This window comes from Marinomonas rhizomae, assembly GCF_003315485.1.
GTDB classification, from domain to species: Bacteria; Pseudomonadota; Gammaproteobacteria; order Pseudomonadales; family Marinomonadaceae; genus Marinomonas; species Marinomonas rhizomae.
Map to the genome: position 1 here is coordinate 1 of NZ_QNSE01000001.1, position 57,671 is coordinate 57,671.

Annotated in this window: 57 protein-coding genes and 2 riboswitches; of the genes, 40 read left to right on the plus strand and 17 right to left on the minus strand. The window is 42.3% G+C overall.

The genetic code is table 11. The features are described from left to right. Positions 1-130: 130 nt before the first annotated feature. The 4 genes from DFP80_RS00005 to DFP80_RS00020 form a co-directional block, all read right to left on the minus strand. Positions 131-1,396 (minus strand): hypothetical protein, encoded by a 1,266-nt coding sequence (locus tag DFP80_RS00005; protein WP_113914763.1) that lies wholly within the window; start codon positions 1,394-1,396, stop codon positions 131-133. Between the two features lie 199 nt (positions 1,397-1,595). After that, positions 1,596-2,834, minus strand: a complete 1,239-nt coding sequence (locus tag DFP80_RS00010; RefSeq protein WP_113914764.1) for a saccharopine dehydrogenase family protein — start codon at positions 2,832-2,834, stop codon at positions 1,596-1,598. 36 nt (positions 2,835-2,870) lie between these two features. Next, positions 2,871-3,968 carry a carboxynorspermidine decarboxylase gene (gene nspC / locus DFP80_RS00015; protein ID WP_113914765.1) on the minus strand — a complete coding sequence of 366 codons (1,098 nt, stop codon included), beginning with the start codon at positions 3,966-3,968 and terminating at the stop codon, positions 2,871-2,873. Between the two features lie 193 nt (positions 3,969-4,161). Beyond that, entirely contained in the window at positions 4,162-5,628 is a 1,467-nt protein-coding gene (locus tag DFP80_RS00020) for a diguanylate cyclase (RefSeq protein ID WP_113914766.1), read from the minus strand. A 295-nt stretch (positions 5,629-5,923) separates the two neighbouring features. On the opposite strand from DFP80_RS00020, the gene DFP80_RS00025 reads away from it, so the two are divergent. Beyond that, the gene (locus DFP80_RS00025) at positions 5,924-6,505 is read left to right on the plus strand and encodes an NnrU family protein (protein ID WP_113914767.1); all 582 of its coding nucleotides are present in this window, start codon (positions 5,924-5,926) and stop codon (positions 6,503-6,505) included. Positions 6,506-6,586: 81 nt separating this feature from the next. Here the strand turns inward: DFP80_RS00025 and DFP80_RS00030 are convergent, their stop codons facing one another. Then, positions 6,587-8,497 carry a methyl-accepting chemotaxis protein gene (locus DFP80_RS00030; RefSeq protein ID WP_113914768.1) on the minus strand — a complete coding sequence of 637 codons (1,911 nt, stop codon included), beginning with the start codon at positions 8,495-8,497 and terminating at the stop codon, positions 6,587-6,589. A 200-nt stretch (positions 8,498-8,697) separates the two neighbouring features. On the opposite strand from DFP80_RS00030, the gene yegD reads away from it, so the two are divergent. After that, the gene (gene yegD, locus DFP80_RS00035; RefSeq protein WP_113914769.1) at positions 8,698-10,062 is read left to right on the plus strand and encodes a molecular chaperone; all 1,365 of its coding nucleotides are present in this window, start codon (positions 8,698-8,700) and stop codon (positions 10,060-10,062) included. A gap of 109 nt (positions 10,063-10,171) precedes the next feature. On the opposite strand, the gene DFP80_RS00040 is transcribed toward yegD, so the two are convergent. Next, positions 10,172-11,890, minus strand: coding sequence for an OFA family MFS transporter (locus DFP80_RS00040; protein ID WP_113914770.1), 1,719 nt, complete (start codon positions 11,888-11,890; stop codon positions 10,172-10,174). A gap of 299 nt (positions 11,891-12,189) precedes the next feature. On the opposite strand from DFP80_RS00040, the gene DFP80_RS00045 reads away from it, so the two are divergent. Together DFP80_RS00045 and DFP80_RS00050 are read left to right on the plus strand one after the other, a co-directional pair. Continuing rightward, on the plus strand, positions 12,190-13,254 hold the full coding sequence (locus DFP80_RS00045; RefSeq protein WP_241560187.1) for an FUSC family protein: 1,065 nt from the start codon (positions 12,190-12,192) through the stop codon (positions 13,252-13,254). Positions 13,255-13,416: 162 nt separating this feature from the next. Beyond that, positions 13,417-13,644, plus strand: a riboswitch (cobalamin riboswitch). Positions 13,645-13,721: 77 nt separating this feature from the next. Then, positions 13,722-14,393, plus strand: a complete 672-nt coding sequence (locus DFP80_RS00050) for an energy-coupling factor ABC transporter permease (RefSeq protein ID WP_113914772.1) — start codon at positions 13,722-13,724, stop codon at positions 14,391-14,393. 66 nt (positions 14,394-14,459) lie between these two features. Here the strand turns inward: DFP80_RS00050 and DFP80_RS00055 are convergent, their stop codons facing one another. Then, positions 14,460-15,347, minus strand: coding sequence for a LysR family transcriptional regulator (locus DFP80_RS00055; protein ID WP_113914773.1), 888 nt, complete (start codon positions 15,345-15,347; stop codon positions 14,460-14,462). Between the two features lie 135 nt (positions 15,348-15,482). Between DFP80_RS00055 and DFP80_RS00060 the strand changes: the two genes are divergently transcribed. The 12 genes from DFP80_RS00060 (at position 15,483) to DFP80_RS00115 (ending at position 27,120) form a co-directional block, all read left to right on the plus strand. After that, positions 15,483-16,685 carry an MFS transporter gene (locus DFP80_RS00060; protein WP_113914774.1) on the plus strand — a complete coding sequence of 401 codons (1,203 nt, stop codon included), beginning with the start codon at positions 15,483-15,485 and terminating at the stop codon, positions 16,683-16,685. Positions 16,686-16,830: 145 nt separating this feature from the next. Then, positions 16,831-17,292: a DUF2946 domain-containing protein gene (locus DFP80_RS00065; protein ID WP_113914775.1), complete on the plus strand. Its 462-nt coding sequence runs from the start codon at positions 16,831-16,833 to the stop codon at positions 17,290-17,292. Positions 17,293-17,377: 85 nt separating this feature from the next. After that, positions 17,378-19,453 carry a TonB-dependent copper receptor gene (locus DFP80_RS00070; RefSeq protein ID WP_113914776.1) on the plus strand — a complete coding sequence of 692 codons (2,076 nt, stop codon included), beginning with the start codon at positions 17,378-17,380 and terminating at the stop codon, positions 19,451-19,453. 166 nt (positions 19,454-19,619) lie between these two features. Further along, positions 19,620-19,719, plus strand: a riboswitch (TPP riboswitch). Positions 19,720-19,792: 73 nt separating this feature from the next. Beyond that, positions 19,793-20,641, plus strand: coding sequence for a bifunctional hydroxymethylpyrimidine kinase/phosphomethylpyrimidine kinase (gene thiD, locus DFP80_RS00075; RefSeq protein ID WP_113914777.1), 849 nt, complete (start codon positions 19,793-19,795; stop codon positions 20,639-20,641). Continuing rightward, complete coding sequence (locus DFP80_RS00080) at positions 20,631-21,449, plus strand: ABC transporter ATP-binding protein (protein ID WP_113914778.1); 819 nt, start codon at positions 20,631-20,633, stop codon at positions 21,447-21,449. Before thiD ends, DFP80_RS00080 begins: the two co-directional genes overlap by 11 nt. Next, entirely contained in the window at positions 21,439-22,197 is a 759-nt protein-coding gene (locus DFP80_RS00085; RefSeq protein WP_241560186.1) for an ABC transporter permease, read from the plus strand. Before DFP80_RS00080 ends, DFP80_RS00085 begins: the two co-directional genes overlap by 11 nt. Before the next feature lie 35 nt (positions 22,198-22,232). Then, complete coding sequence (locus tag DFP80_RS00090) at positions 22,233-23,180, plus strand: ABC transporter substrate-binding protein (RefSeq protein WP_113914780.1); 948 nt, start codon at positions 22,233-22,235, stop codon at positions 23,178-23,180. Positions 23,181-23,228: 48 nt separating this feature from the next. Next, complete coding sequence (thiM, locus tag DFP80_RS00095; protein WP_113914781.1) at positions 23,229-24,020, plus strand: hydroxyethylthiazole kinase; 792 nt, start codon at positions 23,229-23,231, stop codon at positions 24,018-24,020. A 7-nt stretch (positions 24,021-24,027) separates the two neighbouring features. Further along, complete coding sequence (gene thiE, locus DFP80_RS00100; RefSeq protein ID WP_113914782.1) at positions 24,028-24,675, plus strand: thiamine phosphate synthase; 648 nt, start codon at positions 24,028-24,030, stop codon at positions 24,673-24,675. Positions 24,676-24,761: 86 nt separating this feature from the next. After that, the gene (locus DFP80_RS00105; RefSeq protein ID WP_113914783.1) at positions 24,762-25,916 is read left to right on the plus strand and encodes a capsular polysaccharide export protein, LipB/KpsS family; all 1,155 of its coding nucleotides are present in this window, start codon (positions 24,762-24,764) and stop codon (positions 25,914-25,916) included. Between the two features lie 178 nt (positions 25,917-26,094). Further along, positions 26,095-26,514 carry a tetratricopeptide repeat protein gene (locus DFP80_RS00110; RefSeq protein ID WP_113914784.1) on the plus strand — a complete coding sequence of 140 codons (420 nt, stop codon included), beginning with the start codon at positions 26,095-26,097 and terminating at the stop codon, positions 26,512-26,514. An 18-nt stretch (positions 26,515-26,532) separates the two neighbouring features. Then, a complete protein-coding gene (locus tag DFP80_RS00115; RefSeq protein WP_113914785.1) occupies positions 26,533-27,120 on the plus strand; it encodes a 3'-5' exonuclease in 588 nt (195 codons plus the stop codon). Between the two features lie 127 nt (positions 27,121-27,247). On the opposite strand, the gene DFP80_RS00120 is transcribed toward DFP80_RS00115, so the two are convergent. The 7 genes from DFP80_RS00120 to DFP80_RS00150 all read right to left on the minus strand — a co-directional run bounded on the left by DFP80_RS00120 (position 27,248) and on the right by DFP80_RS00150 (position 31,233). Beyond that, on the minus strand, positions 27,248-27,898 hold the full coding sequence (locus DFP80_RS00120) for a DUF799 domain-containing protein (RefSeq protein ID WP_175020586.1): 651 nt from the start codon (positions 27,896-27,898) through the stop codon (positions 27,248-27,250). Further along, positions 27,898-28,281, minus strand: coding sequence for a DUF4810 domain-containing protein (locus DFP80_RS00125; protein ID WP_113914786.1), 384 nt, complete (start codon positions 28,279-28,281; stop codon positions 27,898-27,900). The genes DFP80_RS00120 and DFP80_RS00125 overlap by 1 nt, the downstream gene beginning before the upstream one ends. Continuing rightward, positions 28,271-28,975, minus strand: a complete 705-nt coding sequence (locus DFP80_RS00130) for a CsgG/HfaB family protein (protein ID WP_113914787.1) — start codon at positions 28,973-28,975, stop codon at positions 28,271-28,273. The genes DFP80_RS00125 and DFP80_RS00130 overlap by 11 nt, the downstream gene beginning before the upstream one ends. A gap of 541 nt (positions 28,976-29,516) precedes the next feature. Beyond that, on the minus strand, positions 29,517-29,819 hold the full coding sequence (locus DFP80_RS20770; protein ID WP_206610555.1) for a GNAT family N-acetyltransferase: 303 nt from the start codon (positions 29,817-29,819) through the stop codon (positions 29,517-29,519). 489 nt (positions 29,820-30,308) lie between these two features. Beyond that, entirely contained in the window at positions 30,309-30,674 is a 366-nt protein-coding gene (locus DFP80_RS00140; RefSeq protein WP_206610554.1) for a dihydrofolate reductase, read from the minus strand. Between the two features lie 48 nt (positions 30,675-30,722). Then, entirely contained in the window at positions 30,723-30,986 is a 264-nt protein-coding gene (locus DFP80_RS00145) for a Txe/YoeB family addiction module toxin (RefSeq protein ID WP_113914788.1), read from the minus strand. After that, entirely contained in the window at positions 30,979-31,233 is a 255-nt protein-coding gene (locus tag DFP80_RS00150) for a type II toxin-antitoxin system Phd/YefM family antitoxin (protein WP_113914789.1), read from the minus strand. The genes DFP80_RS00145 and DFP80_RS00150 overlap by 8 nt, the downstream gene beginning before the upstream one ends. Positions 31,234-31,445: 212 nt before the next feature. On the opposite strand from DFP80_RS00150, the gene DFP80_RS00155 reads away from it, so the two are divergent. From DFP80_RS00155 to DFP80_RS00165, 3 genes are all read left to right on the plus strand, one after another. Then, positions 31,446-31,667 (plus strand): TA system antitoxin ParD family protein, encoded by a 222-nt coding sequence (locus tag DFP80_RS00155; RefSeq protein WP_113914790.1) that lies wholly within the window; start codon positions 31,446-31,448, stop codon positions 31,665-31,667. Then, complete coding sequence (locus DFP80_RS00160) at positions 31,660-31,950, plus strand: type II toxin-antitoxin system RelE/ParE family toxin (RefSeq protein WP_113914791.1); 291 nt, start codon at positions 31,660-31,662, stop codon at positions 31,948-31,950. Before DFP80_RS00155 ends, DFP80_RS00160 begins: the two co-directional genes overlap by 8 nt. A 326-nt stretch (positions 31,951-32,276) precedes the next feature. Beyond that, on the plus strand, positions 32,277-33,320 hold the full coding sequence (locus tag DFP80_RS00165) for a hypothetical protein (protein ID WP_113914792.1): 1,044 nt from the start codon (positions 32,277-32,279) through the stop codon (positions 33,318-33,320). Between the two features lie 1,302 nt (positions 33,321-34,622). Here DFP80_RS00165 and ppsA read toward each other — a convergent pair. Beyond that, on the minus strand, positions 34,623-37,022 hold the full coding sequence (ppsA, locus tag DFP80_RS00175; RefSeq protein WP_113914794.1) for a phosphoenolpyruvate synthase: 2,400 nt from the start codon (positions 37,020-37,022) through the stop codon (positions 34,623-34,625). 239 nt (positions 37,023-37,261) lie between these two features. On the opposite strand from ppsA, the gene DFP80_RS00180 reads away from it, so the two are divergent. From DFP80_RS00180 to DFP80_RS00260, 17 genes are all read left to right on the plus strand, one after another. After that, positions 37,262-38,065: a pyruvate, water dikinase regulatory protein gene (locus tag DFP80_RS00180; protein ID WP_113914795.1), complete on the plus strand. Its 804-nt coding sequence runs from the start codon at positions 37,262-37,264 to the stop codon at positions 38,063-38,065. A gap of 450 nt (positions 38,066-38,515) precedes the next feature. Further along, entirely contained in the window at positions 38,516-41,062 is a 2,547-nt protein-coding gene (rnr, locus tag DFP80_RS00185) for a ribonuclease R (RefSeq protein WP_175020593.1), read from the plus strand. A gap of 87 nt (positions 41,063-41,149) precedes the next feature. After that, a complete protein-coding gene (gene rlmB / locus DFP80_RS00190; protein WP_113914797.1) occupies positions 41,150-41,917 on the plus strand; it encodes a 23S rRNA (guanosine(2251)-2'-O)-methyltransferase RlmB in 768 nt (255 codons plus the stop codon). 14 nt (positions 41,918-41,931) lie between these two features. Beyond that, complete coding sequence (gene cobT, locus DFP80_RS00195) at positions 41,932-42,993, plus strand: nicotinate-nucleotide--dimethylbenzimidazole phosphoribosyltransferase (RefSeq protein ID WP_113914798.1); 1,062 nt, start codon at positions 41,932-41,934, stop codon at positions 42,991-42,993. Positions 42,994-43,061: 68 nt separating this feature from the next. Then, entirely contained in the window at positions 43,062-43,847 is a 786-nt protein-coding gene (gene cobS / locus DFP80_RS00200) for an adenosylcobinamide-GDP ribazoletransferase (protein ID WP_113914799.1), read from the plus strand. Beyond that, complete coding sequence (locus DFP80_RS00205) at positions 43,844-44,437, plus strand: histidine phosphatase family protein (RefSeq protein ID WP_113914800.1); 594 nt, start codon at positions 43,844-43,846, stop codon at positions 44,435-44,437. The genes cobS and DFP80_RS00205 overlap by 4 nt, the downstream gene beginning before the upstream one ends. A 67-nt stretch (positions 44,438-44,504) precedes the next feature. Continuing rightward, the gene (locus tag DFP80_RS00210; protein ID WP_113914801.1) at positions 44,505-45,119 is read left to right on the plus strand and encodes a trimeric intracellular cation channel family protein; all 615 of its coding nucleotides are present in this window, start codon (positions 44,505-44,507) and stop codon (positions 45,117-45,119) included. A 30-nt stretch (positions 45,120-45,149) separates the two neighbouring features. After that, positions 45,150-45,785 (plus strand): cob(I)yrinic acid a,c-diamide adenosyltransferase, encoded by a 636-nt coding sequence (cobO, locus tag DFP80_RS00215; protein WP_113914802.1) that lies wholly within the window; start codon positions 45,150-45,152, stop codon positions 45,783-45,785. 224 nt (positions 45,786-46,009) lie between these two features. After that, positions 46,010-46,453, plus strand: a complete 444-nt coding sequence (locus tag DFP80_RS00220; RefSeq protein WP_113914803.1) for a DUF2753 family protein — start codon at positions 46,010-46,012, stop codon at positions 46,451-46,453. A 32-nt stretch (positions 46,454-46,485) separates the two neighbouring features. After that, positions 46,486-46,707, plus strand: coding sequence for a hypothetical protein (locus DFP80_RS00225; protein WP_113914804.1), 222 nt, complete (start codon positions 46,486-46,488; stop codon positions 46,705-46,707). Beyond that, positions 46,697-47,200 carry a superoxide dismutase, Ni gene (gene sodN / locus DFP80_RS00230; RefSeq protein ID WP_113914805.1) on the plus strand — a complete coding sequence of 168 codons (504 nt, stop codon included), beginning with the start codon at positions 46,697-46,699 and terminating at the stop codon, positions 47,198-47,200. Before DFP80_RS00225 ends, sodN begins: the two co-directional genes overlap by 11 nt. Positions 47,201-47,254: 54 nt before the next feature. After that, on the plus strand, positions 47,255-47,539 hold the full coding sequence (locus tag DFP80_RS00235; protein WP_113914806.1) for a S24/S26 family peptidase: 285 nt from the start codon (positions 47,255-47,257) through the stop codon (positions 47,537-47,539). 135 nt (positions 47,540-47,674) lie between these two features. Beyond that, on the plus strand, positions 47,675-48,295 hold the full coding sequence (locus DFP80_RS00240) for a YitT family protein (RefSeq protein WP_113914807.1): 621 nt from the start codon (positions 47,675-47,677) through the stop codon (positions 48,293-48,295). Between the two features lie 45 nt (positions 48,296-48,340). Continuing rightward, complete coding sequence (locus DFP80_RS00245) at positions 48,341-48,964, plus strand: GNAT family N-acetyltransferase (RefSeq protein ID WP_241560185.1); 624 nt, start codon at positions 48,341-48,343, stop codon at positions 48,962-48,964. Between the two features lie 29 nt (positions 48,965-48,993). Then, a complete protein-coding gene (locus tag DFP80_RS00250; protein ID WP_113914808.1) occupies positions 48,994-49,683 on the plus strand; it encodes a pseudouridine synthase in 690 nt (229 codons plus the stop codon). 15 nt (positions 49,684-49,698) lie between these two features. Then, positions 49,699-50,067, plus strand: coding sequence for a DUF2750 domain-containing protein (locus DFP80_RS00255; protein WP_241560184.1), 369 nt, complete (start codon positions 49,699-49,701; stop codon positions 50,065-50,067). A gap of 135 nt (positions 50,068-50,202) precedes the next feature. Next, positions 50,203-50,832 carry a TetR family transcriptional regulator C-terminal domain-containing protein gene (locus DFP80_RS00260; RefSeq protein ID WP_113914810.1) on the plus strand — a complete coding sequence of 210 codons (630 nt, stop codon included), beginning with the start codon at positions 50,203-50,205 and terminating at the stop codon, positions 50,830-50,832. A 5-nt stretch (positions 50,833-50,837) separates the two neighbouring features. Here DFP80_RS00260 and DFP80_RS00265 read toward each other — a convergent pair whose 3' ends face one another. Further along, complete coding sequence (locus tag DFP80_RS00265; protein ID WP_113914811.1) at positions 50,838-54,296, minus strand: PAS domain-containing hybrid sensor histidine kinase/response regulator; 3,459 nt, start codon at positions 54,294-54,296, stop codon at positions 50,838-50,840. Positions 54,297-54,558: 262 nt separating this feature from the next. Here DFP80_RS00265 and DFP80_RS00270 point away from each other — a divergent pair, with 262 nt between their 5' ends. The 4 genes from DFP80_RS00270 (at position 54,559) to DFP80_RS00285 (ending at position 56,836) form a co-directional block, all read left to right on the plus strand. Further along, on the plus strand, positions 54,559-54,921 hold the full coding sequence (locus DFP80_RS00270) for a DOPA 4,5-dioxygenase family protein (protein ID WP_113914812.1): 363 nt from the start codon (positions 54,559-54,561) through the stop codon (positions 54,919-54,921). 41 nt (positions 54,922-54,962) lie between these two features. Next, complete coding sequence (locus tag DFP80_RS00275; protein WP_113914813.1) at positions 54,963-55,403, plus strand: GNAT family N-acetyltransferase; 441 nt, start codon at positions 54,963-54,965, stop codon at positions 55,401-55,403. A 250-nt stretch (positions 55,404-55,653) separates the two neighbouring features. Continuing rightward, positions 55,654-56,136 (plus strand): FKBP-type peptidyl-prolyl cis-trans isomerase, encoded by a 483-nt coding sequence (locus DFP80_RS00280; RefSeq protein WP_113914814.1) that lies wholly within the window; start codon positions 55,654-55,656, stop codon positions 56,134-56,136. A gap of 73 nt (positions 56,137-56,209) precedes the next feature. Beyond that, complete coding sequence (locus DFP80_RS00285) at positions 56,210-56,836, plus strand: uracil-DNA glycosylase family protein (protein WP_113914815.1); 627 nt, start codon at positions 56,210-56,212, stop codon at positions 56,834-56,836. Here the strand turns inward: DFP80_RS00285 and DFP80_RS00290 are convergent. Continuing rightward, positions 56,805-57,272 carry a GNAT family N-acetyltransferase gene (locus tag DFP80_RS00290; protein WP_113914816.1) on the minus strand — a complete coding sequence of 156 codons (468 nt, stop codon included), beginning with the start codon at positions 57,270-57,272 and terminating at the stop codon, positions 56,805-56,807. The two genes, DFP80_RS00285 and DFP80_RS00290, sit on opposite strands and share 32 nt — an antisense overlap. Positions 57,273-57,671: the final 399 nt, after the last annotated feature.

The following is a 57,671-nucleotide window of genomic DNA, read 5'->3' on the forward strand; positions in this document are numbered from 1 at the left end:
GCAAGTTTGGCTAATTTTAGCTTAAACGCTCTGTGGTATTTAGACATAAAAAGACCCCCAGTAATTGGATAGTCCAACTATTGGGGGTCACTTCACAGATGCTCTGGTTTTTTTATACGCTTAGAATATGTTATTCCGCTGAAACGGTATCCGTTTTTTCTGCTTCAGACTGCGCTTTCTCTTCAGTGCTTGCTTCTAGTGCTATTTTGGTTGCTTCCTCTTTTGCTGTCGCGGCTTGTGTTGCTGCTTCTTTTTCTACAAGAGAGTCTGCAAGAGATTGTTTCACATCTGCTAGATTAGCGGTAAGACTGCTAATTTTTTCTTCAAGAAGTTCTGAATAAGATTTTTGATCTTTTAATTCTTTACGTAATTCTTGCTGTGCAGTTTCAGATTGATCTTTATTTTTCATTTCTGCTTCGATAAAAGCAGTAAGTGCTTTGCCTTGCTGTTCAAATGAAAGGTCACGTTTATCCTCTGCTCCAAGCGTCTTGCTGATTTCGAACAGTATTTTTTCGTAGCTAGTTACGTAGTCTTCATAATCTTTTTGAGAAAGCGCTTTTAGCTTCTTCACGGTGAGGGCGATTTGTTGTGCTCTTTTCGCTGAAAAAAGTACGTCGTCAGCCTTCTTTTTAATTTCGTCAGTATCTCTTGGGTTGGTAGCAATAAAAGCAATGGTGGCATTTAATAATGCAGACACACGTGAGACAGATTTTGGTGCGTGCTGATTAATGTCTGATTTAACAAGCTTGTTTAGTTCTTGCTGTGCATCAGATAGATAAATTTTGGTGACTGTTTTTGCTTCAAGAGCACGTTGCTTGGCAACGAGTGCTGGTTGAGCTGCGATAGCGTCATCTATTTCATCTTCTGCTATTTGATCCACAAGCGTTTTGAGTTCAGTTTCTAGTTCTTTGATGGTACTTGGAAAATAGGCTTGCGCGCCTATTTTATTGAGCTGAGTTCGATAGTCGAATGCTTCTGATAAAGTTGATAGCGCTGATGTTTTTAGGCTTCTGGCTTTATTCATATAGCTATTAAACTTGTTAAGGCTTTCGTTTGCTGCTTCAAGGTTTGTTGTAGAGGTAAAAAGGCCTGTGCTGTTATTAGCTTCTGATGGATCAAACTCGAATTTCGCGTAATATTCTTTTGCTTCTGCCAGCGCTTTATTTGCTTCTTCTATTTCTTTAGTAGCAAACCAGCTTAGTTCATCTTTGTCGCCTTGTGATACTTGCTGCTCTGCATTATCTTGTGCTTTTTTGAATTCGTTAATTTGAGTGATCGTTTCCGATTGCTTTGCGTCTGCAGCTAAATTAGAAGCTGAGTCTGGGTTTGAAGCACAACCGGAAAGAGTTAAAGTGATTACTGCGGTTAGTACAGCAATTTTAAGTTCCTTTTTCATAGCGATGTTCCTTGGTTTTATTTAAAAAAGAGAGCTGATTAGATGTTTGAATATTGTAAAGGCTTTGTCTATTTTTCGTAAGAGATAACGATGATAAAGGATTACAAATTCCTTATTGGTATAAAATAGCGCTTTTTAGGCAAAAAATAACCCCACAAATGGGGGTTATTTAAGTGTTTGCTTAGTAATCGAAGAGCAATTAAAACGTGAAAGGATGATCACCCGTTTCGTCTTTGATGCGAGTCGGTAAGCCCATTTCGTTTAACAAGCCTAAGAAAGGTCTTGGGTCAAGTTGCTCTACGTTACGCATTTCTTTTGCATCCCAAGTGCCATTGGCAACTAGGATAGCGGCAGCAACCGGTGGAACGCCAGCGGTGTAAGAGATGCCTTGACTGCCCACTTCGTTATAAGCGTCTTTATGATCTGCTACATTGTAGATAAAGACTTCTTTCTCTTTACCATCTTTGATGCCTTTAACAACATCACCGATGCAAGTCTTACCTGTGTACTCAGGAGCAAGAGAAGATGGATCAGGAAGTACAGCTTTAACGACTTTAAGTGGCACAACTTCTAAGCCTTCTGCTGTTTTAACTGGCTGTTCAGATAGCAGTCCGAGGCTTTGTAGTACGGTGAATACGTTGATGTAATGCTCACCAAAACCCATCCAAAAACGTACGTTTGGTACATTTAAGTTTTGAGAAATAGAATGTACTTCGTCATGGCCGCTCATGTAAGACGTTTGCTTTCCTACTACAGGCAAGTCATCTGTACGACTTACTTCAAACATCTTGTTGACGTTCCACTCGCGATTCTGCCATGAGTATACAACACCGGTAAATTCACGGAAGTTGATCTCAGGATCGAAGTTGGTCGCGAAATATTTACCGTGGCTACCCGCGTTGATATCAATGATGTCGATATCACTTACGCTGTCGAAGTAATGGTTATACGCAAGTGCTGCATAGGCATTTACAACACCTGGATCAAAGCCCACACCTAGAATGGCGGTGATACCTTTTTCTTTACAAGCATCGCGACGTTTCCATTCGTAGTTGGCGTACCAAGGTGGTGTTTCACAAATTTTTGCTGGGTCTTCATGGATAGCTGTATCCAGGTAAGCTGCCCCTGTTTCCATACAAGCTTCAAGTACAGACATATTGATAAACGCTGAACCAACGTTAATCACAATCTGGGATTCTGTTTCTTGAATCAGCTTAATCGTTGCTGGCACATCAAGAGCGTTTAGAGCGAATGCTTGAATGCGGCCCTCTACTTTCATGCTGCCTTTGTCGAGGACACTGGCTACAATATCGTCGCATTTCGAAACGCTGCGTGAAGCAATTGCGATATTGCCCAGTGTGTCATTGTGTTGGGCGCATTTGTGTGCCACAACTTGTGCCACGCCTCCGCCACCAATAATGAGAACATTTTTTTTCATGGTCGTGCTTTCTCCAAAGTAGTAACCGAAGCAGAACTAAGACAGGTTCTGCTCAAAATCGTTGTAACCAAATTCCCTAACAAGCTCTATGCTGCCATCCAATTGGCGTATGGCAATAGACGGCATCTTAACACCGTTAAACCAGTTCTTTTTCACCATGGTATAACCTGCAGCGTCTTGGAAAGACAAACGGTCACCCACTTGCAGTGTTTTATCAAATTTAAATTCGCCGAAAATATCCCCCGCCAAACAGGATTTTCCACAAATCATGTATTCATGTTCGCCATCACAAGGTGCCATTTTAGCGTTTTCACGGTAGATCAGTAGATCTAGCATGTGAGCTTCGATGGAACTATCAACAACCGCTAGATTTTTTCCGTTAAATAATGTGTCTAGTACGGTCACTTCTAATGTGGTGCTTTTGGTGATACTGGCTTCACCTGGCTCTAAATAGACCTGAATGTCGTACTTTTCAGAAAACGCTTTTAGGCGCTGGCAGAATTTATCGATTGGGTAGTCATCACCAGTAAAGTGAATGCCGCCACCAAGGCTGACCCATTTTACTTGTTGAATCAAATGGCCAAAGCGCTCTTCGATAAGGTTTAGCATCTCATCAAAGCGTTCAAAGCTGTTGTTCTCACAATTATTATGGAACATAAAGCCAGAGATATCGTTAATAACGGTTTCGATTTTTTCAGGGTCCCATTCGCCAAGACGGCTAAACGGTCTGGCTGGATCGGCAATCAAAAACTCAGAAGTACTGACTTGAGGATTAACGCGTAAGCCACGAGTTTTGTTTTTGCTCGCTTCTTTAAAGCGATTGAATTGACCAATGGAGTTGAAGATGATTTTGTCCGAGTGATCTAATACTTCAGTGATTTCATCGTCGGAATAGGCCACGCTGTATGCGTGTGTTTCGCCTTTGAACTTGGTTTTTCCCAGTTTGACTTCGTACAAGGAAGAAGACGTGGTGCCGTCCATGTAATCTTGCATTAGGTCAAACACAGACCATGTTGCAAAGCATTTTAGAGCTAACAAAGACTTGGCTCCAGACTGTTGGCGCACATAAGCGATCTTCTCTAAGTTCTTTAGAAGCGCCGCTTTATCAATAAGGTAATAAGGTGTCTTGATCATGGCAACCTGCCCGTTAGTCAAAACGGTGTATTCTAGTTCAAAGGAGGGGCGGTTTTCTACCGCGTGGACTGTCTTTTTTAATTGAATCTTGAATTGTTCCTTTTATGTGATTTTTTCGAGCCTTTGTATTCTACCTCATTGAGTTTTTGTGAACGTTGAGATAGAAGACTTGATAGTAAATTTCGAGGACTGCTTATCCAAGCATAACCTTGTTTCGGCCAGTTTTTTTTGCGTGATACAAGGCCTTGTCAGCGGCGTCAAAGGCGTCGTTAGCCTGAGTTGAAGTGTCTGCAATTATGGTAAAGCCAATCGAAACTGAATAATTTATACTTTTTCCTTGGTGAATGTATGGTGTTTGGTGTACTTGTCGACATAAGGTTTCTAATTGATTCTGGGCGATTCTTTGATTTGTGTCTGGTATGACAATGGCAAATTCTTCACCTCCGATGCGGGCAAGGACATTTGGTGGGCGTATCAGTTGGCTGCAAAGCTGAGCAAAGTGAGTCAGTACGCTATCTCCAACATTGTGCCCGTATTGATCATTGATTTTCTTGAAAAAATCAATATCGAGCATCGCCAAGATGAAGGGCTGTTGGTCACGGGTAAACTGTTCAAACTGAGCCTTGATAATCCCTTGGAGTTTTCGGCGGTTTATTAAGCCAGTGAGCGAATCCGTAGTGGCTTCTAGAAGGAGTCGCTCTTCGTCGATTTTTCTTTGAGTGATATCCCAATAAATACCGGCAATGGTTTGGTTTAATTTTGTTTCATTTTTAATTGCATTACAGGAAACTTCTATCCAGCGATACTCGCCATCCGAACGCATGATTTTTAGATCGTAGCGAAGTGCCGGTGTTGAAGATGTTAAGAAGTCTTTAGCCGTTTTGAGGAAAGGCTTTCTATGCTCAGGATGGATGCATTTAAGCCATTGCTTAAAGGTAAATAATTGACGGCTGACGATTTTTTTATTCGGCTCTAGTACCTCAGAAGTACACCAAAAATGGCCTCGTCGGCTGTCCAATTCCCAACTACTACAGGAAATGTTTTCTTTCAGAATATCAAGCTGGTGTTGTTTTGTTCTGTGATTATCACGGACAATAGCGCTGGAAATAAAGTAGCTAGCGGTTCTGAGTAACGTAATGTCATTAGCAGACCAGCTGTATTCTCTTTCACAGTCGTCGAGACCCAATGTTCCCCACCATTGGTTCTCAATGATAATCGGCATGGTCAGCATGCACTTTACTTTCTGACTTCGAAGGTATTTTTTTAGCCATGCATCAGGCAGTTTCTCAGTGATGACGCTTTGGTATTCGCCTTTTTGTCGGCTTTTAATTAAAGAGGTGTATTCAGGTTCAATCAGTAGAGATTTGAAGTGATTGAAATGAGGTAAACCGATTTGCTTATATTTCTTATCTGAATACCATTCGAATGAATAATCTTGAACAATGAAGTCTTTTTGAACATCTAAGGTTTGAAAAACCCATACGCGACTAACGGCGGTTGCTTTTCCTAGTTCGGCCAAGAGCTTATTGATGCCTTCTAGCCACCCTTGTCCGGTCATCAAGTCTTCGGCGCTATGTAAAATAGCAGCAAGGATATCATTACCAAGACTTGTGACTTTTTCGTCGCCAAGCTTATTTAGATCGCCTGTATTGATTGCCATTCTAGAAAAATGTCACCTTGTATCATCAGTAGGGAATGACAGTATAGATTTTTTCTGTAGGAAAAAGTATTTTACTCGGCTTTTCTTATCGCTGCTCATGCTTTTTGTGGTTTTGTAGTCAAGTGGTAGGTTTTTTTTTGTGCCATTAATCATATATTCAGCGTTAGGAAAGTGCTTTTCAATTGTTGAAAACAAGGTACTCTTACTTTCAATAATTTTTACCTCTATGAGGAGCTGTTTTCTAGTTGGAAATAGCCGTTTTGGTTTTTGTTTACTGTTTAGGAATTGAGTTTATATGTTGATTTTAGTTTTAGGGTTAGTCATTTTCTTTGTTTTGCATTCCATTCGCTTGGTTGCACCTCAATGGCGTGAAAAAAGTATGGCTGTTCATGGAGAGATACGCTGGAAGATGCGTTTTGGCATGATTACACTTATTGCCTTCGGCTTGATTATTTTGGGCTACACGCAAGTACGTCTTGAACCTGTGTGGCTCTGGTTTCCTCCTGTTTGGACTCGTCACTTGGCAGGGTTACTTGTGTTGGTTGCGCTTTTCTTTGTTGGCTCTGCTTTAGTGCCACATACAACGATGAAAAAGAAAGTTGGCTACCCAATGTTAATAGCGATAAAAATCTGGGCATTTGCCCATTTGATCAGCAACGGAACCTTGGCTGATGTCATTATTTTCGGTAGTTTCTTAGTATGGTCTATTGTTAGTTTTGCTGTTTATCGCCGTCGTGACCGAAAAGCAGGTGTGGTACGTGATCAAGAGTCTGGTGTGCAATTTGATTTAGCGGCTTTTACCTTTGCGATGGTATCTTGGTTTGCTATTGCTTTTTATCTACATCAGGCAATTATTGGCGTTTCACCGCTAGTGTAACCTGTTGCTAAAGTATAATAGTTAGCGAAAAAACGGCCTATCAGGTAAATCTGATCGGCCGTTTTTATTGATATCCGTTTATTAAGTTCTAAAATTATTAATGTTTTTAGTTAGGTCATCCGCGAGCGATTTTAGTTCTTCAGCGCGGGCTGCGCTTTCTGCTGCAAGAGTGACTAATTCGGTAGAGCCTTGTTGAATATCCGCTGTATTTTGGTTCACTTCTGCGGTGACGCTGGTTTGTTCTTCTGTCGCTGTTGCAATCTGTGCCGCACGGTCATTAATGGTTGTAACCGACATTTGAATCTTGTCTAGGCTTTCTTTTGCCTGATTAACATCTTCAACGCTGTTGTTGGCTCTGGTATGGCTCAGTTGAATTTTGCCTACTGCGTCTTTAGTGATTTGTTGCAAAGACTCAATCATTTTTTGGATTTCTTCAATTGAACTATAAGTGCGTTGTGAAAGTACTCGTACTTCATCAGCCACCACGGCAAAACCTCGCCCTTGCTCACCCGCTCGTGCTGCTTCAATTGCTGCGTTCAAGGCTAAGAGATTGGTTTGTTCTGCGATGCCTGAAATTGTTGTTAAGATAGTGTTGATACCATCCGCATTTTTACTGAGATCATTAATAACAGTGGCTACGTCTTGGATATCGGCAGCCAGGGTTCGAATACTTTCTTGGCTTTTTAGCACCTGAGTTTGACCTATATTGCTCGCAGTGACGGTTTCATCAGCATTGATTGCAGTATTGGTCGCATTGCTCGCAATCTCTTGTGTCGCTTGTGCCATTTGATGAATGGCCGTCGCCACCATCGAAATATTGTGTTGTTGTTCTTCTAGTTTCAGGGAGCTGTTCCTAGAGGATAGGTGGGCTGCACTGGCTTGACCTGCTAAGTTATGACCAATTTTTTTAAGGTGTGACACAGTGCCATGTAATAAGGCAACGAAGGTATTAAAGTTATCGACCAAGACCGCTATTTCATCTTTAGAGCTGGCGGTTAATCGTTGCGTTAGATCACCATCACCTTTTGCAATTTGCGCCATGCTATCAGACACACGGCGTAAATCTTTAAGTAAGAACTTGGTTACTTGAACAACTATTAAGATGGCAATAGAAAGTAAAATAAACACGGCAATAATAATATTGGTACCTAAGCGAACAAGAGGCGCATCTAGAACGCTTTTATCCATCATTAACCCTAAAACCCAAGGACTACCTTTTATATTGCTGGCGTACATTTCTGTGTCTTTACCGTCTAGTTTAAGCTCGGTAAATTTAGCCTGATTACGAACACTTTTGAAAAAATCGTCCGTTAGTCTTGGTGATAAATTGGTAGCATCTTTCAAAATTCGATCAATATTAGGGTGAGCGATGATGTTGCCGTTGCCATCAAACAATACACTGTAACCGTCTCCCGCTACTTTCATGGCTAAAATACTATCTAGTACACTGTCTAAAAATACCAGACCACCGATGGCACCAACAAACTTACCATTGACCATAATAGGTTCAACAAATGTCATTGAGAGTTGTTTGGTTGAGGCTGAGATATAAGGTGTAGTGACGTAGGCGCTGTTTTTTGCTTTTGCATCTATGTACCAGCTGCGTTTACGAGGGTCATAATCAGCACTGTTTAAGGATGGGTCATGGCGATACATTGCACCATTTTCTAAGCCTAAGAAAGTCATACCGAACTGCAAGCTTGTTTGTGCTTGTTGCAAGATATTAAGGATGTCTTTTTCGTTTATCTCGGGGTTTTCTTGTAAGGAATTTTCTATTTTTTGTTTGACCGCTTGCATAGTGCCGGTACGATCGTTGGACCAACTATGAATGTAGGTTGAGATCGCATTAGCTTGTGAGCTAGCTTCTGATTTTATGCGCGCATCACTGTCTGTTTTGAAGGCATAAAAGGAAACTCCGCCAACACCGATGGCAATGATAATAGCCACAATAATAGACTGAAGTGTTATTTTGGTTTGTAACGAAAGATGCATTCCTTTTCTCCGACGTGATTTCGTAAGGTGATTGTGACTTTGATTGCGACTTTATTTCTTTAACGTTGCAGATCGGCAATTTTCAGTTATCTAGCAAAAGCTTTCTATAGTTAAGTAATAACTTGATAGTTTTGATACTTTTGAATCTTTCTGTTATCGTCCGCGCCCCTTTTCTATTAGCGATTATAGGTGAATATTAGATGATTTGTGGATTTGATTACGGAACATCGAATTGTGCATTAGGTATTGTGCAAGATTCTGCTGTGCGTTTGGTCGCTTTAGAAGGAGAACATGCGTTTTTACCCTCTACTCTATACGCCTTAGACCGAGATTTAATCACGGAAGCGGTCGGAAGAGGGCTCCAAAATATTCAGTCTAGACAAGCTTTCGCAGAATTACGAATGAATGCTTTAGCAAGGGCGAAGCGTGCGCGTTATGAAGAAGACATTGCGGATGAAGATCAAACGTTATTTTTTGGTCGCGCAGCATTTGACGAATATTTCCAATGGCCTGAAGAAGGCTACTTTGTAAAATCACCCAAATCATTTCTAGGTGGCGCGGGGTTGCGTTCTGAGCATATTCATTTTTTTGAAGATGTAGTCACTGTGATGATGCAAAACATCAAACAACGCGCCGAAAAAAGCTTGGGTGCTGAAATCACGCATACTGTTATTGGTCGTCCCGTCAATTTTCAAGGCCTTGATGCAGATGTCAGTAACCGCCAAGCGCTGGAGATCTTAACCACAGCAGGCAAGCGAGCGGGCTTTAAGGAAATTGAGTTTCTTTACGAACCCATTGCTGCCGGCTTGGATTTTGAAGTAAAACTTACTGAAAACAAGACTGTATTAGTTGTAGATATTGGTGGTGGTACCACTGACTGCGCCATGGTTCGTATGGGACCCGGTTATCTTAAAAAAGAAGATCGACGCGGTGATTTTCTAGCGCATACTGGCGAACGAATTGGTGGTAATGATTTAGATATACAGATCGCTGGTAAACATTTAATGCCTCTCTTTGGTATGGAGTCACTGCTAAAAACGGGTTTGCCAATGCCAACTCAACTGTACTGGAATGCCATCACAACTAATGATGTATCGGCGATTGCGACTTTTAATAGCATGGAAACCAAAAATCAAATAAATCAGCTGCGTTTAGACGCAGCACAACCAAAATTGATTGAGCGTTTTTTGCGAATGCGTGAAGAAAAGCATAACTATCATATTGTTCGAAGTGCGGAAGAGGCGAAAATTGCTTTATCCGATACGCAGAACCATTGTGCTTTATTGGATTATATCGAACCTGAGCTAGCGGCTACTATATCTCGCCATGAGTTGGCGAAATCTATTTATTCACCGCTCGAGAAGATGCTAAATCTCATGGCAGCAGCAATAGAGCAAGCGGGCGAAAAACCTGACTTAATTTATATGACAGGGGGGTCTGCTAAGTCTCCAGTAATTCGCGAAGCGATTCAGAAGCACATTGGCGATATTCCTGTTTTAGATGGCGATCATTTTGGTAGCGTGGCAGCAGGACTAACTGTTTGGTCTGAGCGCATTTTTAGATAAAAACATTTTAGCAAATATATGTAAGCAGCATTATTTAGGCAGTAATAAGGCAACAAGATATTCCGATCTTGTTGCCTTATTTTTTTATGAGGTTTTGAAACCTTGGACGCTATAGATCCGGGTGAGTTTTTTCAACGTGATGCTTTTCATGTACTGGACGTATCATTAAGTTGGCAAAAAAGCCAACGACTAACAAGCTGGCCATGGCATACATTGTTGTATTATATAAGCTAGAAGTAGGGTCTATCGTCCCTGCCGGAGCAATTTCCATTAGCTTTGCTACAGTAACTGTCTTGGCGGCAATCAATTCATTGAGTTGTGACACAGAAGCATTAAACTTGGCTTCAAAGGCCATAGGGTCAATTTTATTGACCAAGTCAGTGATGGCACTTTCTACCGACAGATTTCTTAAATATGTGATAACAAATGGTCCAAGTACACCTGCGGTCGCCCATGCAGTAAGCAATCGTCCATGTATGCCACCAACATGAAGTGTGCCAAAAATGTCTGCTAAATAAGCTGGAATAGTGGCAAATCCACCGCCGTACATAGTGAAAATAATCATGGTAGCTGCGTAGAACATTATGAGCCAAGTTACTGATGGATCAGCGCTCACTGCAGAAGCAGCGTAAGGAATAGAAAGGTACAGCAAAGTCCCAATCACAAAGAAACAATGGTATGTGTTTTTTCGTCCGATGAAATCCGACGTGGACGCCCAGAAGAAGCGACCACACATATTGAAAACGGAAATCATTAGGACATAAGTGCCCGCAAAACTGGCTGTTGCAATCATGGGGAGAGTCGAACCAAAGATCTCTGTCATCATGGTTTTTGCAATGCCTATTACGCCAATCCCAGCTGTCACGTTAAAGCATAAAACAATCCACATAAGCCAAAATTGGGGTGTTTTTAATGCTTGATCAATATGAACACTGTTGCTGCTGATCATGCTTTTTGCTGCGTCTTTTTGTGGCGGAGTCCAACCTTCAGGTTTCCAATCTTTAGGAGGTACTCGGTAAGCAAATGATGCCACCATCATGATAATGAAATAGACAATGCCAAGCGTTAAGAAGACACTAGCGGCGCCAGTATTACCGGTTCCAACAACATAGACACCAGCATCGCCTGGAACGGGTAGTTTTGCGGCTTCGGAAGCGCTGGCAACAACGACTTCTATTTTTCCGCTGGCCATTTCTGCAAAGCGTTTACCACCTTCAGTAATTAGGTTAACCGCAGATTCAGGCCCAAGATACGTTGGAGCTACTGCAAATTTTTCTAACAAAAAGGTTTTTAGCGGTGCGCCAATCATTGCGCCGCCACCGAAGCCCATGATCGCCATACCTGTTGCCATACCGCGCTTATCTGGGAACCAGCGAAGTAGAGTGGAAACAGGGGACACATAACCAAGCCCTAATCCACAGCCGCCCAAAACGCCATAGCCTAGATAAACTAGCCATAATTGGTGGGTAGAAATACCAATACTGCCAACAATAAACCCGCCGCCCCAAAGGAAGGCCGCAGTTACGCCTACACAGCGAGGACCAACTTCCTCTAACCATTTTCCTGCAATAGCGGCGGATAAGCCTAGAAAAACAATGGCAACAGAAAAAATCCAAACCACACTACTAAGACTCCAGTCTTGTGCTGAGCTGGTAACAACGCCAAATTCTTTTGTTAATGCGGGGTTAAAGATGCTCCAAGCATAGACGGAGCCGATACATAAATGAATAGCAATTGAAGCGGGAGGAACTAGCCAGCGGTTAAAGCCAGGTGAGGCAATTATTTTGTCTTTCATGAGGAAAGATAAAAGAATGCGAATCATATTCATAATCAATGTCCTTTTAGAAATTATTATTTTTTTTACGACGAACTACAATATGTTACAAAGCTCACTATAATGTTTTTTTATGATTTTAATATTAAATTTTCAATAAATTTGATTTTTTGGACAGGATCTAATGGCTAAGCTTTTCCTGAAAAACAAGAAAAAATTTGATTCAGTTTGAAATAAAGTGGCTGTTTTTATGTGAAACATAACCATGAGATCGCCTAATAATTTACACTATTGTGGTTAGGAATTGATGCTACAATGTTTAGCTACTAAACAATTTTATGGGGTGGGGCTTGTTGAGTGTTTTATTAACCCAGTTGAAGGGGTTGTTCTCATGGAGTGATGTTAAGCGTCCTTGGCACCTTGCGGTTCTTGCGGCCGTCTGTGTCGGCATTCCTGCTTTGATTGGCGCAGCGACAGATCAATTTGCAGTGGCGACCTTGTCTAGCTTAGGGGCAATGGTTATTTTGTACTTGCCTAAAACTCGCACAGCGCATCGCATGGTGACTCTCGCAATGTGTTCATTTGGGTTCATGGTCTGCTTTACAATTGGCTCTCTTTCTAGTTTTAACCCTTACGTTGCTGCTTTTGCTCTTGGTTTTTTGTCCTTTGGAGCCATTGTCATCACGCGATATTACCGCCTACCACCGCCGGGGAGTTTTTTCTTTATTCTTGTTTCTGCTTTGGCGATTTATTTGCCATTTGATTTAGGTAAATGGTCATCCAATATTGGCATGGTTGCATTAGGCGGAATGCTGTCTTGTGGTCTAGCATTTTTTTATAGTTTGATGACTGGTGCAAATGATTTACCTGCAACAAAAGTGGAAATCGACTCCCAGGTAAATGCGATTATTTTAGAAGGCTTGTTGGTCGCTTCCTTTATTTCTTTTTCTTATCTTGTTGCTGTTTTACTTGAGTTGCCTAATGCGCTTTGGGTACCGATTTCGTGTGCGGCTATTTTACAAGGCGCCACTTATCGCATGATTTGGCACCGCAATATTCATCGGATTGTTGGTACTGCAATTGGTATGGGAGTCGCGTGGTGGTTATTCTCTCTACAGCCGAACTATTGGGTTTTGGCGCTAAGCATGATCTTTTTTCAATTTGTTGTGGAGTTATTGATCGTCAAGAACTATGGCGCTGCCGTGATTTTTATTACGCCACTAACGGTTATTATGGCGGAATTTACTAGTGCTAATATGAGTACTGCTGTTTTACTAGAGCACCGATTGATCGATATTTCTATTGGTAGTGCGATTGGGATTATTGGCGGTACTATTTTTCATCGTACGTCTCTTTTGAAAAGTATTGAGTCTAGAATGAATGCTCGCAGTTCATTATCTGGCCGTAAACCTTCTTAATAGCATTCCAACTAATGCTTCAATATGAATGTCTTTCCGGTTGATGTGAAAGGCATTTGTTAATCCCTTAGTATTTCTTCTGATTCAGTTGCTTAAAACTTGGTTAAATCGTACGCTTCGGGTCTCTGGTAATTTGTTATTAATTTTACATTAGAATCATGTATTACCAGTTCTTATGAAGGTGCCCAAACGGGTGAAACGGGAAACAGGTGCGCTTTTTGTTAAGTAATCCCTGTACTGCCCCCGCAACGGTAAATAAGTGATGTATTTTTCTCGCTCCCACTGTTCATATATAGAAATATCTCTGAATGGGAAGGGACAAGAGTTTTAGAAATATAGATCTGCCAAACACTTATCAGTCCGGAGACCGGCCTTCATTGATTAGGATTGTTGGGCAAACTTTGCCACAAAAAATCCGCTAATTTGAATCATACGGGTGAGTATGAAGCATATTTTGGAGGCACATAGTGCATATTGAACCTGGCGTCGTTGACGGCGCAAAAATCGTTTTAAGTTACGCTACGGCGTTGGCTGCTTTTGGCTTTTCAGCTAAAGCGTCTATCGACATGATAAAAAAAGACGGTGTTATGTCGTTAATTGGTCGCAGTATTTTGACCACACTTTTTGTCTTTGCTTTTTTTGAACTCTTGCCCCATCACGCTGTTGGTGTGTCTGAAGTACATCTTATATTAGGTTCAACCTTGTTTCTGATTTTTGGTCCAGCCGCTGCGTCTATTGGCTTGATTTTAGGTTTGTTAACGCAAGGTGTCTTCTTTGCTCAGTTTGACCTGCCTCAATACGGTATGAACGTGACGACCTTATTGTTACCTTTATTTGCTATGTCTGCGGTTGCACGTCGTACAATTGCGGATAATACGGCCTACGTTGATATTAGTTACAAGCAAGCTTTGAAACTGTCTTTAACTTACCAAGGTGGCATTGTGGCTTGGGTGGCTTTTTGGGCATTTTATGGACAAGGCTTTGGCGCTGACAACTTATCATCTGTAGCGACGTTTGGGATGGCTTATTTAAGTGTTGTGCTGATCGAGCCAGTTTTAGATCTTGCTGTATTGGCTGGTGCGAAAAGTCTACATCGTTTTAAAAATTCGCCTTTGTTTGAAGCGCGTTTGTTTAACTAAGTAGAAAGCACAGTTTTAAATGCCCACGCTGCTTACTTATTAGGAGGTAAAGCAGAGTGGGCATTTTTATGCTCGGCGCTTATATCGCCCATGTTCGTTCACAAATTCTAAAAAAGCACGATTGGCCTTCGACAAGTAGCTGTCTTTACGCCAAGCAATGCCGAGATCTAGCCAGATAGGTGGATCAAAAGAACGAGTGATTAGCTCATCGTCTTCTTCAATAACCATGGCGAGTAAAGTTGAGATGCCAAAGCCTTGTTGCGTGATGGATTTAATCAGTGGGATCAAATTGGTCTCAAAGCCTATTTTAGGTGTTTTTTTGCAGGTTTTAGCCAGTTTATCGACGATACGACGGTGAAAGTAGCCTTCTTTAAACATTACTAGCTCTTCATCGAAAAATGCGTCAGGCGGGATTTTATCCAATTGGCTGAAAGGGTGATCTGTGGCAATTGTTACGAGCATTTCCTCTCGAATCAGAGCTTGAGTTTCTAAGCCATCAGGAAGTGTTTCTGCGACAATGACGCTGAGATCTAATTCGCCATTTTCAAGCATCTTTTGTAATTGCCAAGTTCCGCCCTCGATAACTTTTAAGGTAATAGTCGGATACTTATGACGAAATGCCATGAGGATCGGTGGGAAATAATAGGAGCCGAGCATACTAGGTATACCCACTCGCACCTCACCTTGGCTTAAACCTTTCAGTTCACCCATTTCCAATAGGGCATCATCCGTTGCCTGAATGATTTTTTCAGCATGAGTTAGCAGCTTTTTCCCTTCGTCAGTGAGTCCTATATTTCGATCCGCTCGATGAATTAAGGTTAAGCCTAAATCCGCCTCTAGTTTTTTGATCGCCATACTGACCGCAGGTTGTGCAACACCAAGCTGTTGAGCGGCTTTAGTGAAACTCTCTGTTCTTGCAATGGCTATGAAATAGCGTAGCGGTTTAATGTCCATCAATAACCCTTATGGATTGGATAAGATGGATATATTTTATTGATTATTTTGCTGGGCGTATAGTGTCACAATAAATTGTTGTTTTATTCGAGCGTCATTCTCGTTGAATGCCGTTGTGATGTGTGGAGAGTGGTTGTGATAGAAGTAGGTAGTTCGGTTTTTTGGCGAGGAACCTTGGCTCTGGTGATTGGCTCCTTTATGATTTTTGCCAATGTGTATGTTACACAACCGCTGTTACCTATGATTGCCAACGAGTTTTCTATTAGCCCACTTCAAGCCAGCGGTAGCTTTACAATTACAACTCTGACTTTGGGGATTTCCTTGCTGTTTTATGGTCCCATTTCAGACGCCTTAGGCCGCAAAGGCATTATGGTGATGACCATGGTCGGTATAACGCTAACCACTTTTTGCTTATCTTTAGTGCAAAGCTACGAATCCTTATTGGCATTACGAGCTCTACAAGGTTTTTTCTTAGCGGGGTTGCCAGCTATTGCTGTGGCTTATTTGGGCGATGAATATACGCCGGAAGCCTTGATGGTTGCGGTTGGCCTATATATTAGCGGTAATACTTTAGGCGGCATAGGGGGACGTCTTATAGGTGGTTTTGTAGGGGAATGGCTAGGACGTTCAGCGACCTTTGGCGTCATGAGTGTTATTAGTTTGATTTGTTTGTTGGCTTTTTTCTTTCTATTGCCAAAATCACAACATTTTGAGGCAAAGCCTTTGCGTGTTGGGCATATCTTGATGAACATGAAGAGCCATTTGCAGAATCGTCGCCTATTAACTAGTTATTTGATTGGTGGTTTTAGCTTCTTTATTTTTATCAATCAATACAGTTACGTGACCTTCGTTTTAGAAGCGGAGCCTTATAATCTAACGGCTAAATATGTTGGCTTGCTTTTCCTAACGTATTTGTCTGGCACATTAGGTTCGGCCATCTCAGGTAAACTCGCCAAACGCTGGAACCAGCCCAACATAATGGTATTAGGTACCTGCATTTTCATGTTTGGTTCATTAGTCACATTGGGGGGCTCTTTATTGGCGATTATTACCGGATTACTGATTAATAGCTTTGGTTTCTTCTTGTGCCATTCTACCGCCAGTGGTTTTGTCAGCCGGAATGCCAAACACGCCAAGGCCAGTGCATCTTCCTTGTACTTAGTATTTTACTATTTAGGTGCCAGTCTTGGCGGTTTTTATCTTGATCCTTTTTGGCAAGCGGATGGTTGGCGAGGTGTCATTATGGGGTCTTGGTTAGTATTGGGCGTCGTCGTATTAGCTGGAATTAGCTTGATTAAAGGCAATAGACGAGCGTCAGAGGTAAACCTTGCTGGTTAAATCACTTTGTCAAAAATGCTTGGGACAATAAAATACATTAGGTGTATGTTGTTCGGTTCTTTGATGAAGGTCAGAGAATTCAAGTTGCTCTTTCAAAGGCATCTTGGGTAATATAACGCTCGTTTTTATTGCTTCGAAGGGAATCATGTTTTACCTGTTATGGAATAGACAAATTAAGCTTGCCTATCTTGGCTTGATGTCGATGACATTACTGACATTGGGGCCTCTTGTCGGTCAATTGACTATTCCTAACATGTCCTCAATGCCCATGTCTGCCATGTCGATGATGCAGATGTCAGGAATGACTATGTCCTCTCATGTCGGCCATGATCATTCTAAAATGGCCATGTCCGTGTCGACACCACACTCGGATCAGAGTGTGGTGTCGACAATGGACCATGCTTGGGATGAGGCCTGTGGTTACTGTTCTTTCTTCGATCATTTTCCTTTTTTAAGTATTAGCATTCCTAATATTGTTTTCAATGGTACAGGTCTAATCTCTACGCCTATCGAATTTATTCGGTCGGCCTTCAACTCTGATTCGCTTTTCTTACATGCGTTAAAACGCGCCCCTCCTTATCTACAAGGTAACTTAAGAATTATCTGATTAAGGGCTTTTTTTCGGTGTTTGCGTTTGCTTATTACATCGTTAAAAACTCTCTAATATTTAAAGTCTATGTAGAGAAATGACAATGTTTGAAATAATACATTGCGGTAGTGTGCGTCCGCAGAATAATGCACGAGTCATAAATAAACCGATTTTAATCCATTTGCCTCTGGTGTCTGTTTTGGCGCTTTTGGGTTGCAGCTTTACTGGTTTCGCTCATGCGGAAGAGGTGCTTGGAGACAATGACAACTTGAGTAATGCGATAGTAATTACGGCACCACAGTTGAAATCGCCTGTGACGACTAGCATTAATTTAGATGAAACGCCGGCATTGCAATCCGCTTCTGATGGCGCTTCTGTATTGACTCAAATTCCAGGTTTCTCGGCCCTCGGTAATGGCGGTACAAACGCTGACCCTACTTTTCGAGGCATGTTTGGCTCACGGCTTGCGATTCTGACCGATGGTGCTCAAATGTTAGGGGCGTGTCCTAACCGTATGGATAATCCGAGTTCGTATATTAGTCCAGCGTCCTACGATGATGTGACTATTGTTAAAGGCCCTCAAACGGTTTTATGGGGCGGTGGTAACTCTGCTGCGACAGTTCGTTTTGAGCGTAAACGTGAAGATTTTACAACACGTAATAGCCGTTTCGAAGCCAGTGCTATGGTGGGAACATCTGGTCGTTTTGATCGTCGTTTAGAAGGGGCTATTGGCAACGAAAAAGGTTATGTCCGGGTTGAGGCAAATGAATCAGAAGCCAATGATTATAAAGATGGCAATGGTGATGTTGTTGCATCGGCGTGGGATAAATGGAATACCAATATCGCTGTGGGTTGGACCCCGGACGAAGATACTTGGTTAGAAGCCGAGTTGGGCCGTGGTGATGGTTATGCTAAGTATGCCGGTCGCGGTATGGATGGCACTAAATTTCTGCGTGAAACCGCAGCGTTACGTTTTGAAAAGAAAAATCTTTCGTCCAACTGGAGTAAGGTTGAAGCACAGTTGAACTATGGTTATGCAGATCATGTGATGGACAACTATAGCTTACGTCCTGTTTCGAGTATGGGGGGAATGGGTGGTATGTCCATGAGTGGTGAAATGCGCAGTGAGCTGGATCGCCGAACTCGAAGTGGGCGAGTAGCTTCTACTTGGGACTGGGACACTGTTAGCTTGATTGCTGGTGTTGACGCAAAGCATGAAGTTCATCGTAAAGGTATAACGAGTAATTCGGATGGAGAAGAAGATTATTCTCAGCAACAGACTGGTGTCTTTTCCGAAGTGACTTGGTTTTTGGAAGATGAACGACGGGTGGTTACAGGTTTGCGATTGGATCATTTTAGGGCAACTGATGAAAATGACAGTACTGCAACCGCAGGCGAAACGCGCCGTAAAAACCTTACTAATGGATTTGTGAGAATGGAGAAAGACCTAAGTTCTCTTCCTGCTACGACTTATATTGGGTTAGGACATGCTGAGCGTTTTCCTGACTATTGGGAAATAAAGCCAAGTAACTCGAGCTTGTCGGGAGCATTGAATGCCTTTGATGGCGTGCAACCAGAAAAAACCACTCAAATCGATATTGGCTTGAATTACAAGACAAAAGGGGTCAGCTGGTGGGTATCTGGTTATGCCGGAATTATTCAGGATTATATTATTTTTGATTATTCAGGCACGACAAAAGTAGGGAATGTGGACGCTTATATTGCAGGTGCAGAAACAGGAGTGCGCTACCAGCTTGATGATTTGTGGAGTGCGAATGCTTCTCTGGCCTACGCATGGGGCGAAGACAGCGATAATAATGATCCGCTACCGCAAATATCACCGCTTGAAAGCAAGTTAGGCTTAACGTATGAGCAAGGCGCATGGACAGCAAATACGGTGTTACGATTGGTTGCATCGCAAAATCGCATTTCGGAAGATAGAGGCAATGTGGTTGGCTATGATTTCAGTAAATCTGCAGGTTTTGGCACTATGGACATTAATGCAGAATACCGAGTGACTAAAAATGTGACTTGGCGAGCAGGGGTCGATAATTTGATGGATAAAGCTTATACCGAGCACCTTAATAAAGCAGGTAATTCTGTATTTGGGTATGCAGCGGATGAATCTTTTTATCAACCAGGGCGTACTATTTGGACGAGCCTGACAGCAAAATTCTAGCCTAAATACTCATCAACAAGGAAGCGAGTCCTGATCTTTGTTGGTGAGTTTTTTTCTTAATGGTGATTTTTTCCATGGTTGAACCGGGTTAAATTAATGTTCAATAGGGGGCCTTGTAAGTAAAGAATGAGCGGTTGCTCTTTCAATGAATCTTGTTACTATATGGCGCATATAGTCGGGGGGCCGTTAGGCTGAGAGTGCATTTTTGCAGACCCGTTGAACCTGATTCAGTTAACACTGGCGTAGGGAACTATACATCTTGTTATTGATGATTTGTGATCCTATTCCTATCTTAATGTAACTCGATCTAGTTCCAAAACGTCTGTTTTTGGAGCTTTTATGTCGAGTCAATCCATACCTTCTAGTGAGCAAACATCTACTAACATTGTTTTAACAATTGCTGGGTCAGATAGTGGCGGTGGAGCAGGCATTCAAGCCGATATAAAAGCCATTTCTGCGACCGGAAGTTACGCTTGTTCCGTTATTACCGCGATTACCGCACAAAATACTCTTGGCGTATCCGCCATTTTCCCTATTCCCCTTGAACATGTCGAAAAGCAGCTCGACGCAGTGTTCACGGATTTGAATATTATTGCCGTCAAAGTTGGCATGTTGGCGGATAGCGACACCATTAAATTGGTTGCTGCGAAACTCAAGCAATACCAACCTGATTTTTTAGTGGTGGACCCTGTTATGGTGGCGACCAGTGGGGACTTATTGTTGCAAGCTTCTGCCATTAGCACGCTGAAATCTGAGCTTTTGCCTCTTGCTGATTTAATTACACCAAACCTGCCTGAAGCGGCAGCATTGACTGAGTCCCCATTACCAACCGATGACTTAACCATGCGTGCCATGGTCGATAAATTACGCCAGCTAGAAGTAAAAAACGTATTGCTTAAAGGCGGGCACTTAGAGCAAGCAGAAAATAGCACAGACTTTCTTATTCTGACCGATCGTATCGAAGAGCTTAGTGCAAAACGCATTCATACTCAAAACACGCATGGCACAGGCTGCACATTGTCGTCGGCAATCGCCTCGTATTTAGCGCAAGGTAATGACTTGTCGCGCGCGGTTCAGTTAGGCAAAAGCTATATCTCAAAAGCGATTGAGCACGCTGATGAATTAGACATTGGCGCGGGTCACGGTCCAGTCAATCACTTCTTTCATGGTCATAATAATGTCCGCTAATCGTGCGAATTGTGAGCATCGATTAGCGTCGCTCGCGATCTCTATCGACAATGGCTTAATGCAGTACCTTGATAGCCAAGCACCGACTCTACAAGGTATCAATATGCAGATACCAGCGGGGCAGTGGACGTGTATTTTAGGACGAAGTGGTTGCGGAAAAACGTCTTTATTGCGTCACCTGGCCGGTTTACTCGATCAAAAAGTTGTTTGGTCTGGGAGTTTGCGAATGGATCCTGCTCACGCCGAATTGAAAGACCAAGTGGCGTACATGGCGCAGCAAGATCTACTGATGCCTTGGTTGTCTGTATTGGACAATGTGTTATTAAGTACTCGTTTTGGTGAGTCTGCCAAGAGTGGTTTTTTTGTGAAAAATGTTCGTAAGATCCATGCTCAAAAAGAACAGGCGTTGGCATTATTGGAGAAAGTCGGGCTGGTCGATAACGCCAGTCATTTACCTCAGCAATTGTCTGGTGGCATGCGTCAACGTGTCGCACTGGCAAGAACCCTGATGCAGAACAAACCAGTCGTGTTAATGGATGAACCGTTTTCGGCCTTGGACGCGGTAACGCGATATCGCTTACAAAATCTGGCTTGCGCTTTATTACGAGATAAAACCGTAGTCTTAATCACCCATGACCCACAAGAGGCGATTCGCCTCGCTCATCAAATCTACCTTTTACGAGGCGACCCAAGTACGGCGGAGCTTCTTACTTCGTTAGTGTCTTCGACACCACGTGAATTTGATGCTGCAGGCGCCCAACTTCAACAGCGTATTATGGCGCGTTTGGAGTATGACGATGACGAATAAGATGAGGTGTAAATCCCTTTTCAAAGTCGCTGTGACGCTCTGCGTGATTTTGGGATTATGGCAAGTTGTGGTTATGGTTTTTGCCTTGCCGAGCTTCATTTTGCCCGCACCGTTAGAGGTATTTGAAAAGCTTGTCCAGCGACGAGACGTGCTTTTAAAACACACATTAGTAACCGGCGCTGAAATCCTTCTTGGCTTGTTATTGGGCCTGTGTATGGGCTTGTTCTTTGCTTTGCAGATGTTGTTGTTTAAGCCGTTAAAGCGCTGGCTATTGCCTATCTTAATTGCGAGCCAAGCGATTCCCGTTTTTGCCATCGCGCCAGTTTTAATGATTTGGCTGGGTTATGGTATCGCTTCCAAAATCGTCATGGCGGCGATCATTATTTTCTTTCCTGTCACAACCTGCTGTTACGACGGTTTGCGCAATACACCGTCGGGCTATCTCGACCTTGTCAAAACCATGGGGGCAAGTAAGTGGCAGAGGCTTCGTCATATTCAATTTCCAGCGTCGTTGCCTACACTGGCGTCGGGTATTCGGGTCGCTGTGGTGATCGCTCCGATTGGTGCAGTGGCAGGAGAATGGGTGGGTTCCAGTGAAGGTTTGGGCTATCTGATGTTGCAGGCCAACGCGCGGATGATGATAGATGAAATGTTTGCTGCCTTGTTCATTTTGTCTGTGTTCTCTCTTGCCTTGTATTTTATTACCGATAAGTTACTTAAAAAAATTATCCCGTGGGGTGTTTTATAAAACGCTCTTTATAAGAATTAATAAAAGGAAAACCAATGAACACGAAAATATTATTAAGCACTGTCGTGCTTGCTGCGTCCTTGTTGTCTACTTCTGTGCAGGCCGAGGAACAAAAACTTACTCTGATGTTGGATTGGTTTGTAAATCCGAATCACGGCCCGATTGTGATTGCCAAACAGCATGGCTATTTTAAAGCACAAGGTCTAGACGTGGCGATTCAAGAACCGTCTGATCCAAGTACACCTGCGAAATTAGTGGCCGCAGGTAACGTCGATTTAGCTGTGTCGTATCAGCCGAATTTAACCATGGACGTGGCCGCTGGTTTACCGCTTATTCGTGCCGCCACCTTGATTGCGACTCCTCTGAATACTTTGACCGTGTTGGACAATAAAAAAATCAACGGCATTGCGGATTTGAAAGGCAAAAAAATCGGAATTTCTGTAGCGGGCAATGAAGAAGCCATTGTTGGTACCATGCTGAAAACACACGGTGTGAAATACGAAGACGTGCAGATTATTAATGTTGGCTGGGCGCTGTCGTCGTCTCTTGCATCAGGAAAAGTAGATGCGACATGGGGCGGTTTTCGTAACTTTGAATCGAATCAGCTCGCTTTGGAAGGCATAGACGCAAAAGCCTTTTTCCCAGAAGAACACGGCGTGCCTGTGTATGACGAGCTGGTGGTTGTTGCCAATGCTAATAGCTACGACAAATCCGCGATTCAAGGCTTTAACAAAGCCATAGAGCAAGCGACGATTTACATTATCAATCATCCGCAAGATTCTTGGAGTGAGTTTGTTGCCTACGCGCCAGATACGTTAAACAACGAACTCAACGAGTTGGCTTGGAAAGCAACCCTAACGCGATTTGCCTTGCGTCCCTCTGCGGTTGATTTGAAACGTTATGACGATTATGCCCAGTTCATGCATGAGCAAAACATTATCGACACCTTACCGAAAGCGCAAGACTACGTGCCGAGCTTTTAATAAACCACTGGCGATCTTGTTATTCACTTAATAATAAAAGGTAAAAACATGAATATTGATACCATTATTAGCGCACTTCACGCTGTGCGTGAGCAGAAACCGCTGGTGGTAAATATCACCAATTACGTGGTCATGAATAATACTGCCAATGCTCTGCTTGCCATTGGCGCGTCTCCCATCATGGCGCATTCTCGTGAAGAAATGGACGAAATGATGTCTTTTTCTGGCGCCTTGGTGATTAACATAGGCACCCTAGACAGTGTTTGGATTCCACGTATGTTCGCGGCGGTAGAGCATGCGAATCACCATAATAAAATGGTTGTGCTTGATCCGGTGGGATGCGGCGCCAGTGCATTACGTACACAAACGTCTCGACAGATTGCCGAAGCCGCGAACAAATTGATTATTCGTGGCAATGCGTCCGAGATTATCGCCTTAGCGGGAGAACAAGGAAGCAGCAAGGGCGTGGATGCGATGGACAGCAGTGATGCCGCCGTCGGTGCTGCTCAGTACCTAGCGAAAACCTATCAATGCAATGTGGTTGTGTCGGGAGAGACAGACTTTATCATTACCGCAGACCGCAAGGTTAAGCTGAATAACGGGCATGCTATGATGCCTCTCGTCACAGGAATGGGGTGTTCATTGAGCGCATTGACTGGCGCGTTTGCGGCGGTTGGTGAAGAAACTGGCTTGGCTGCGACGGTGGTGTTTGGTGTGGCGGGGGAGATCGCTGCAGAGCAGTCTAAAGGGCCTGGCAGCTTACAGCTTAATCTGTTGGACGCTTTGTATTTGTTGGACGACGCCACGCTTATTAGCCGTTTAAAAATGACTACATGCTGAGGTTGGTATGAACCCATTTCGTTTGTATTTAGTCACCGATGATCAGCAAGACCTAGAAACACTAAAAAGCGTCGTAACGGAAGCCGTCGCGGGTGGCGTAACCATGGTGCAGATTCGGGAAAAACACGGTGATGTGCGTGCTTTTATTGAACGAGCACAAGCGGTTAAAGCAATTCTACAGGGCACTGGTGTGCCCTTGATTATCAATGACAGAGTTGATGTCGCCTTAGCGGTGGATGCGGATGGGGTGCATCTTGGTCAATCCGATATGCCGGCCGAAACCGCTCGTTGCTTGATCGGCAAAGGGAAATTGCTCGGCCTTTCTGTTGAAAATGAGCAGCAGCTTATGGAAGCGGAAGCGCTGCCGGTGGACTATGTGGGCTTAAGTGCGATTTTTGCTACGCCAACTAAAAGTGACACAAAAAAAGAGTGGGGGATCGAAGGTTTACGCCGTGCTGTAGTGCAAAGCTCTTTTCCTATTGTGGCAATCGGTGGCATTAATGCGTCTAACCTGGACGATATTATTACCACAAGCGTTGAGGGCATCGCACTTGTTTCTGCGATTTGTCATGCGCCAAGCCCTAAGCAAGCAGCTAGAGAATTATTACAACAAATTGAAGAAGTTCATTCGCATAAAGATGAAGAGCAAGTATAGACACTCGACTTACTTACTCGACGTCATATTTTTGTCTTACTAGAGTGTTATAAAAAGAGAAAAGTAAAATAGTATGTGGACGGTATATGAGCTACCTATTTATTTCTCGTAAAAATGTGCACTCTCGTTATTACAAAATGATTATAAAACGACTGAATTTGGATGCTCAGCTATATATTATGGGGTTGCCTAAGCTATCGTCTTTACTTTATTTGAGACAAGCTTGTAGGGTGGACTTCAGAGACATTTGTCATGAGCAGTTACTGCGCAAAAGAGCGTATAACCCTATTTGGAATCATGGTCCGCTAAGCCGTTTATATAGCTTGGTTCTTACGTGTATTGAAAGGTTGAGGTACGCAAAGTACCTTGCCGTATTAAAACAGAAAAAGCCTGATTATGTGGTTGTGTGGAATGGTCGAAAACTCCCGAACAGTACTATAGTGATGGCGGCAAAATCGTTAGATATTAAACTGTTTTATTTTGAAAATGGTTTGTTACCTAAGACTGTTTCGTTAGATCCAAAAGGGGTCAACTTTGCATCGTCATTGAGTAGCGATCCGAACTTCTATTTGTCGTTTGATCCGAAAAATGACTGTGTTTTCTCAGCCCCAGAGATTGTGCCGCGAAGTAATATACGACAGCGTCAAAAATTTGCTCCTATTGCGTTACCGAAACGCTTTATTTTTGTTCCTTTTCAAGTGCCTCATGATACGCAAATCGTTTGTTATTCTTCTTGGATTGATTCCATGGAAAGGTTTTATGATGAGGTAATACAAGCCGTCAAAACATTACACGACCCCTCATTAAAAGTGGTTTTTAAAGAGCACCCTTCATGGCATAAACACTACACATCCTTATATGAAAAAGATGATATTGCGCTGTTTGCAAATGGAAATGCCACGACTGAGTTGATTGAAAAAGCAGAAGTAATATTGACGATTAACTCGACTGTCGGTATGGAGTCTTTATTGCTTAATAAAGCAGTTATTACCCTAGGTGATGCTTGCTACAACATAGAGGGGCTTGTGTTGCACGCTAATAACCGACAACAGCTTAGCAATTGTTTGAACGAAGTTTATCAAGGTTGGAAAATGAATCCTTTATTACGCGATAAGTTTTTTTCATTTCTGAAAAATGTTTATTGTGTGCCTCGTGTAACAAAAGACGACGATGAGCATATCCTCGCGGTAAAACAGCGTTTGACCGAAACAGATGAATTTTCTAATTTTGAGAGGTGTTAGCTTTCTGCTGTGAATAGGGCAAACTATTTATAATTCTAGGCTAAGTGGCGTGCTTATTTAATCTGTATGGTGGAAACGTAATAAAGGCTGTCATAACGGGTCTATAAAAACTACCATAGCCCTTTTATTAGATTCTATAATCTAGTAACACAATCGAATGCTTAAAACAGAGTGGAAAATGAACACCAAAATATACAAAGAAGTGCTTTATCTAGCCAAAGAACTCATGACCTGCGCCAACAAGAAAGACCAAGCGGGTTTTGATGCCTATTATGCGGAATTGAAAGCTATCTGTGATGACAACGACGGCACAGATAAAGATCACCCAGTACAGTGGGAAACCCTAGGCGACTTTACTGATGACTTAGAACAAGCGATTACTATCTATGACAAAGCCTTAGCAAAAGCCGCCGCTATAAACTCCAAAGATTACCTTTCTTCCATCGGCTTTTCTGCTGCCCAGCTTAAAATAGAACTTGGCGATAACGCTGGTGCCATTGAATACCTAGAACAAGCTAAAATCCACAGCAACAAAATCATCGATAAAGAGCTAAAAGCAGAGATTCACGACGTACTGTTTGACCTGAAAAAAGCCTAAAGAAACAAGAGATATAGAATGGAACGTCCGACCAAGGAACAGATCCGCGCATTACCTTTGTATATTGGCCTTGATCTTTCCAATATCGTCATCATTGAAAACGAAATTGATGCCGCACAAGCCATTACAGCACTCGAAAACGAAACGTCTATTGGGTTCGACACCGAAAGCAAACCGATTTTCCAAAAAGGCCAAGTCAGCCCAGGTCCATCGCTCATTCAACTGGCGATCGAATCAAAGGCGTTTCTGTTCCCTGTACGATTTCCTTGTGCTGTGGCGGCAGCGAAGGAAATACTAGAGAACCCAAAGATTAAAAAAATTGGCTTTGGCATCAAAGACGACAACAAAGAACTGCGTAATAAACTCAACATCGACATCACCAATACGCAAGACTTGTCCGTTACCTTAAAGCAACTTGCTGGAGAGAAAAATAGCATCGGTGCCCGTGCCGCCGTCGCCATGGTACTGGGAAAACGCCTTGGTAAAGGCGCCCAAAAATCCAACTGGGGTGCGTATCCACTGAAAGAAAACCAGATTCTTTATGCAGCGAATGACGCGCATTCTGCTATTTGTGTGGAGAGGGCATTGGCTTCATCTAGGCCTTAGCGTCTTCCCCTTTTCAAGGAGAAGACGGGAGATGAGGTTGTTGGTTCTTTTCAAATGCTTTGTATTCCTAAAAAATTCCAGTTATTACGATGTTTTAGTCCTTGGAATACTCGCACGATATCAGACTTTATTTTTTAATAAGCGGTGCGTAGGGGCCATTTAATAACCCCTTGTTTTGGTTGTAGATTGCAATGTTATTTGCCGTTCTTGCAACAGTTGGTGTTTGATCTGAAATAGAGTTCATTATTTGTGATGCAACTGCACTTACAAGGCTGCCGATTAGACCACCATTATTAGAGTTGGAGCTTTGGATTGCATAAGCACTTGCGTCCCATAAGAGAGTACCTGTTTTTCCATCAACTAATCTCATTGATACGTTAACGACAGTGTCAGAGGAAAGTACATTAAATTTTTGCCCCCAGTCATTGATTTCTACATATAAAACGGCATCAGCGCCGATATGTTCATACAATTTATCAAGAGGAACTGAGTTCATTTCTTCCGGTGTTGGTAATCCATTTTCTTTCATGAAGGTATCAATGACAGCCACCGGGAATACGTAATAACCTTTTTCGCCTAATGGTCTGCTTATTGTAGATAGGTAAACATAGGGGGCATTCACTTCTACAGAATTGTTTTTAGGGGGAATAACCAAGATGGATCTAGGTTCAGATGCCAATAGAGCATCATAGTTATAAGGTTGTGGCGTTGCACACCCTGTAATGAAAAGAGCCAATGAGAGTGTAAACAATAAAAATATTTTTTTAGGCATTAGCATTAATTCGTTCCTTCTAATCGGCTCATCATTCCATCTATAAGTATCGAAGACTCAGGGAATAGGGCTTTTTCAGTCATAAACTCTGATTTAGATTGAGCCACATTTCCTTCTAAAGCATACATATACCCAAGATGAGCATGAATGCCAGGTGCCACGGGGATATTTTGCGCTTCTGCTTTTTGAATATCAGTTACTAAGGTCGAAATTTGAGTGGTTGAATCAGCACTACCGGGCTCAATGTACATCCCATATAGCATGTTTTCGTATTCTCCCCAGTAGAAAGTGCTTTTTTTAGTGGCACAACCACTCAAGATAAACAGCGAAAAAAGTACTATTGCGAAAGATACTTTATTAGAGTGTTTGATGTTTTTATTACTGCTCATTTGATAGCACCACCCATGTGCCGTTCTCTAGATCACGTACAATATTATTTACTGCTTCTGTTATAGCGAAGTTTAGTACTTTCCCGTTTAGTGTTGCATCGTAACTAGCCGTTGATCCAAAGCCTACTACTTCGCGATTACTGAGTTCATATTCGCCAGCGGCTTGAGTTGAATAAACAATCTCTCCATTCACAACATCGACAATGTTAATGCTGACTTTTGCATAGGCAGTTTGAGTTTTAGCAGATCCAAGGATTCCAAAAAGCTGTTTATCCCCAGTTACTTTTCGCCCAAATTCTGTGACATCACCGGTAATTGTATATCTAGCACCTGTTAAATTCTGCTTTACGCCATTCAGTTCAGCTTCGCGTTTTAAAACTTCTAAATTCTCTCTGTCTACTACTTTAAATCGATTAGTTTGTTGAAGATGAGTCTTAAGAATGGTTTTAGATTGGTTACCTAGTTTGTCAGTGCCTGATGAAAAAAGGCCTTGCATGTATGAAGAGCGGTTTTGGAAGTTGCCAACAACCAACGTTGTTTTTATTCCTTTGTAATCAGTGTTATAGCTTTTTACTGTCTCCGACTCGACTGCACGATGAGACTGGTTTACCGAACATCCAACTAGAGTTAAAGCTGTTGCTATAGATATACAGGCCACAGCATTTTTTAAAGGGCGAGAGAAAAGGGCTGTCATTTTATACTCCATGTAAAACATAAAAATTGATTATTTCGATTTAAAATCTGGGGCGATTTTATCTATATCTGAATACAATAACCAGAATTATTGATCACAAAGTTTCCTTTATCTATGTTTGTTTTTTACATGTGCTGTTAAAGCAAGTTTTTGAAAAAACCAATGTTGATAGCTTTCTATACTCAGTTAGTATTAGGGACATTAATATCTTGTGGGTGTGTCATTCACTATGGCTCGTAAACGTTTTTGAAATGAGTGGCAGATGAAGAATCTCTCTGTTTTTCATCTAACCCTAATTCTATGATTACTACCATAAACTTGGGTCATTTAGTGCCTCAACACACCGAGTGGGGCCAACCATAGATTGGATTTCTTGGTCATCAAGTGATTGAGCGAGCCATCCAATTGGCTGACTTAAAGGACAAGGTGCTTTTACAATGTTTTCATTGATTTGTTTAAAGCCTGTTTTGGAATAATAACTTGGGTCACCATAAGTGAAAGCCAAATTGACATTTAAAGATCTAAGATGGTCTAAACCATATTAAATTAGCTTTTGACCAATACCTCTACCTTGTACATCTGTTGACACGGCAACCGGTGACAAAATGAATGCTGCTTGCCCATTAGGTACAGTAAAGCGACTAAAACATACGCAGCCAACAAGAATCTCGTTTTCTTCTGCAATGCAGCAAATTAAATCGAGTGACTTAGTAGTGGCTATAAGATTTGCGACAAAATCTGCAATTACCTGACCTTCTGCTTCTCCATCGGATGCAGAAAACACGCTCTTGAAAAGGTCAATGACTTCTTGTGATCTTGATTCACTAAATAGTGAAAGTTTCATATCTCCATCCTTCTGCACAGTTTTACTAGACACATAATGCCCTGTTAATGGATAAAATACAGTGGGCTAAAATTAAGCAACGACGGAGCAAAACCAACTGCTCTTGTCTTTGTTTAACTGCTTGTTAGGTATACTTTGATCGCACTATCTTTGATAGTTTATTTTTAATAATTTTTTGCTCAATTTTTTTAGAGAATGAGCTACTAATTAAAAAAACTACTAAAAAGTACACCAGTAGATAACGCTTTCAGAAAGGATATAGCCCATTGACGAAAGCAACATGCTTGATGGAAAAATAATAGTTATAAATATAGCAAGACTAATAAAACCAAGAATGAATTTAGTCTCTGATTTGACCTGTTTTATATAGCCATAAGTTTCAGCACTTGATACATTGATTAATGAAGAAAATTTTCGCTGTAACCAATCTATATAATTCAATGAGTACTCCTGTATACCTAACCAACTGTTTTTCGTTTAAACACCTCGTTAATCCTTTTGCCAAATACGATACGTGTAGTCTAAGTTTGACTTAAATCGCTGTTCAAAAACATTATTGTAGTCATTCGGAATGTTAGAGAAAAACACATCTCCTTCAATTTCACTATGAACTGTTGATATATGAAACGTTTCAGATCGATTGATAAGTGCTTTGTATATTTCGCCACCGTCCGACACAACTGCATGATCAGTAATATTTTTCAGAGTAGATAGTGCATTATCAATAGAAGAGAAATAGAAAACATCGCTATCTTCGGACTTTATTTCAGAACGAGTAATTACTGCATATTTTCTATTTGGCAGTTTGCCCATAGACTCGAAAATCTTTCTACCAACAATTTGTTTGATTTTCATCTGAGCCTAATTGTTACCAGCCTTTAATTATTTATTATCGGCTACTTTTTAGTAATGATAACGACACGAGATAATGGTAATGGCGGCATCGTCCACGGCGTAGACCAAACGATTAGTATCATCGATCCTGCGAGACCAGAAGCCTGTTAGATTTTCTTTTAAGGCTTCCGGTTTTCCAATTCCTTCAAACGGTGAACGCTGAACATCGGTAATAAGTTTATTGATGCGTTTTAAGGTTTTCTTGTCTTGTGTCTGCCAATAAACGTAACTGTTCCAAGCTTCATCAGTCCATGATAAAAGCCAGCTACTCATCAATAAGTTCTCGCTGAGACGTTTTACCCGCTTTAAATTGTGCAATTGAACGATTTAAGTGTTCTGCGTTAGCTGGTGAACGAAGTAGGTGAACGGTTTCCATAAGGCTGTTGTAGTAATCCAATGACATAACCACCGCATCTTCAGAGTCACGGCGAGTGATTACCGTCGTATCCGCATCGTTAATCACATTGTCCAAAACGGACTTAAGACTATTTCGAGCTTCAGTAAAAGAGACAATTCTCATATTGCACCTCACTTGTACATTATATAAGACAAGTCTAGCCTGAAAAGGAAAACATGTACAGAATGTTGTGCATGACTATGTTGTGAAAACTAAGTACGGCTCAAGAAGCGTAGATATTTTTAACTGACCTTTATTCGCAATTTTTTTGATGCGCATTGCTGCATTTGTGGCTATTTGCTACATTTCTTGTATAGCACTAAGGAGATTTTATTATGTCTACAGCAAGTATTCGACTTGACCAAGAACTGGTTGATAAAGCGGCTATCATGGCAAAAGCCTTAAACCGAACAACACCTAAGCAAATTGAACACTGGGCGAAAATTGGTGAAATGATGGAAGATAACCCTGATTTGCCTTACGAGTTCGTAAAACAAGCCATCATTGCTAAAGCGGAAAAAAAAGCCGGAAAACTTGAGGCTTATAGCTTTGGCTAACATTACTCAAGTTCTTCAAACAACTACCTTTAAAAAAGCGGTCAAAAAACTGCATAAAAACCAAAAAGTAGATCTAGATAACGCGATTAGAGAATTGATTGAAGATCCGCTTCTAGGGCAACAGAAGAAAGGCGATTTATCCTTCCCCCGTGTCTATAAATTCAACATGGTGAAGCAACTTACATTACTTGGTTACAGCTATGAAGATGGCACCGTTACACTCGAACTTATGGCTTTAGGTAGCCATGAAAAGTTTTACCGTGATGTGAAAAATATTGTTTGAGTAGATATTAAGTGACGGCATAGACTGCTTTTGATGTAGTGGGGAAGGGTGGGAATTGGTATTGAAACCCCATAGTTTGGCGCAATCAGCTCACTAACATAAAATGCGTTGAGCAGACTGTATTGAATGGAGAACAAAAACGTAGGGCGTCATGAGCGAAGCGTGATGCGCCGGTGAGCATTAAGGGCAGACAAACATGTTTAATTTTTATCTGGGGTAATTGTTTTAATTGCGTATGGACCTGTTGTTTGATCATGATAGGCTGGATTTGAATATGCTCCCTAGTAAAGCGTTTGAAGTATTCAAAAACGATGAGGACAATATAAATGCGATTTTTTAAGTGGTTGGGCGCAGAGCTTTGTGACTTTTGGAGCTGGTTCCTCAAAGGCTCGCAACAATCTCATCCTCCGTTATTTCAGCTTCGGTCCTTTTGGGCAACAGTGCTGCTCCCTGTTGGTTTAGCATTTGTAGTCACCTTCTTTATCGCACAGAGCCTAAGCTTTCCTGATATGGTGTTGACAAAGAAAGGCTTTGATAACGCCTATGACTACTTCAAAATCCCACTGTGGATAGTAGCGTTGTCACTACCCCTTGCAGGGTTTTATGCTTCTCATCATCGCTCTGTTCAAACTGCTGCCCAGATTGCTAGGTCAGATATACAGATTGTGTCAACTCAAAGTAAGAATAACTTTGAAAACTATATTAAACATTTAGATTATTTTTCAGCCCAAATAGAGCACTTTGGAAGTATTCATAATATTAAAATAAGTGATCCCATAAAACTATATCGAAAAATTTTTCCAATCAATGACTATAGTGATTTTTCGCCTTGGGCTGATGATATGAAATTTATTACATATATTGGGGAAAGGAGTGAAATTCCACTTGAATTTAATAATTATTTAGATCATATCAGGCATTATGTTGTTGGAATGTCATCACCTAAGGATGTTGCATCTGAACTTGAAGGTGATATTTTTAGTAATTTGAATTCGATCTTTACATTGCTTCTCATAAAAAAAATAGATGGTATAAATATTTGGGATTTTAATGTAAAAGACAAATATTATTTCTTAGATGGAAAAATTTATTTACCGGCATTAACTGACAGTATAGATAGAGTTGTCAATTTGTTTTTTTCTATCGAATCTATGTGTTTATCTAGAGATTACTTTGAAAAAACTGGAGGTGGAAATAGGTTTACAGAAGGTGATTTGTTTATGTTCTTAATGAAAATTCGACGTGTGAAAGAAAATATAAAAGCTCTTACAGAACAGTCAAATTTGAATAGTGTTGCAATTAAAGAGGCAATACGGAAAGAGTGTAAGGATAAAGAGAAAAGGTGGAAAGAGCAGATATCTCGACTTTAAGCATAGAATTTATCTCATCCAATTCAGGGTTATTCTTAATTCGGAAAAGAGTATCGTTTAACTTTATGTGGAGTTCCTTGAATTTTCAACATTGAAGTTCCAAAAAAGTCAGTTCGACGCAACTTTGATTGTGCGATCCTATGGAGTTTCAGGGGCAGTTAAAAATATCTTTTCTCCAGCCTGCAAAACAATTTATGCTTTACGATGAAGATCGTCTTGCTAAAACTGATAATAAAAAAGTGAATCAGACGTTTGGGCGATAGCCCGATAAAAGATTTTTTGGTAACTTTTGCATCGATTGGTAAAAGTTACATGCCTAGCAGGGCGGAATAAAGGTTGGGGATGCAAAGCGTTTGAATGAAGCCCAAAGAAGAGATTAACCCCATCCTCCGCCTTCCCCTTGGAAGACAAAAGGGGAAGGGACTTGGTGCTTAGTAACGTAACCTTTTGCGTTTGAATGGAGCATAAATTCCATGTCGGGCTAAAGCCGCGACCTACAGTGAAAGCTTCGCTTTCAGCGGCACATCACGCTGCGCTCATGGTGCCCTACGAAAACCTAGTCTCTATGATGAAGTCAGTTCGACGCGACGAAGTTGCGCGACCCTATGGAGTTTCAGGGTCATTGTTTGACGAACTATACTTTCATCGAATAAGCAATCTATGCCTTACGATAAAAGTCGTTTTGCCAAACTTAATAATAAACAGTGTGAATCAGACGTTTGGGCGATAGCCCGATAAAAGATTTTTTGGTTACTTTTGCATCGATTGGCAAAAGTTACGCGCCCAGCAGGGCGGAATAAAAGGTTGGGAATGCAAAGTGTTTGAATGGAACCAAAAGTACGAAATAGCGGTATCACCAATGAAGTCAGTTCGACGCGACGAAGTTGCGCGACCTTATGGAGTTTCAGCATCATTGTTTGATGAGATATCACCCACCGAATGAACAATCTATGCCTTACGATATAACGAGCGTAGGGGGACAATTATGTGCCTATGAAAAAAGTCAGGCATTAAAGATCTTAAAGCGAATTTTTGGTTACTTTTTGGGCGCTAGCAAAAAGTTACCCGCTCAGCAGAGCGGAACCAAGTTTGCGAACTAGGAAGCGTTGAGAAGTAACAAATATACTTGAAGCTCAAATAAAAAAAGCCCCGCAGAGCGGGGCTATCAAACTAGAGAGTGACTACGATAAGGTCACGCGCTGCTTTAACACAGCATTCTGATCCGGCGCTGCATTGAGAAATACAACACCAAACGCAGAGGTTTTTCCCCTTGCATCGAGTCGATGAAACGGGAATATTTCTTTAAATAGCTTTGTTGTTCAATTCGTTACTTTTCAGTACTTCATCAAGATGTAGCCAGGTTTCGATGACGGTGTCTGGGTTAAGAGACATGCTTTCGATGCCTTGGGCTACTAGCCAGTCGGCGAAGTCGGCGTGGTCGGATGGGCCTTGGCCGCAGATGCCGACGTATTTGCCTTGTTCGCGACAGGCGGTGATCGCCATTTTTAGCAGTTTTTTAACCGCTGGGTTACGTTCGTCGAATTTGTCTGCGATCAATCCTGAGTCGCGGTCAAGTCCTAGTGTTAGCTGAGTTAAATCATTCGAGCCGATTGAGAAGCCGTCGAAGTACTGTAAGAACTCGTCAGCCAGTAGGGCGTTGGACGGTAGTTCGCACATCATGATGACTTTCAAACCGTTTTCGCCACGAGCCAAGCCTTGTTCCGCAAGCAGTTCGGTCACTTGTTGTGCTTCTTCCAAGGTACGAACAAATGGGATCATGATTTGTACGTTGGTTAAGCCCATGTCGTTACGAACGCGGCGGATGGCTTCACATTCTAGGGCGAAGCAATCTCGGAAGGAGTCGTCGATGTAGCGCGCGGCGCCACGGAAGCCAAGCATTGGGTTTTCTTCATCTGGTTCAAACAAAGGGCCGCCAACAAGGTTGTGGTATTCGTTTGATTTAAAGTCGGACAAGCGCACGATGACAGGCTTTTGAGAGAAAGAGCAAGCCAATGTTGCGACGCCTTCGACCAGTTTGTCTACGTAGAATTCCACTGGGCTGTTGTAGCCGGCGATACGGTGGTTGATCTCTTCCTGCAACGCGGGTGTCATTTCTGCGTAGTTCAGCAAGGCTTTCGGGTGAATGCCGATCATGCGGTTGATGATGAATTCTAAGCGAGCCAAGCCAATACCTGCATTTGGCAGCATGGCAAAGTCGAAGGCGCGGTTTGGGTTGCCCACGTTCATCATGATTTTTACTGGTAGTTCTGGCATGTTGCCGACTTCAGAGGTAATGATGTCGAATGGTAGTTCGCCTTGGTAAACAAAGCCCATATCACCCTGTGAGCAAGATACGGTAACGATTTGGTCGTCTTTCAATACGTCAGTTGCGTCACCACAGCCAACAACCGCTGGAATGCCAAGTTCACGGGCAATAATCGCGGCGTGACAAGTACGACCACCACGGTTGGTGACAATCGCAGAAGCGCGCTTCATGATGGGTTCCCAGTCTGGATCGGTAATATCAGTGACAAGAATGTCACCTGGTTGGATACGATCCATTTCGGTAATAGAAGACAACACTTTCACTGCGCCTGTGCCGATTTTGTGACCAATGGCGCGGCCAGTAATCATTACCTGAGAGGTTTTTTTCAGGTTGTAGCGTTCCATGCTCTGGGCATTGGCTTGGCTGCGAACGGTTTCTGGGCGTGCTTGAACAATGTAAATTTTGCCGTCGATGCCGTCTTTCGCCCATTCAATATCCATTGGACGTTGGTAGTGTTTTTCGATGATGCAAGCTTGGCGAGCAAGGTCTTGAACTTCGTCGTTTGTTAGTGCAAAACGGTTTTGTTCGTCTAAGGCGACTGGAACGATTTTAACGAATTCATCATCACTGTCGGCTTCGGCGTATTCCATTTTTTGTGCTTTGCTGCCTAGGCTCTTGCGCACAACCGCCGGGCGATTGGCCGCCAGTGTTGGCTTGTGAACGTAGTATTCGTCTGGGTTAACCGTACCTTGTACGACCATTTCACCAAGTCCGTAAGCCGCAGTGATGAAAACCACTTCGTCAAAACCGGATTCTGTGTCTAGGGTAAACAAGACGCCAGACGCGCCGATGTCGCTGCGTACCATTTTTTGAATGCCGGCGGACAAAGACACGCCTTGGTGTTCAAAGCCTTGGTGAACGCGGTAAGAAATCGCACGGTCGTTAAACAAAGAAGCAAATACACGCTTGATAGACGCTTTTATGTCAGCCAAGCCTTTCACGTTTAGAAAGGTTTCTTGTTGACCTGCGAAAGATGCATCTGGCAAATCTTCCGCGGTTGCAGAAGAGCGCACCGCAAAGGATGTTTCCTCTGTGTTGTCGTCACACAGAACAGCGAAGGCGGTCTCGATTTCTTGGTCAAATTCTGCAGAGAAAGTCGCGTCTTCAATCCATTGGCGAATTTGTACGCCTGTTTCGGCAAGCGCATGAACATCGTCTACGTCCAATGCGTCTAGTGCTTGATGGATTTTTTCGTCTAGGCCACTTTCTGTGATGAAGCTTTGATAAGCATAGGAAGTAGTTGCGAAACCGTTTGGCACTTGAATACCAAGGTCTGTCAGGTTGGAAATCATTTCACCCAAAGAGGCATTTTTTCCGCCTACTTCACCGACATCTTCCATATGAAGATCTTTAAACCACTTAATAAATTTGCTCACAAGAGACTCCAATTATTATTTCTTATTAAAAGAATATGGCTGGTTTGGCCAAAAGATGGCTGATTAGCCAAGTAGACGATGGGCGCTTATCAAATTACTGTGTGCTCTTGTCAAGGCGCTTGGTCTGGGTTCATTGTATGTAGGGGAGTTGCTTTGAATAAAATCGATTATTCGATGTAGTTTTATTTCAATCGAAAAAACGGATGTCGTTAGATAACAACAAAAATGGGAAGAAGCGCATGAAAGTGTATTTTGTATCGGACGGGACGGCGATCACTGCTGAAGTATTTGGGTCGGCAATGTTGTCCTTTTTTGATGTGGCAGTAGAGACCAAAAGCGTGCCTTTTTTAGGCACAAAAGATCAAGCTGAAGGCTTAAAACAACAGATTAACTTAGAGATGCAGCAAGGGATTGCTTTGCTGGTTTTTTATACTATTTCCGATGTGACGATTCGCGATATTATCGAATCTTGCGACTGCCATTGTTATAACTTATTTGGTGATTTGCTGTCTCCGATAGAGCAAGCTTTAGGTGTGAAAGCACAGCCAACGGCGCAGAAAGCGCATGGTATGAAAGAAGGCGTTTATGATGGCCGAATAGACGCCATAAACTATGCTTTGGCGAATGATGACGGGGCTTCGGTGAAGAATTTTGCTGAGGCAGATATTATCTTGTTGGGCGTGTCTCGCTCCGGTAAAACACCAACCAGTTTGTATCTGGCAATGCAGTATGGCATCAAGGCGGCAAATTATCCTATTACTGAAGATGACTTTTCTTCCCCCGGTTTGCCGAAGGTGTTAAAGAATCACAAGAAGAAGTTATTTGGTTTGACCATAGATGCCCAGCGCTTGCATGAAATCCGCACTGGTCGCATGGCGGCAAGTAAGTATGCTTCGTCTCGTCAGTGCCGCTATGAGGTGGATGAGGTTGAATCCTTATATCGCCAAGAACGTATCCCTTTTTTGAATTCGACAAAGTTGTCTGTGGAAGAAATTTCCACCAAAGTGATGGCGGAGATGAATTTAGTACGTCACAGGCAGTAGTAATGCAGAGCGAAAGTATCAAAGAATTCGATGGGTTCACCATTTTTGCTTGAAATTTAGACAATAAAGTAATGAAAATATTTCCCTTAGGTCAAAATAGCATTACAAAAGCTTGTAAAAGACACGCAAATATCGAGCTATAAGGAGGATTTGTTGTGTAATTACCAAATTAACTCGAAGAGAGTGTGCAGATAATGCTAAGAGCTGAGCTAACTTCGAGAGTATTTGGTTAATATGCTCTATAATGATGATTAATTGAGCGTGACGGTGACTCGGCAGAAGTGGCTTATTAGAAGTAGCTTGTCAAAAATGACTTATCATAAATGATAACGAGTACTGCAAATGTTCTAAATAGTGAGATGTTCATATTTCTATTTTATAAAAGGGCGTCTTATTGAAAAAACCAAGGATAAACATACATTGAGTAATAAAAAAATTAACGATCCACACATGCAGCGAGAAGCGTCTAAGTACGATAATCCCGTACCAAGCCGTGAATTCATTTTAGAGTTTCTTGCCACCCAAAATAAAAGCATGGGTCATTTAGATTTATGCAAAGAGTTTTCGCTGACTGGCGAAGACGAAATCGAAGCCCTCCGTCGTCGTCTCATCGCTATGTGCCGAGACAATCAAATGACCAGCAATCAAAATGACGAATACTCGCCGATTTTAGAAAGTGACCTGATTGAAGGTTACGTTCAAGGCAATAAAGAAGGTCATGGTTTCTTGTTGCGTCAAAGCGATGACGATATTTTCCTATCTGCCCGTCAAATGCAGAACGTGATGGATGGCGATAAAATCAAAGCACGTCTTTCTGGTCGTAGCGTTAAAGGTCGCTTAGATGGTGTTGTGGTTGAGGTGCTGGAGCGTAAGCATACTCAAATGGTTGGCCGCTACTATTTAGAAAGTGGTACTGCGTTTGTAACGCCAGAAAACCCACGCATTGCGCAAGATATCCAAATAACCACTGACTCCGGCTTAACGCCAAAACACGGTCAATATGTGTTGGCTGAAATTGTTAGCTACGCCGAGCGCGGTAAACCGGCTCAAGGCTTGGTAAAAAAAGTCCTTGGCGACTTTATGGCGCCGGGTGTTGAAATCGAAGTGGCGATGCACCGTTATGAAATTCCTAATGAGTGGCCAGCTGCGGTTGAGAAGCAAATCAAACACTTCAGTACAGAAGTGGCGGAAGAAGATAAAGCGCATCGTGTTGATTTGCGCGATACGCCGTTTGTGACCATAGATGGTGAAGATGCACGTGACTTTGATGACGCGGTGTATTGTGAAAAAACGCCAGGGGGTTGGAAGCTATTTGTTGCTATTGCAGACGTTTCTCATTATGTGAAGAAAGACACCGCATTAGATGAAGAAGCCATTGTGCGTGGTAACTCGGTTTATTTCCCCGGTCGTGTGATTCCTATGTTGCCGGAAGTTTTGTCAAATGGTTTGTGCTCGCTTAATCCAGACGTAGATCGTTTGGCGATGGTTGCTGAAATATCCTTGACGACAAAAGGTAAGATGCGCGGCTTCAAATTTTATGAAGGCATCATCCGTTCTCATGCTCGTTTAACCTACAGCAAAGTCGCGAAAATGATCGACGACGAGCCTGAAGAGCAAGGCATTGAACTGCGTGAGCGTTATGCCTCTATCGTATCTCATATTGATGATTTGAGTGGTTTGTATCAGGTTCTGAAGGGCGCTCGTGATGAACGAGGCGCGATGGAGTTCGATACGATCGAGACTCGTATGGTGTTCGACGAGAACTCTAAGATTGAGCATATTGTTCCTGTCGAGCGTAATGACGCCCATAAATTGATCGAAGAATGCATGCTGTGCGCCAACGTAGCAGCGGCAGAGTTATTGATCAAAGCAGATTTACCTGCTTTGTTTCGTGTTCACGAAGGGCCAAAAGATGACCGTTTGTTAACCTTGCGAACTTATCTTGGTTTGCTGGGATTAGAGCTAACGGGCGGTACTAAGCCAACGCCAGCGGATTACGCGGCATTGTCTGAAAGCATTAAAGACCGGGCAGACGCTCGTAGTATTCAAACCATGATGCTGCGCTCTATGTCCCAGGCTGTGTATCAAGCGGATAATTTGGGCCACTTTGGTTTGAATTATGAAGCTTATACGCACTTTACGTCGCCAATTCGTCGTTACCCAGATTTATTGGTTCATCGCGCGATTCGTTATTTGATTCGTGGCGAAGGTCGTCCAGCCGTGCGTCAGGCGCATCGTGTTGCGGGCAGCCCAGAATTGAAAGAACGCAAAATCTACGGTTATGATCACGCCGACATGGATGGTTTAGGGGATTCTTGTTCTGTGACCGAACGACGCGCTGACGAAGCGACGCGTGACGTTGAAGCTTGGTTGAAATGCCAATACGTTGAACAGCATTTGGGTGAACCGTTTGACGGTGTGGTTACCGCCGTGACCTCGTTTGGTTTGTTTGTTGAGTTGCAAGGGTTATTCGTTGATGGTTTGGTGCATATTTCTGGTCTTGGGCAAGATTACTTTGTTCATGATATGGAACATCAGGCGATTGTTGGCGAGCGCACTGGTCGTGTGTTCCGCCTTGGTGACACGTTAAAAGTTCGCGTTTCTAATGTGAACTTGGAGCAACGTAAGATTGATTTGAGCTTGGATGAAAGAAGTACTCGCCCAGCGCGCAAAAAAGTGGAACGCACCGATAAAACCGAACTTGAAATGCAATTGGCTCAGCTGCCGCCTATTGAATTGGGGGGGCGCTCTAAACCTAAGTCTGCTACCAAAGTAGAGGGTGACAAAGCTAAAGACGCTAAGTCATCGAAAGAGGGCAAAGAGTCGGATGGCAAGGCGAAGAAAAAACGTCGCTCGCCAGCTTCTAAGGGCAAACGTATCAGACAGAAAAAGTCGGGTACAGTGTCGGCAAATGGTAAGCCAACGGCAGCGGCTAAAAAACCGAAAAAGCCTAAGAAGCCGAAAAAGAGCAATGCTAAGCCAAAAGCAAAAGACTGATCAGAAGCTCTTAGTGGAGCTTTCTTGATGAATAACTTTCTAGATGAGTAAAAGGGGGCGTATGCCCCCAAATTAATAGAGTAGATAATGTCAGATTTAGAATGGATATACGGCATTCACGCCGTGGAAAATGCATTGACTCAACAGCCAGAACGCGTCAAAGAAGTACGCTTTCAAGAAGGCCGTGATGACAAGAAAAACCAGCGATTAGTACAACTTTGTAAAGCCAACAAAGTGCGCTACAGCGTGGTACCACGTAAAGAATTAGATCAACTTTTTACCAAGAACAAAGAGCGCGCTGTTCACCAAGGTGTGGTGGCTTATACCACAATGAACAAAGCAGGCAATGAAGCCGACTTGCATACCTTGGTAGCGGGTTTAGATGAAACACCATTGATCATTATCTTAGACGGTGTGACGGATCCACATAATTTAGGCGCTTGCTTGCGTAGTGCAGATGCCGCTGGCGCTCACGCGGTGGTGATGCCGAAAGACAATTCAGCCCCGTTAAATGCAACGGTTAGCAAAGTGGCGTGTGGCGCTGCGGAAAGCATTCCAGTTTACGCGGTGACCAACCTTGCTCGAACTATGAAGAAGCTGCAAGATCAAGGTGTGTGGATTTTTGGTACAGCAGGAGAGGCAACGCAAACCATTTACGAGCAAGACTTATCTATTCCAACGGCTATTGTAATGGGTGCAGAAGGTGATGGTATGCGTCGCTTGACTCGTGAACAGTGTGATTATCTAGTGAAGCTGCCTATGGCTGGTGTGGTTTCTAGTTTGAATGTGTCTGTGGCGACAGGTGTTTGTCTCTACGAAGCGGTGCGTCAACGTGCTGTTAAGGCCAAAGGTTAAGGGGCAAAAAAGCCTTGTTTACGCAATTTACTATTCAGGCACCTTCGGCTGTAATTGCTGAAGAGTTGCAATACAAAATTGATAACAAAACCAAGCCATTAGGTGCGCTGGGCGAGTTGGAAAGTATTGCTTTTCAACTTGGCAAAATTCAGCAAACGTTAGCGCCTGATACGTCAAAACCTAAGATGATTATCTTTGCTGCTGATCACGGTGTCGTTGCTCAGGGGATTAGTTTATTTCCTCAAGAAGTGACGCCACAAATGGTGATGAATTTCTTGATGGGCGGCGCAGCGGTAAGTATTTTTTGTGAGCAACATAAAGTCCCGTTGCGAATTGTGGATGTGGGTGTTAACGCAGAATTGGCTGCGCATCCTTTGTTGGGGGCGCGTAAAGTCGCGTTTTCGTCCCAGGACTTTAGTCAACAAGCAGCCATGACAACACAACAGTTAGAACAAGCGATTCAAGCTGGTGTTGATGAAGCCAATCTTGCCATTGACGGCGGTGTAAACTTGTTGATGTTTGGTGAAATGGGCATTGGGAACACTTGTGTGTCTTCTTGCATGATGACCGCATTAATTGGTGTTAGCGCGATAGATAGTGCTGGACGTGGTACTGGACTGGATCTTGCTGGGGTTTCCCATAAAGCGCAGGTAATTGAGCAATCATTAAAGCGTGCAGAACAAGAAACTGGCCAGATGATGTCTGACTGGAGCGCTCAAACGCTTGCGGAGCAGGTGGGTGGTTTTGAAATTTTGGCCATGGCGGGTGCGATGTTGCAATCGGCTCAGCGACAGACGGCGTTTGTAGTGGATGGCTTTATCTGTTCGGTGGCGTTGTTGTTTGCTCAAAAAGTCGCTGCGAATGTGCGTGAATATGCCATTTTTGCTCACCAGTCGAATGAAAAAGCCCACAAAATACTGCTTGATCATTTGAAGGCTGAACCTATTTTGTCGTTGGATCTGCGTTTGGGGGAAGGCTCTGGCGCTATTTTAGCTTATCCATTGATCAGCAGTGCTTGTGTATTTTTGAATAAGATGGCGAGCTTTGAAAGCGCTGGTGTGACAGATTCTAAGTGAGACCTTTACACAAATTATTAGCAAATTTAGCCATTCTGTGCAGGTTTCAAAATATTAGGTAAGTGAAAATGAAAGGCATGATTATTGGTCCGTATTGGCAAGGCTTTAAACGTAGTTTGGTCACTTATACTCGAATCCCTCTAAAAGTAGATTGGAGTGATGACATAAAGCACATCCCAGCGGTGTGCTTTTTACCATGGATTGGTTTGGTGGTTGGCTTATTGAGTGCTTGGCCATTATGGTTTGATTGGTCTGTGTCGTTACAAGCTTTGTTTATGCTGCTGACCGCTGTGTTATTAACGGGTGGTTTTCATGAAGATGGTTTGATGGACAGCTGCGATGGTTTGGTTGGTGGCTGGGACAAAGAACAACGTTTGTCGATCATGAAAGATTCACGTATTGGTAGTTATGCCGCTCTGTCTATTTGGTTTTCTTTGACACTAAAATGGTTGCTACTGAGTGAATTATTACAGGTCATTCCTGACTCGTTTCTAGGTTTTGTTTATACCTTAAGTGGTTGGTGTGTTGTGCATGTTATCGCTAGATTCATACCGCTAGTATTAATGAATACGTTAGATTATATGACCATAGAGCAAAGCAAGGCCTCAAGCATGATTGCTAAGTTAGATCTTAGTCAGTGGTTGGTGGCTTTATTGCCTTGTTTGTTGATTGGGGTGTTGGCATTTAATTTGTTTGATTTAATTCTTACCTTTATTTTGACCGCTACTTTAGTGTTTTTGATGCGTCTTTATTTGCGTAAAAAAATTGATGGCTTTAATGGTGATACTTTAGGGGCAAGCGAGCAAATAGGTGAAGTTTTTGTTGTCTTGTGTTTGTTGGTGTCTTATTCGTGAAGCTGTATTTGATTCGTCATCCAAGACCAGACGTTAAGAAGGGCCTGTGTTACGGTGATATGGATGTGCCTCTTGCTGATGGTTGGGAAAAGGAGGCGCAAGCATTAAAAAATGCTTTATCTATTGGTTTCGATGGTGAGCTAAACGCATGCTTTCATAGTCCATTAAGTCGAGCTGCAAGATTAGCTGAACGGATTAGTGATGGTAAATCGCAAGTGACGGAAGCGTTAAAAGAATTGGACTTTGGCGATTGGGAAGGTCTTTGTTGGCAAGATATTCCAAAGCAAGAAATAGAGCTTTGGGCCGATGATATTGTGCATTCCGCTCCTTATAATGGTGAATCTCTACAAGTGGTTGCGGATCGTGTTTGGCAATGGTGGCTGTTAGTGAAAGAGGCACCGATGGATAACTGTGTATTAGTGGCGCACTCTGGTGTTATTAAAGTGTTTGTCAGTATGCTTTGCCAATGGCCTTTGGAACAATGTCACCGAATTGATGTTGGCTTTAGCAGTTTGACTGAGTTTTCCGTTCATGGGGACTTTGTCATGCTAAAGCGTTTGGGCGCAGGTGACTGGGTATCAAGTCAGTAACGACGGCCTTTTAATGTTGAATTTGGCATTCGCCAGATAGTCCTATGTTCGATTGAGAAAAAGAAAAATGTTGCTATATCTTTTAGGTATGTTTGGGATTGCTGCATTTGCAATCACGGGTGTTATTTCGTCCGGTAAAAAAGACATGGATCTTTTTAGTGTCGTGTTTCTTGGTATGGTAACGTCATTGGGCGGCGGTACGATCCGGGATGCTGTATTATCGGTCGAAACAGTTTACTGGGTAAAAGATACGTCTTATTTGTGGGTGGCATTTTCATCTTCTGTTTTAGCATTTTTTACGGTGCGTTTTATTGAAGATAGACAAACGGTTTTCCATTATGCCGATTCATTTGGTTTAGCACTTTTTACCGTTGTCGCGACGGAAAAAGTGTTGAATCTAGGTTTCCCTCCAACCATTGCGATTACTATGGGGATTATCACAGGTGTGGCAGGCGGTATTATTCGTGATGTTTTGAGCCATCGTCCGCCACTAGTTTTAGGGCGAGAGTTTTACGCAACGCCGGCTTTCTTAGGTGCTCTGTTATTGGTATTACTTGAAAAAAACGTACCGACACATGAGTTTAACTCGATTTACGCCGTCGCTTTAGTCTTTATACTAAGGGTATTCGCGATACATAAAGATTTGTATTATCCAAGTTGGCTGCTGTACAAGAAAAAATAGTACAAGAAAATAACGTTAAAGAGACAAATTATGACGAATACTTCTGTTAAAAAAAGCCAAGGCCCAAATGCAGAGCAAGCAGAAAAGAACGAAGCGCGTTTGCTAAAGAAGAAGGCGGTTGTTGATCAGCGTATTGCCGCAGCAACGGAGGAGCGTGGTGTAACCATATTGTTAACTGGTAACGGCAAGGGTAAAAGCTCTAGCGCTTTTGGTACCATGGCTCGTGCTTTAGGGCACGGACAAAAAAGTGCGGTGATTCAATTTATAAAAGGGCGCAAGGCGACGGGGGAGCAGTTGTTCTTTGGCGATCATCCACTGGTTGATTTTCACGTCATGGGGCACGGCTTTACGTGGGAAACTCGTAACCCAGAATTGGAGAAAGAAGCCGCAGAACAAGCATGGTTATTGGCTAAGAATGTCTTGTCTGATCCTAGTGTGCATTTTGTCTTGTTGGATGAAATCACTTACATGTACAAATATGGTTATTTAAACGAAGGTGACTTGATTGCAGCGTTGGCGGCTCGTCCTGATCACCAAAATGTAATGATGACAGGGCGCACAGCACCACGTGCTTTGTTAGATAGCGTTGATACACACAGTAAAATTGCCAATGAGCGTCATGCTTTTGCAAATGGTGTAAAAGCTCAAATTGGAATTGAGTGGTAGCTCGTATCACGAGCTACTTCTTCTGATTTATTTTCTCGTTCAATTCATTTTCCTTTCCTTTGCCCCTCTTTACCTTTTCTTGGTGTCTGCTCAGTCTCATCAAAATGTAAAAAATACATCTAAATGAGATTTATTCTCAAATTAACTGGATTTTTTTAAAATACTTTACGATAATGATTCTCATTAGGTTTATTGATGCATCATAACATATCGTGGAGGAAACAATGCAGGACTGGGAGCGTTTAACTAGACAAGCTAATCGAGCTTATTCAAACCATGCTTTTACTGATGCCGTTGATTTAAACCGACAGGCATTAATGGAAGCTGAGCGTTCATTTGATGAAGATTTCCATCTAGATGCTGAATCCGCTGTTGCAGCCGCTGCTGTAAGCTTTTTGAATATTGCCGAGTCTTATACCGCCTTGGGAGATTTTATTTCTGCTAATACACAATTTGAGTGTGCGGTTAATTTTCTTCAAACCATTATCGCCCGACCTGATCTAGATAATGAACAGCGTGATCTTATTATGAGAACCGCTACGCATATCCGTTTCGAGTGGGAGTTATTTACTCAGAGTTATAGCAAAGAAGTTTCGGCTCAAAGTAGGGCCTTAATGCAGTCATTGTCTAACGCTGTGTCTATACCTGCCACTATGGTGCGTCACTAACGTTTTTTGTTAATAAAAAGAGGAGTGATGATATGAAATATATTATTACTGTCATGTTATGTAGTGTTTTTCTTGCTATGAGTCAGGGGGTGCTGGCCCATCCTGGTCATGATGGCTCACATTGGGCGAGTGATCTGATTCATGCCTTAACCGTGTTCGCGGTGGGAAGCATTATTGTTGGCGGCTTTGTGTATAAGCAGCTGTTACGTCGTCGTAAACAACTTGAACGAGAGGAAATTAGCCATGATGCATAGTGTGATTAAAACGTTAGATAAAGTAATCGGCTTTAAAACCGCGCAAGCTCATTGTGATATACCTTGTAAAATTTATGACCCATCTACTGCTTTGTTAGCCGCATTGAGCTGTGTTCGCTTAATGGACCTTATTAAAGAAGTAGAAGACAAAGCATCTATAGGTGTGGCGGATTTTGCTCAAATTTCTCGTTTAGTAAGTGAAAAAGAATTGGCTTGTACTGAAGTGAAAGAGGCTGTTCGGATTATCTGGGGGGATTACTTTAAAGCCCCACAATTTGAGCAAGTAGCGAATGTTCATGACTTAGTGCATTCCATTATGTTGCAAGCTTCAAAGTGTAAACAGGGAATTGATCGCTTAGAAGGAGAGAAGCTGATTGGATTGGTAAATGACTTTGCAGAAGCTTTTTGGTTTACAAAGGGGGTTGCCACTTATCGTGCTGCTTGTCCTTACCCGCCTATGTTAGATGTGGTTTATCCTGATCTAAAAAATTAAAACGGCTTTTGAAAGATTCTTAATTTAGTAAAAGGATTACATAAAGGAGTGATCATGCTTGATTTAATCAAGGTGCAGGGCGAAAGTATGTCTCCAAGTTTACATGACGGCGATTTTGTTTTTACCAGTCGCTGGCATAAAAAACTTAAAGTTGGTCATCTTGTTGTAGTTGATCACGCGCTATATGGTTTTATTATCAAAAAAGTGCTGCACATCGCTCCAGATGGGCAGCTTTGGCTCGGTGGGGAGAGCAATCAAAGCCTTCAATCTGAAAGAATTGGTTGGGTATCTCCAAGGCGAGTCGTGGGAAAGGTCATTCATCGAATTAGAGCGTCTTGATTTGTGTACAAGAAAATAGACACTTTTTAAAAGTGGCTAAAAAATGCTTTCTGTCTTGATATTGGTCTTAGGCCTATTTTTCTCTAAAATCCACCTCCCTTCATACCTATAATTGATTTACCCAAAGAGAAATTCATGTCGACTGCAGAAATACCTAAAATGAAAAAACATACACGCCTCGAAGATGCCCAGGCTGTGATTCTTGGCACCTTGATTATTGCGCTGGGAGTGAACCTTTTTACACATGCAGGTTTATTAACTGGCGGTTCAGCTGGGCTGGCTTTTTTAATGAAGTATTCGACTCCTTTAACCTTTGGTCAGGCATTTTTCTTGATTAACCTTCCATTCTACATCTTAGCAATTATGCATTTTGGTTGGGAGTTCACTATTAAGACTTTTCTTTCCGTATTTTGCTTGTCTGTTTTTGCTGATATCACACCGATGTTGGTGAGCTTTGATAAGGTTAACCCATTTTATGCCAGTATTGCTGGTGGCTTTTTGATGGGCGTGGGCTTTTTAATGCTTTTCCGTCACAATGCCAGTTTAGGCGGTCTGAATATTCTGGCGCGTTACCTCTCTGAAAAATATGGTATTTCCATGGGGAAATTTCAGATGGCCGTTGATTGTATGATTGTATTGCTGTCTGTTTTTATTGTGGATTACACGCTAATCATAATCTCATTTGTTGGTGCCATCGCTTTAAATATGATTATTGCGGTTAATCATAAGCCCGGGCGTTACATGGGGAATGTTTAATTTACATCGTCAATGTGTGAAGAGGCGGCTTAGGTCGCCTTTTTTATGTCTTCAATTCGCTTAAGCGGTGTGTGGCGTTTCCTAACCGAGCTCGGCTCAGGTATTATTACGGCAATCAAAAAGACAGAGGAAAAGAGTTTGGAGTTACTCAAAGTAGACAACCTTAACCCCTACCTAGATGATCTTGTCGAGTTGTTATGTGATGCCGTTGACTCAGGCGCGCCAATTGGTTTTTTACCACCAATGAGTGAATCCGAAGCAAAAGCTTATTGGTTGTCGATTAACGATGAATTACAAGCTAATGCTCGGCAAGTTTTATTGATCCGCGAAGACGATAAAGTAGTGGGTAGTGTTCAAATTGCCATGTCACCGAAAGCGAATGCATTACATCGTTGTGATGTGGAGAAGCTCATGGTGCATACTCAAGCGAGAGAACATGGTTTGGGGGGGATGCTGATGCAAGGAGTTGAACGTGTCGCGGCATCCATGCAAAGACAGCTACTTATACTTGAAGTTAGAAGTGATGACATTGCTCACGACATGTATGTCAATATGGGCTATATTCCGTTTGGTGAAGTGCCTGGTTACACTCGTAGTGCAAATGGTATGTTGCACAACGCGACGTTTTTTTACAAAAAAATTGAAACCACCCACGAAGTATTCTCTTAAATTAATTAACAAAGCCATAGGCGATACCCTTGAGACTTGATTTTTATTTATCCCACGTGACTGAGCTGGCACGTAAAGCCGCAAAAATTGCGGCATCAAAAGGCCGTGTAACTGTAAACGGTGAAGTGGTTAAAAAAGCCAATTACACCGTACAAGAGGGAGATCAGATCTGTCTAGATGATACTCTTTTGGCGTGGCCATCTGAGGGATACTATTTACTGCATAAACCTGCTGGTTATGTGTGTGCGACCCAAGATCCAGATCATCCAACGGTCTTGGACCTTCTGCCTTCTCATCTAGGGCAAGAGCTGAAAATTGTTGGTCGTCTGGATAAAGACACTACTGGTTTATTGCTTCTTACGACAGATGGTCAATGGTTACACCGAATCACCTCTCCACGTAAAGCTTGTAACAAACGCTACCGTATGATGTTGGCTGATCCAATTAGCGATGAAGATTTGAAGTTATTGGAAGGTGGTGTGATGTTGAATGGTGAAGCTCAACCGACATTACCTGCTGTTGCTGAACGTATTAGTGATTGCGATATTTACCTGACGATTCAAGAAGGTAAATACCATCAAGTAAAACGTATGTTGGCAGCCGTCGGTAATAAAGTGGAAGAACTCCATCGAGATCAGATTGGTCCATTGTCACTGGATGCCGACATTCTGGCTGGCGAGTTCCGTGAATTAACCGACGAAGAAGTCGCTTACTTTTAATAAAGAGATTGAATAATGAAAGAATTATCGATGGAAGAGCGTGTTCAACTGTTGGTCGCGCCTGACAGTGAACGTCTAGCGTATTTTGTAGGGCAAGTAAAAGCCACAGAGCTCGTCTGGAGTTTGAGTAACGAAGAAGGTTTTGTCATGGTAGAAACTGACGATGGCGATTGTGTCATGGTTTGGCCTGATGCAGAATTTGCCAGCCAGTGGGCAATTGAAGATTGGGACGACTGTGAGCCTGTATCTGTTTCCCTTGAGACATTTAAAACTGAATGGCTACCTAGCCTTGCAGCAGACAAGATTACTGTAGCCGTTTTTCCGAATATTGAAGATGAAGGTAAGTTATCGACAGCACAAGAGCTGACTTCGCTACTGGCTTAATCTTGGAAATAATTATTCATACATAGTCGCTTTCTGATTGTTTTTTTGACATAAAGAAGTGACTTGATTTTTATTAAAGCGTTATGGATATTTTTTGCAGTAACGGGACAATACAAATAAGGACTTAACTCCCCCATGAGCAAACGTCAAAATCACCGTGAAGAAGTCTTTGTTAAAATTTTAGAAGCCGCTGAAATCGAATTCGGTTTAAAAGGCTACAATGGTGCTAGCCTTCAGCATATTGCTGAACGCGCAGGCTTGCCTAAACCAAATATCATTTATTACTTTCAATCCAAAGCAAACTTGTACAAGCAAGTACTTGATCAGACCTTAATGGGTTGGAATGATTTGTTTGATAAAGCGACTATCGACGATGATCCCGCCGCTGTATTGGACAGTTTTATTCGCGTTAAACTTAAACAAAGCTTTGAGAAAGGCGTGGCTTCTCGTTTGTTCGCCATGGAAGTGATTGGTGGAGCGCTGCACGTTGGTGACTACCTAAAAGAAGAATTACAGCCATGGTTTAAATCTCGCGTAGCCTTGCTTCAATCTTGGATGGATGCAGGAAAAATGCGTCAATGTGACCCTGCTAGTGTTATTTATATGATTTGGGCAACCACTCAGCATTACGCAGATTTTGAGGCGCAAGTGCTGGCCTTAAGTGGTATTGAGTCCTTGGGAGATGAAGATTTACACCGTATCGGTGATACGGTAAGCGGTATTATTCTCGCAGGTTGTGGTTTAAGTTTACCCACAATTAATTAGCCCTGTTACTTTGCAGCTTCTCTTAATTGATGTATGTGTTGAACCAAAGCCCGTAATTTTGCGGGCTTTGCTGGTTTTGCCATGTAGGTAATGTTCTGCAATTTACATTGTTCAATTAATTCAGGGTCGCGTAGGGCGGTGATCAAGACTGCAGGAATCGTTTTTCCAGCGCGATCACGTAACGCTTTAATCAAAGACACGCCATCCTGGTTATCATCAAGATGGTAATCCACCAATAGTAATTCCGCTTCGCCTTCAGCTTCTAAAGCGTCATTAACGCGGTTGAAGGTTCGACAATCACATTGCCAATGGGTTAATAGTGTGTTCATGGCGGTGAGATTATTTTGCTCGTCATCAATACACCAAACATAGCAATGAGCTTGTTTTTCTTGGGGGATGACGGTTGCTTGAGAATTGGAAATATTAATAGTTTGATTACTTTGGGCTAAAGGAATACCAATGCTGAAACAGCTGCCTCTGCCGGGAACAGAACGTATTTTAGTTACTAGTCCTAGTTGATTCTGCATCCGACGAACCAAGCCTAGACCTAACCCCATACCTGGTTCTTGGGTATTTTCCCAGCGATAGAAATCATCAAATATGTTTTTTTGCTCGGTGGCTGGGATGCCAACACCTGTATCCCAAACCTGTAAATATATCACGCCAGCACGTGGTCTTACGCTTAACAGCACGCGTCCTTTTTGTGTGTATTTCACCGCATTAGAAACAAAGTTTTGAATAATTCGGCGTAAATAAATTGGGTCGGTATGGACTCTAAAAGGTCGTAAATGTGTGGCTAGTCGAATGTTTTTACTTTCCGCTATTACACCAAATTCAGCGACTATCGGAGCGAGAATGTCTTGTAAATTACAGTCTACTAACGTGGGTTGAATTGCGCCTTGGTCTAGGCGGGCAATTTCAAGTAAGGTTGATATAAGCGCTTCGGTCGACTCCAAGGAAGCGGATAATTGGTCAATGACTTGGTTGGTATTATTGGGTAGTTCTGTGGATTGCAAAATCCCCATATAAAGTTTAGCAGCGTTTAGTGGCTGTAAAATATCATGGCTGGCTAAGGCAAGAAATTCTGTTTTAGAGGCATTTGCCTGTTCGGCTTCGGCTTTGGCGCTGATCAGGGCTTTTTCAGCCTGATTACGGCGTTCTATCTCTTGCATCAGTTCGTTGTTAACGCCTTGTACTTCTACTGTACGGGCTTCGACACGCTTTTCTAAGTCTATGTTGGCTTCTTTTAAAGCTTGCTGACTTTCTATGTGTTCTGTGACGTCGGTGAAACTGGTAACAAAGCCGCCGTCAGGTAATGGGTTGCCAACCATTTCGATGACTCGACCACTTGCTCGGCGGCGTAAAAATCGGTGAGAGCTGCCTTTTTTAAGATGCTCTAAACGCTTGTTAACCAGTTCTTCTATATCACCTACGCCACATTCGCCGCGTTCAGCATTAAAGCGTATTAACTCTTCCACGGGTAACCCAACTGTTAACATACCTTCTGGATAAGGATAAAGGGACAGATAGGTTTTATTCCAAGCAACGATTCGAAGGTCTTTATCGACTACGCTGATACCTTGGTCTAAGTTGTCCATGGAAACAAAAAGTAAATTTTGGCTGAATTGAATGGCTTGGGTCGTTTCATCTAAATACGTCACCATTTCTTCTACCTTGATTTGTTTGTCAACCAAGATGGAATTGATAATAGTACGCGCGGAAGAACCACCTAAAACACCACCTAGAATTCGTTCGCAATAGTCTACAAATAAACGATTTGGTGACGTATTCGATGGAAGGGTTTGGCAATAATCTTGTTCAAAGCTAGACAGGACTTGCTGGCTCTTTTGTTTGCCTAAAAAGGTTTCTAGCAACACAAAAAAATCGCTATTAGTAGCCTTGCTTTTGGGTTTGAAAAAACCTTTTTCTAGCTCAGTTGTTGGGCTGACAAAGGCGGTGGCTTGAATCCTGTCAATTAAACGTTCAGTTGATAATAAAGACCCTGTTATATAACCAAAAATGTTTGCCAATAAACTGATGAAAGCACCATAACTAATGAGTTCTGAGCGGGATTGAGCGCTTTCTATATTCCAATCCATATTACCTGTGAGTGGTAACATCATCAGTAATACCCAGCACAAGAAACCAAAGGTTAAGCCAGTATAAACACCATGGGCGTGGGCACGTTTCCAATACAGGCCACCTAATACCGCAGGCATAAGTTGTAGCACGAGAGAAAAAGCCAATATCCCTGTGTTTGCTAATGATTCAGCATTAGCCATTTTTTGATAATACAAGAACGACAGTAGCAATATGCCTAGCATAGCAAAGCGACGAATGATTAATATCCGACGTCGATACAAGGGCAGGGCTTGTTGTTGGGCACTGGCGCGAGCCAACATAAGAGGTAAAATGACATCGTTGCTGATCATGATGCTTAAGGCAAAAGTTGCGATAATAATCATCGCGGTAGTCGCGGACATTCCGCCTAAGAAAATCAGCATTTGCAGTGGAAGGTTATCCGATGCCAAGGCAAATTGAATGACATAAGTATCAGGGTTAATATCAGCAGAGAAAAGACTCTGACCTGCAATGGCTATTGGCGGAATAATCATGGCAAAGATCAGCAGGTATAGAGGGAATAACCACCGTGCCATGTTTGATTGTCGATTGTCTTGATGATCGACTACGGTGACATGAAACTGACGTGGTAAGCAAATGACAGCTGCCGCTGACATGAAAGTTTGCATGATAAATGTGAAGGACAAAAACTGTTCGGGATTCCAGACTGTAAAATCGACATTTTTTCTGAGTTTGCTGATATCAAACTCATGAGTCATGAGAACAGCCACAATACCAACAGCCACAATGGCGACTAGTTTAAATAAAGACTCTGCCCCGATTGCTAGCATCATACCTGAACGATATTCAGTAACTTCGATTTTTCGAGTACCAAATAGCATCGCAAAAATACCAATTAAAATGGTCGCAACCAATACAACTAAACTGGTTGAAGACTCGTCTTGATTAACAAAAAGTGCGAAATTGGAACCGATGGCCTTTAGTTGTAAGGCAATATAAGGAATCACCGCCAGCATACTAATCAGTATGACTAAGGGTGCCGTCATCGGGCGTTTGCCATATCGAGATGAAATAAAATCTGCAATAGAAGTGATGTTTTGCTTACGGCTTACGGTAATCATTTTTCTTAGAATAGGGAAAGCAAACAAGTAGAGTAAAATAGGGCCGAGGAGGATGGGGAAATAGCTCCAGCCGGAACGAGAAGCTTCACCAATTGAACCGTAAAACGTCCAGGCCGTACAATAAATAGCCAATGACAAGCTGTAGACCAGAGGATGACGAGTCAGCTTTTTCGCTGTTGGGCTTTCTTTATCGCCCCAGATGGCAATCCAGAATAGACCCAGAACATAAAGAATGGCTAACAGAATCCAGAAAAAAGTCATTAAATAAATTACCTGAACTTAGGCTGATACATAGTTATTGTTTGTCTTATAGAGCTTTTAGTCTTGTTTTTATAAATGTAACACAGACGATACGACAATCCTCTACGACTTAGGTCGTGTCATTCATTAATGCGTGTGTTTTGATGAGCTATTATTTCGTATCAAACAATACTGCTTTTTCAGTAAGAGAGGAGGGTTCGCAGGAAACTAATGTTAAACTTGTTTTCCTTCAGTTGACTACTAATGAATATTAGGCGGTACGATGAATCAACTTTCTTTAAGTAATGATATTAAGGCATTCCATGCGCATCTTTATTACACAGACGAAGCCGGTGTTAAGTTGGCAAAGGCGGTGGCTGAGCAAGCTAGTGAGCTGTTCGACATCCGTGTTGGGCGTTTCCATCAAAAGTCTGTAGGCCCGCATCCCGTTTGGAGTTGTCAGCTTTCATTTACGGCAGAAACTTTCGGCAAGATCATTCCATGGTTGATGCTAAATCGCCAATCATTAGATGTTTTTGTCCACCCTCTAACAGGTAATGATTATGTCGATCATACACAAGGTGTTAGCTGGTTAGGTAAGTCATACGAGCTTGATACTTCTCAGTTCATGGCAGCGAGTGAGTGATTTTTATCCACGCTGATGAATGAAATGGAGCAATAAGCAAGATGGAAACTCGACTAGCCAGCTTACAAGATGCCAATGCTATTGCTAATATCGCTTCGTCTCTCGGTTACCAGAATGCAGATTCAGATGACCTCGCAATACTGCGTCTTGAGCGATTACTCTTATCTAATTATGACAAAGTCTGGGTTGCAGAACTTAACGGTCAGTTGATCGGTTGGCTTCATGCCCAACATGCTTTTCGAGCGGCTTCAGCGGACTTTATTGAAATCCTTGGTTTGTCTGTATCTGATCAAGCTAGGCTCAATGGTGCTGGACGTGCTTTAGTCGAAAAAGCAAGAGAGTGGGCGGTGGGTGAAAACGTAGCGTTACGAGTGCGTACCAATGATACTCGAGAGAGTGCGAAAGCGTTTTACACAGCCCTTGGTTTCTCTATTGCCAAAACTCAATCTGTTTTTCAAATTGATAATACAGTCATGCTTTAAATTTGATCAACATAGGTTATTTTTGAATTTTTTCAAAATTTTAATCGAATATCCCTTTAAAAATCGTCGAACGTACCAAACTTGTACGGTTATACGGTAGTTATTGAGCTTATGGGACGTTATCATAATGCCACAATCTATTGTTTGGGTTCGTGTTGTGGCGGTGTACGCTTATTGTTGAAATGTAAGGTTTGCTTGTATCAAGCGCTCGTTCCCTCATTATTTATTATATGTTTATTAGGAGAATACAATGCAAATCACAGAAAACGCCGTTGTTAGCATGCACTACACCTTGACTGACGAGCAAGGCCAAGAGCTCGACTCTTCAGTTGGTCAAGAGCCTTTAGTGTTTCTAAGTGGTGCTCAAAACATCATTGATGGCCTAGATAAAGCGCTTCAAGGCAAAGCAGCTGGTGAGAAACTTGCTGTTTCTGTTACTCCTGAAGAAGGCTACGGTGCTGTTCACGAAGAACTTATTCAAAAAGTACCGACTGAGAATTTCCAAGGTGTTGATGAAATTCAAGTTGGCATGCAGTTCATGGCTCAAACGCCAGGCGGTCAACAGCCCGTAACGGTTATAGCAGTAGAAGAAGATGGCGTTATGCTAGATGGTAACCATCCTTTAGCTGGTAAAACATTGAACTTTGATGTTGAAATCATTGAAGTCCGTGAAGCGTTGGCTGAAGAACTAGAGCATGGACATGTTCACGGCGCTGGTGGTCACGAACACTAAGCACCAAATGAATAACGAAAGAAGCGGCTTCTGACTTATATTTCAGTGGTCGCTTTTTTTATACGGTAACCTTATGGCGTACGATGCATTTCTTGTTCTAAAAGACGCGATGCTTTCCTGTCGGCATTGCGCTGATGTTTTGCCGTATCCCCCCAAACCTATTCTACAAATTCACCCTAATGCAAAACTTTTAATCGCTGGGCAAGCACCAGGTAAAAAAACTCATGATATTGGTCGACCGTTTGATGACCTTAGTGGCGACCGTTTACGAGGTTGGCTTGGGTTATCTGAAGACGAATTTTATGACGAGCAACAAGTCGCTATTGTCCCAATGGGTTTTTGCTTTCCCGGCAATAGTGTTCATAAAAGTGGACCGTCAGCGGGAAAGAAATCAGGTGATTTACCGCCACGCCCAGAATGCTCGATAAAATGGCGCGAAGCCGCGCTTAACCAACTGACGAATATTAAGTTAACGATTGTCTTGGGAGCTTATGCGCAAGCTTACCATTTAGGACAGTCTGGCAATGTCACTGAGCAAGTGAAGCAATGGCAATATTGGTTAGAACAAGGCAAGTTAGTATTGCCTCACCCAAGCCCAAGAAACAATCGCTGGCTCAAGCAAAACCCTTGGTTTGAAACTGAAGTCTTGCCAGAGCTGAAAGCAAGAGTTAGTAGGTTACTTCAAGTTCCCTCGTCATAAGATAATGCTCTATACCATCTTCCATATAGGGTTCGGATACTGTAATAAAACCGTGGGATTGATAAAAGCGTTCAAGGTGAGATTGTGCGCCAATTTTAATCGGACTGTCTGGCCAAAGGTTGAGGGTTTCTTTAATCGCATTCGTCATTAGCACGTGACCTAATTTATCTTTACGGCTTTCTTCTGCGACTACTACTCGACCTATGCTGCTATGATCTGGATAACAATCACCTTTTGCCAAAAGTCTTACATAAGCGACCACTTTGTTATCTTGTAAGGCAAACAAGTGTCTCGTATTAGGCAGTGTATCCAAATTATCCATATCAGAAAAAACGCAGTTTTGTTCTACCACAAAGACATCAGAACGAAGCTTTAGCAAGTCGTATAAGGTGTTATTGGGCAGTTCATTAAATGTTTGACAGTGCCAAGTGAGCATTTCATTTTTCTCATTAAATTTTGTTTGCCAATATTATGCCTATTAAATTGCGTCATGAACATGAGAGCGTTTCTTTGGTTTTGGACATATAAAAAGAACTTCAAACTCGACTGTAAATACGTTTTACTGATATCAATAAAATAATAAAAATTAAGGTTCGTAGGGTGAAAACCATGCTTGAACGCTTGTTTTTACTGGGGTTAAAATGGGATTGGCAACAAACAATAGAACGTTCTTGCGAAAAACAAAATAAAGCTGTGAATAAAAATAATTAAGATTGAAGCAGAATTGTTCGGAGCGGATTAGATAGATAAGGTAGGAACAGGAAGCGCTTAATGTTTTTATTCTAGCGCCATTTCCTTACAAGCCTGTTGGAGTAAGCCAACATATCTGTTTTGA

Coding starts and splice junctions, on each gene's coding strand:
- DFP80_RS00055 (WP_113914773.1), bottom strand. CDS start 15,347: ATGGACATTAAACCGCTACGCTATTTCATAGCCATTGCAAGAACAGAG.
- DFP80_RS00285 (WP_113914815.1), top strand. CDS start 56,210: ATGGCGTACGATGCATTTCTTGTTCTAAAAGACGCGATGCTTTCCTGT.
- DFP80_RS00125 (WP_113914786.1), bottom strand. CDS start 28,281: ATGAGCAGTAATAAAAACATCAAACACTCTAATAAAGTATCTTTCGCA.
- DFP80_RS00270 (WP_113914812.1), top strand. CDS start 54,559: ATGAATCAACTTTCTTTAAGTAATGATATTAAGGCATTCCATGCGCAT.
- DFP80_RS00040 (WP_113914770.1), bottom strand. CDS start 11,890: ATGAATATGATTCGCATTCTTTTATCTTTCCTCATGAAAGACAAAATA.
- DFP80_RS00030 (WP_113914768.1), bottom strand. CDS start 8,497: ATGCATCTTTCGTTACAAACCAAAATAACACTTCAGTCTATTATTGTG.
- DFP80_RS00140 (WP_206610554.1), bottom strand. CDS start 30,674: ATGAAAATCAAACAAATTGTTGGTAGAAAGATTTTCGAGTCTATGGGC.
- DFP80_RS00010 (WP_113914764.1), bottom strand. CDS start 2,834: ATGAAAAAAAATGTTCTCATTATTGGTGGCGGAGGCGTGGCACAAGTT.
- DFP80_RS00085 (WP_241560186.1), top strand. CDS start 21,439: ATGACGAATAAGATGAGGTGTAAATCCCTTTTCAAAGTCGCTGTGACG.
- DFP80_RS00245 (WP_241560185.1), top strand. CDS start 48,341: ATGTCTTCAATTCGCTTAAGCGGTGTGTGGCGTTTCCTAACCGAGCTC.
- DFP80_RS00220 (WP_113914803.1), top strand. CDS start 46,010: ATGCAGGACTGGGAGCGTTTAACTAGACAAGCTAATCGAGCTTATTCA.
- DFP80_RS00110 (WP_113914784.1), top strand. CDS start 26,095: ATGAACACCAAAATATACAAAGAAGTGCTTTATCTAGCCAAAGAACTC.
- DFP80_RS00210 (WP_113914801.1), top strand. CDS start 44,505: ATGTTGCTATATCTTTTAGGTATGTTTGGGATTGCTGCATTTGCAATC.
- nspC (WP_113914765.1), bottom strand. CDS start 3,968: ATGATCAAGACACCTTATTACCTTATTGATAAAGCGGCGCTTCTAAAG.
- DFP80_RS00275 (WP_113914813.1), top strand. CDS start 54,963: ATGGAAACTCGACTAGCCAGCTTACAAGATGCCAATGCTATTGCTAAT.
- DFP80_RS00235 (WP_113914806.1), top strand. CDS start 47,255: ATGCTTGATTTAATCAAGGTGCAGGGCGAAAGTATGTCTCCAAGTTTA.
- DFP80_RS00130 (WP_113914787.1), bottom strand. CDS start 28,975: ATGACAGCCCTTTTCTCTCGCCCTTTAAAAAATGCTGTGGCCTGTATA.
- DFP80_RS00150 (WP_113914789.1), bottom strand. CDS start 31,233: ATGAGAATTGTCTCTTTTACTGAAGCTCGAAATAGTCTTAAGTCCGTT.
- DFP80_RS00260 (WP_113914810.1), top strand. CDS start 50,203: ATGAGCAAACGTCAAAATCACCGTGAAGAAGTCTTTGTTAAAATTTTA.
- DFP80_RS00115 (WP_113914785.1), top strand. CDS start 26,533: ATGGAACGTCCGACCAAGGAACAGATCCGCGCATTACCTTTGTATATT.
- DFP80_RS00145 (WP_113914788.1), bottom strand. CDS start 30,986: ATGAGTAGCTGGCTTTTATCATGGACTGATGAAGCTTGGAACAGTTAC.
- DFP80_RS00025 (WP_113914767.1), top strand. CDS start 5,924: ATGTTGATTTTAGTTTTAGGGTTAGTCATTTTCTTTGTTTTGCATTCC.
- rlmB (WP_113914797.1), top strand. CDS start 41,150: ATGTCAGATTTAGAATGGATATACGGCATTCACGCCGTGGAAAATGCA.
- DFP80_RS00280 (WP_113914814.1), top strand. CDS start 55,654: ATGCAAATCACAGAAAACGCCGTTGTTAGCATGCACTACACCTTGACT.
- DFP80_RS00165 (WP_113914792.1), top strand. CDS start 32,277: ATGCGATTTTTTAAGTGGTTGGGCGCAGAGCTTTGTGACTTTTGGAGC.
- DFP80_RS00005 (WP_113914763.1), bottom strand. CDS start 1,396: ATGAAAAAGGAACTTAAAATTGCTGTACTAACCGCAGTAATCACTTTA.
- thiD (WP_113914777.1), top strand. CDS start 19,793: ATGTCGAGTCAATCCATACCTTCTAGTGAGCAAACATCTACTAACATT.
- sodN (WP_113914805.1), top strand. CDS start 46,697: ATGATGCATAGTGTGATTAAAACGTTAGATAAAGTAATCGGCTTTAAA.
- DFP80_RS00070 (WP_113914776.1), top strand. CDS start 17,378: ATGTTTGAAATAATACATTGCGGTAGTGTGCGTCCGCAGAATAATGCA.
- cobO (WP_113914802.1), top strand. CDS start 45,150: ATGACGAATACTTCTGTTAAAAAAAGCCAAGGCCCAAATGCAGAGCAA.
- yegD (WP_113914769.1), top strand. CDS start 8,698: ATGATTTGTGGATTTGATTACGGAACATCGAATTGTGCATTAGGTATT.
- thiM (WP_113914781.1), top strand. CDS start 23,229: ATGAATATTGATACCATTATTAGCGCACTTCACGCTGTGCGTGAGCAG.
- DFP80_RS00065 (WP_113914775.1), top strand. CDS start 16,831: ATGTTTTACCTGTTATGGAATAGACAAATTAAGCTTGCCTATCTTGGC.
- DFP80_RS00255 (WP_241560184.1), top strand. CDS start 49,699: ATGAAAGAATTATCGATGGAAGAGCGTGTTCAACTGTTGGTCGCGCCT.
- DFP80_RS00155 (WP_113914790.1), top strand. CDS start 31,446: ATGTCTACAGCAAGTATTCGACTTGACCAAGAACTGGTTGATAAAGCG.
- DFP80_RS00225 (WP_113914804.1), top strand. CDS start 46,486: ATGAAATATATTATTACTGTCATGTTATGTAGTGTTTTTCTTGCTATG.
- DFP80_RS00290 (WP_113914816.1), bottom strand. CDS start 57,272: ATGCTCACTTGGCACTGTCAAACATTTAATGAACTGCCCAATAACACC.
- cobS (WP_113914799.1), top strand. CDS start 43,062: ATGAAAGGCATGATTATTGGTCCGTATTGGCAAGGCTTTAAACGTAGT.
- DFP80_RS00265 (WP_113914811.1), bottom strand. CDS start 54,296: ATGACTTTTTTCTGGATTCTGTTAGCCATTCTTTATGTTCTGGGTCTA.
- DFP80_RS00240 (WP_113914807.1), top strand. CDS start 47,675: ATGTCGACTGCAGAAATACCTAAAATGAAAAAACATACACGCCTCGAA.
- DFP80_RS00080 (WP_113914778.1), top strand. CDS start 20,631: ATGTCCGCTAATCGTGCGAATTGTGAGCATCGATTAGCGTCGCTCGCG.
- DFP80_RS20770 (WP_206610555.1), bottom strand. CDS start 29,819: ATGAAACTTTCACTATTTAGTGAATCAAGATCACAAGAAGTCATTGAC.
- DFP80_RS00020 (WP_113914766.1), bottom strand. CDS start 5,628: ATGGCAATCAATACAGGCGATCTAAATAAGCTTGGCGACGAAAAAGTC.
- DFP80_RS00105 (WP_113914783.1), top strand. CDS start 24,762: ATGAGCTACCTATTTATTTCTCGTAAAAATGTGCACTCTCGTTATTAC.
- rnr (WP_175020593.1), top strand. CDS start 38,516: ATGCAGCGAGAAGCGTCTAAGTACGATAATCCCGTACCAAGCCGTGAA.
- DFP80_RS00180 (WP_113914795.1), top strand. CDS start 37,262: ATGAAAGTGTATTTTGTATCGGACGGGACGGCGATCACTGCTGAAGTA.
- DFP80_RS00120 (WP_175020586.1), bottom strand. CDS start 27,898: ATGCTAATGCCTAAAAAAATATTTTTATTGTTTACACTCTCATTGGCT.
- DFP80_RS00090 (WP_113914780.1), top strand. CDS start 22,233: ATGAACACGAAAATATTATTAAGCACTGTCGTGCTTGCTGCGTCCTTG.
- thiE (WP_113914782.1), top strand. CDS start 24,028: ATGAACCCATTTCGTTTGTATTTAGTCACCGATGATCAGCAAGACCTA.